The following is a 46,845-nucleotide window of genomic DNA, read 5'->3' on the forward strand; positions in this document are numbered from 1 at the left end:
CTTCTTCCTGAAAATCAAGGCTGCCTTCCCCGGGAAAGCGCGATGAACCTTTTTTATTGCCCGCGGTTTAGCCTTCCGCTTCGTCCTCCGGGCGGCCTACGCGAACCTGGTTTCGACCTCCATGCTTGGCGTCATAGAGCGCCTTGTCCGCCCACGCGATCAACTGATCGATCTCATGCTGCCCGGCATGCGTCTGGGCCACGCCGATGCTAACCGTGTCTCGATGTTGCCCGCCGCGGTCGTCAATGGCGCCTGCTCGATGGCCATGCGGATCTTCTCGGCCACACTGCGTGCGCCGTCGAGATCTGTATGCGGCAGTGCAATTGCAAACTCCTCTCCACCGAGACGGCCGAACAGATCGTGCGCGCGCAGCATGCTGGCGCATGTCGCAGTGAACTGCTTGAGTACCGCGTCGCCGATCGGATGGCCGTACACATCGTTGACGCGTTTGAAGCGGTCGATGTCGAGCATCAGCAGGCTCAGGCTTTCATCGTGGCGGCGAGCCCGGGCAAGCTCGGCCTCCAGGCCGGTCAGGAACGATCGACGGCTGCTCACCCCCGTCAGCACATCGGTATTGGCCAGCTGCGCCAGTTGATCGTGAGCCTGACGCAGCTTTTCCGTGCTCTGGAAATAGCGGTTGCTCAGGACAAATATCAGCAGCGCGACCGCCGCCAGCAGCAGCGAGATGATGCCAGCCGAGGCAATCAGCAGCTCCCGGCGCTCATCGAACGCAGCCATGAAATCCTTCGGCGACAACAGCACCACGACCACGACCCCATCATCGGCGAGCCGCCGGTAGGCACCCAGGCGATACTCACCATCGATCGCGCTCACCCCTTCGTAATAACCGCGCGCAGGGGCATTCGGATCGAAATAGGGCTTGTCTTCCGGCACCTTGAAACGCCCGTAACGACCGGGGATTGAGGTGCCTGAGGCTATGGCCCGCAGGCTACGGTCGGTTCCAACGAGCGCGATAGTGCCGTCCTTACCCACGTTTATTTGCTGGTAATAGTCGGCAAAGAAGCTGGTGGGAACCGAGAGCACCAGCACGCCGGCAAACTGACCATCTTTATGGATAGGCCTGGTGAACTGGATGGTCCACTGCTTCGACACCCGGCCCAGGACCGGCTTGCTGATAAATAGACGGTCCGCCTGCGGATTGTCGCGGTGCATGCGGAAATGCTCGCGATCACTGAGGTCCACTGCCTTCGGCGTCGGCCCCAGGTTGGAGAAGGTCAGCTTGCCGTCTTTACCGATCACCGCGAGCTGCGTGATGAAACGCCCGTAGGCACCCAGTTCCTCATTCACATGACTGCGAAGGTCGGGTGCTCCAGCACATCCTCACGCATGTCCAGTAGGATGATGTCCATAAGCCGGATGGTGCTGCGTACGTGCGCCTCAAAGGCGGTGGCCAGGTTCATCGCGTCGTTGCGCGCGGCGTCCGTGGCGAGGACGCGCTCGTGCTTTATCTCATTGATAACGAAGACCCACATTGGCACCAGCGTCAGGGTCAATATGAGTGCCGCCAGTAGTCCTGCCTTGCGTTTCAAGCTTCCGCTCCGTCGCGTCCTACGCGAAGTTCTTGTTCTGGAAGCTACCAGACGCGCGCTTGTGCCCGCCGGACACGTTGTCGCAGCTCAGCTGCCACGCCCGCGCAGCAGGCACTGCGAACCCAGGTCATCGCGTCAACGGCGAGGTCTCTACTGCACTCGGTGGGAATACCCACTGCTTTAGCAGGGATTCCCGTGACCGTACGGTTTCGCTATGGTGGCATTCAGGTATCACGGAGTGATCGCATGGTCCGGGGCTCAATCCTATTGCTGATGTTCATCGCCTTGCTCGGCTGCCAGCCCGACCCGGACTCCGTCCGGGTCGGCAGTAACCGCTGGCTCGGCTATGCACCGTTCTATCTGGCGGACGAGCTGCAATGGACGGCCCCGAGCGGTGTTCGCCTGGTCGAATACCCGACCACCACCGGTGTGCTGCGCGGCTTTCGCAATGGCATGCTGGATGCCGCCATGCTGACCCTGGACGAAACGCTGCTGCTGCAGGCCAGCGCCGATCTGAATCTGGAGATCATTCTGATCACCAATGTCTCCGCCGGCGCGGACGTCCTGTTCGCCCGCGCCCCGATAGCCACGGTCGACGATCTGCGCGGCCGGCGAATCGGCGTGGAGAACACCGCGCTCGGTGCCTATTTCCTCTCCCGCGTGCTGGATCAGGCGCAGCTGGATATCGCAGACCTGCAAGTGGTCAGCCTGCCGGTGCATGAGCAGGTCGAGGCGTATGCCGCCGGACGTGTCGATGCGGTCATCACCTTCGCCTCGGAAGGGCCGGCGCTGGAGGCCAGCGGCGCGCGCCGCATCTTCGACAGCCGCCAACTGCCGGGTGAGATCGTCGACGTTCTGGTCGTTGATCGCCCAGCGGGTCAATCCTGAGCAGCGCAAGCGCCTCAGAGCGCTCTGGTTCGACGCCTTGCGCGCCTGGCAGGATCAGCGCGCCAAGACCGACCCGCACCTGCTTGCACGCCTGGGCCTGACGCCCGCTGCGCTGCAGGTCACGCTGGACGGCTTGCTCATGGGCGATCGCGCGGTCAATCGCGAATGGCTCCGTGACGGCCAGCTACACCGCAGCATCGCACGCCTGAACCAGTACATGGGCGAACGACAACTGCTGAACAACGTCCGGCATGAGGGGCTGGTCCCCCGCTGCGAGGTGCTCGAATGCTGACAAGATTGTCGCTGCGAAAATCGCTGCCCCTGCTGCTGGGCATCTTCGGCCTGATGTTCACGGTGCTCCTGACCACCTGGCACCTGCCGACGCGCATCGAGGAAACGCTCACCGACTGGCGCGACCACACCGCGCAGCACCTCGCCCTGCTGCAGAGCAGCCTGAGCGACCATCGCCGGCTGGGGCGCAACGCCGAGCTGGAGACGGAGCTGGCCGACCTGGCGAGCCTGGAGGGGGTGCGCTGGGCGATGGTGATTGGCCCTGACCTGCAGATAATCGCCACCACCCGGCTGGGCCTGACCGCCGAGCGGCTCGAGCTGATCGACGCCGCCGCGCTCAAGGCCCGTGTCGACAGCGGTCGCCCCGCCTGGGCCGGCGAAGGCGCGCGACAGCTGGCGATCTACCCGCTGGACCATGTCGCACAGAATGGCACGCCGGTGCGCGAAGCGCTGCTGGCCGAATACGATTTCACTCCGATGCTCGCGCAGACCAAGCGTGACGCCTGGTTCTATCTGGCCCAGACCCTGACGTTATTGCTGCTGCTCGGCCTGATCCTCAACCGCATCTACGGACGCCTGCTGACGCGCCGCCTGGCGCGCATCGACCAGGCCGCACGGCAGTTCGCCATCGACCAGCGGCCACAGACCCTGGCGGTGGCCGGCCGCGACGAGATCGGCCGGCTCGCCGCCACCCTCAGTCGCATGATGAACCAGCTGCACGAGCGGCAGCTGGCCCTCAGCGAAAGCGAACAGCTGCTACGCGACCTGATCGACACGGCGCCGATCGGCATGCTGGTGGTCGACCGCGAGCTGCGCGTGCTGCAGGCCAACCCGGCGGCTGCCGCCCTGTTCGGCTGTACCCCGGAGGAGCTCATCGGCAACCTGCCGGGCGACCGCCTGGCAGAGAGCGATGCCACCGCGCGCCTGCGCAGCACGCCGGCGAACACCACGCTGGAGCTGACCGGCCGCCGAAACGGTCAGGACATTCCGCTGGAAATCAGCTGCACGCCCTTCCAGCGCTACGGCGTGCGCCATTTCCTGGTCCTGCTGCGCGATATCAGCGACCGACTGCGCGCCGAACAACGGCTGCGCTTTCTCGCCCACTTCGATCCGCTGACCCAGCTGGCCAACCGCAACTACCTGATGCAGCGCCTCGACCAGCTGTTGGCAGCTCGCCTGCCGTTGAGCCTGCTCTACCTCGATCTGGATCACTTCAAGCGCATCAACGACAGCCTCGGCCACGAAATAGGGGACAAGTTGCTGATACAGATCGGCGATCGCCTCGGCCAGCTGATGCCGGAAAAATCCCTGCTTTCGCGCACCGGTGGCGACGAGTTCATGCTGTTGCTCGACAGCAGCGATGCCCGGCGTGCGGAACAACTGGCGAAAAGCATCATCGAGCGTTTCGAGCTGCCGGTGCGCATCGGTCAGTACGAGTGCTTCGTCAGCCCGAGCATCGGCATCGCCGTCAGCGACGGCCGGCACAGCGCCACCGAGCTGCTCAAGAGCGTCGACCTGGCGCTGTATGCGGCCAAGGACGCCGGACGCAATCGCACCGTCATCTACAACGAAGCACTCAGCGACGCAGCCGCCAGCCGCCGTGAGCTGGAGCAGGCGCTGCGACACGCCCTGGATCGCGGAGAGTTCGTGCTGCACTACCAGCCGCAGGTCAACGCCCAGGGTGAGCCAGAAGTCATGGAAGCCCTGCTGCGCTGGGCTTCGCCGGACCGCGGCCTGGTGCCGCCCGGGGAGTTCATTCCGGTGCTGGAAGAGAGCGGCATGATCATCGAAGCGACCCGCTGGGTGTTTCGCGAGGCCTGCCGCCAGGCTTGTCGCTGGCACGCCATGGGGCATGCGCTGCGCATCGCGGTCAACCTGTCGCCACTGGACTTCCGCCAGGCGGATCTGGCCGGCAGCCTGCTGGCGATTCTCGAGGAAGAAGGCGCATCGGCGAGCATGCTGGAACTGGAGGTCACCGAGAGTGCTCTGCTCGAAGCCGACGAGCATGTCCAGCAGACCCTCGGCCGCCTGAAGGCCGCCGGGCTTCCGCTGCTGCTCGACGACTTCGGCACCGGCTATGCCTCGCTGACCTACCTGCAGCGCTTCCGCTTCGATGGCATCAAGATCGACCGCGAGTTCGTCAGCGGGCTGCCGGATAGCGAGCAGTCGGTCGCGCTGGTGCGCGGCATCCTCACCATGGCCAGCCACCTCGGCCTGCACGTGGTCGCCGAAGGCGTGGAGAACGAGCGTCAGGCGGCGTTCCTGCGGCTCAACGGCTGCCCCAGCTTGCAGGGATTCCACTACGCACGGCCGCAGCCGGCAGCGCAGTGCCGCCTGCAGCAGAACGGTCGACCGATCAACCTGCAGCTGCCGCTGGACGGATAAGCACCGACCGGCGTGCCAGCATTAAGCCTGCAATTGCGAATAGTTCGCGTCTGGGATAGTTTCGTTGCCCCTCTCGGTGGCACGCTCCCATGCGCGACAACAACAAGATTTCCGATTCCTGCCTGCAGTGTTACGTCCATCATCGCCAGCAACTGGTCGCCCACCTCACGCGCCTCGGCGGCTGTCGCGCGCTGGCCGAGGACCTGGCGCAGGATGCCTGGCTGAAGCTCGCCCAGGTCATGCCCGAGCAGCGTCTCGACAATCCCAAGGCCTATCTCTTTCGCATCGCCACCAATCTGCTGCGCGACGCCATGCGCCATCGCGCCTTGCTCGGTGCATCAGACGAAGCTCCGCTCGAACTCATCGAAGCCGTGCAGGCCGACCCTTGCGGGCTGGTTGAAAACCACTGCGCGCTGCAGTGCGTGCTGCGCCAGCTCGATGACCTGCCGCCGCGTTGCCGCGAGGTGTTCGAACTGGCCCGGCTGGAAGGTCTCAGCCAGGCCGAGATAGCCGGACGCCTTGGCATCTCGGTGAATACCGTGATCGCCCAGCTGGCCAAGGCGCGCCAGCGGCTGGAGCGGCCGTAACTTTTTTTCTTCGACGCCGTAATGGTTTTTCCGCGCTGATTCGTCTTGCCTGTGCCCTTGCGCAATTGAGAGTTATTCTCGATTAACCGGCATCCTCGCAGATGCTTTCGTGCGGTCCAGCCGCCAGACAAGAAACCACCGAAGCCGCGAAAACGGCCCGCTCCGGGTCGCGGCCGCGCTCGGCCCGAGGAATGTGCATGACCCCGTCCAGTACCGTAGTGCCCTTCGCCCCCGGCCCCGTCAGCAACGGGCTGTTCACCCGCAGCAATCACGATGACTACCGCCAGCTCATGCAGCAGGGGCTGAACCTGGTGCAGCAGTGTCTGCAGCGCCAGCAGCAGCCGTTCAGCGGCATCCTTCCGCAGGAACTGGCCGCCAATTTCGAGCGCGTCGATCTTGAGCGTCCGCTGGGCGACGCCGGCGCCGCGCTGCGCGAGCTGGATCAGCTCTACCTGCGCGACGCGGTGTACTTCCACCACCCGCGCTACGTCGCCCACCTCAACTGCCCGGTGGTGCTGCCGGCGCTGCTTGCCGAAGTGCTGGTGTCGTCGCTCAATTCTTCGCTGGACACCTGGGACCAGAGCGCCGGCGGCACGCTGATCGAACAGCGCCTGATCGATTGGACCTGTGCGCGTATCGGCCTCGGCGGTCAGGCCGACGGCGTGTTCACCAGCGGCGGCACCCAGTCCAACCTGATGGGCCTGCTGCTGGCCCGCGAGCACGTCTGCAACCGCCTGCCCGGCCATGGCGGCAATCTGCGTCATGGCCTACCGGCCGATGCCGCCGGGTTACGTATCTTCGCCTCCCGCGCCAGCCACTTCAGTGTGCAGAAATCCGCCGCGCTGCTGGGGCTGGGCTACGACGCCGTGCGCAGCATCGAAACCGACAGTGCCCAGTGCATGAGCGTGCCGGCGTTGGCCCAGGCCCTGGCCGACTGTCAGCGCCTGGGCGAGCTGCCCATGGCCGTGGTCGCCACCGCCGGCACCACCGACTTCGGCAGCATCGATCCGCTGCCGGAAATCGCCGCGCTGTGCCAGCACTATGGCGTCTGGCTGCACGTCGACGCGGCCTATGGCGGCGGTCTGCTGGTCGCACCGCGCTACCGCGACTGGCTGGCCGGTATCGAGCACGCCGACTCGGTCACCGTCGACTACCACAAGTCGTTCTTCCAGCCGGTCAGCTGCAGCGGCTTCTTCGTTCGCCAGCGTCAGCACCTGAGCTACATCACTCACCACGCCGACTACCTCAACCCGCGCAGCCAGACCCGCGAGGGCACGCCGAACCTGGTCAACAAGAGCATCCAGACCACCCGCCGCTTCGACGCACTGAAGCTCTGGCTGACCCTGCGCATCCTCGGCGCCGAGCATATCGGGGCGATGTTCGAGGAGGTCATCGACCGCGCTGCCGACACCCATCGCCTGCTCGCCGAAGACCCGGCCTTCGAGGTCTTCGCCCCGCGCCTGAGCACGCTGGTGTTCCGTTTCGTCGCCCCGGGCGTGGCCGACGAGCGCCTGGATGCGATCAACCGCGAAATCCGCAAGGCGATCTTCCGCTCCGGCGCGGCGGTGATCGCCGCCACCGTGGTCGAGGGCCGGCAGCACCTCAAGTTCACCCTGCTCAACCCGGAAACCACGCTGGACGACCTGCGCACCATCGTCGAGCTGATTCGCGGCCACGGCACTCGCCTGCTCGACGGCCTACCCACCGCCGCCAACCAGTAAGGAGATCGCACATGAACAAGATGTATGACTTCATTGGCATCGGCATTGGCCCGTTCAACCTCGGCCTGGCCTGCCTGGCCGAACCCATCGACGGGCTCGATTGCCTGTTTCTCGACCGCGCCGAGGGTTTCAACTGGCATCCCGGCATGATGCTCGACAGCGCCACCCTGCAGACGCCGTTCATGGCCGATCTGGTGACCCTGGCCGACCCCACCAGCCGCTTCAGCTTTCTCAACTATGCCAAGCAGGTCGGGCGGCTGTACGCCTTCTACATCAAGGAAGACTTCTTCCTGATGCGCCGCGAGTACAACCAGTACTGCCAGTGGGTGGTCGAGCAGCTCGACAGCCTGCGCTTCGATCACTTCGTTCAGCACGTCGACTACCTCGACGAGCGCCGTTGCTATCGGGTGCGCGGCGTACACACCCGCAGCGGGGAGGGCTTCGAGCTCCTCACCCGCCGTCTGGTACTCGGTACCGGCACCACACCCTATCTGCCGACCTGCTGCGAAAGCCTGGCCGAGCAGGTCAGCCACAGTGGCAACTACCTGCAGGACAAGCCGCGCCTGCAGGGCAAGCGCTCGATCACCGTGGTCGGCAGCGGTCAGAGCGCGGCGGAGATCTACTACGACCTGTTGCAGGAGATCGACCGCCACGACTACCAGCTGAACTGGATCACTCGCGCGCCGCGTTTCTTCCCGCTGGAATACACCAAGCTGACGCTGGAAATGACCAGCCCGGAGTACATCGACTACTTCCACAGCCTGCCACGCAGCACCCGGGAAAAGCTCATCGACAGCCAGAAGGGCCTGTACAAGGGCATCAACGCCACGCTGATCAACGCCATCTACGACGAGCTGTACAACCAGAGTCTTAAAGGCGAGGTACCGACCCAGCTGCTGACCAATGCCGAGCTGCGTCGCTGCCAGCGCCTGGGCGATGGCACGCTGGAGCTGGAGTTCTTCCAGCATGAGCTGGAGCAGAGCTATCGCCACCGCTGCGATGCACTGGTGATGGCCAGCGGGTATCAGTACCGCCTGCCGCGATTTATCCAGCCGATCGCCGAACGTATCGCCTGGCAGGCACCGGAACGCTTCGCCGTGGCGCGTAACTACAGCATCGACCGCAACGGCGGCGAGGTCTTCGTACAGAACGCCGGGCTGGTCGATCATGGCCTGGTCACGCCGGATCTCGGCATGGGCTGCTACCGCAACGCCTGCATCCTGCGGGAGATTTGCGGGCACGAGCACTACGCGGTGGAAACGAAGATCGCCTTCCAGCAATTCAGCCTGCCGCACCCGCTGGCACCGCAGGGCGCGGTGGCGGCGCGATGACGCTACGACGCGCGCTGATTGGCATGACGCTGCTGGCGGTGCTCGGCGATAGCCTGCTGATGCCGTTCTACCCGCAGTACTTCGCCGAACGCTTCGGCGAGCTGCGCAGCGAGCAGGTCGGGCTGTACCTGGCCGCGGTATGCCTGGTGGCGATGCTCGCCCTGCCACTGTGGGTGCGCCTGTCCAGGCATGCGCATCCGCTGCGGCTGCTGATCTTCGGCCAGCTGATGGCCGGGCTGCTGGCGCTGGCCTGCGCGGCGATCGAGCAACAATGGCTGTTCTGGCCGGTGTCGCTGACGATGATCGCCTTCAAGGCCAGCTACCTGCTGATGTATCCCTACGTGATGGGCCTGGTGGGCGCCGACCAGCAGGTGCGCACCATCGGCCTGCTCTCGGTGGTGGTGCATCTGGGCGCAATCGCCGGCGCCACGCTGGGCGGCGGGGTGCTGCATTACCTCAGCCCGGCGCGGATGTTCGTGCTGATGGGCCTGATGGACTTCGTGCAGATGGCTGCCAGCCTGCTCTTGTTGCGCCATGCGCCACAGCCAACCCGGGTCGATGCAGGCACGCCACCGCGGCCGCGGGAGGAGCATCTGGCCATCGCCCGGCTGTGCCTGCTGATGCTGGCGTTCTACTTCTGCATCTACCTGGCGCGGCCGTTCTTCACGGTGTACTGGGAGCAGCTTGGCGGGCCTCAGGCTAGCTGGATCACCGGCCTGGTATATGCCATTCCCGGCATGCTGGCGCTGCTCGCCCTGGCCCTGCATTACCACGCCGGGCAGCACCTGACCGTCTGGCTGTTGCTGGGCGCGGCCGGGCTGGCGTTGCAGGGCATCGAGCAGATGCCGCTGGTACTGGCCGGGCGCGTGCTATTCGGCTGGGCGCTGTATCAGCTCACCGTGGCACTGGATGCGCGACTGTTCGCCCTCAGCCGGCCGGAGCATTACGGACGCGACTACAGCCTGATCAACATCTTCCAGAACCTCGGCGTGCTCGCCGCCTCCTGGCTGGCCGGGCTGGTGGTGCGTGATGCCGGCCTCGCCGCGCCGTTCTTCCTGTCCGCCCTCGGCCTCGTTCTCACCGCCTACGTACTGCGCTGGCTGCTGGTTTCAGCACCAGTCAGCGCGTCTCTCTGTGGAGCCAAATCATGAATACCGCTCTTTCCCGCGCGGATGGTCCGCGCTTCGTTCGCTACTGCAGGCTCGGCGCCATGCATTTCGAGACATTGCAGGCCGAGCATCTGCCGCTGCTGCACGACTGGCTGCGCCGCGACTACGCGCGCTTCTGGGCCATGGGCCATTTGAGCCTGGCGCAGCTGGCCAATTACGTCGACGAGATCCAGCACAGCAGTCATCGCGACATTGCCCTCGGTATGTGCAACGGCGAACCCGCGTTCCTTTTCGAGGGCTATCACCCAGCCCATGACCGCCTCGCCGACCACTACCAGGTGCGCCCCGGCGACCGCGGCATGCACCTGCTGCTCGCCCCCTGCGAAAAGCCCGTGCACGGCTTCAGTCTGGAAGTCATGCGCAGCATCCTCGCCTATCAGTTCGCCGACCCATTCGCTCGGCGCATCGTCGTCGAGCCCGATGCGCGCAACGCCAAGGTGCATGCCTTGAACCAGCGCGTCGGCTTCGTCTACCAGCGCCTGCTGCAGCTACCGGAAAAGGATGCCTGCCTGGCGTTCTGCACCCGCGCGCAGTTCCTCGCCACCCTTCAGGAGAATCCGCAATGAATCAGCTCGTGCACCTGCCAAACGCCGCCGGCGATCTGGCCACCGAACACCTGCAGGCCGAACATTGGGCCCGCGCCAATCGCCTGCTGCTGAAGAAAGCCCTGGCCGAGTTCAGCCACGAGAAGTTGTTCAGCCCTGAGCCGCTGGGCGACAGTCACTACCGCGTCGCAGTGCCGGACAGCTCGACCGAGTACCGTTTCAAGGCGCGACGACTGGCGCTGGATCACTGGTCCATCGTTACCGACTCCATCGAGAAACTCAGCAATGGCCAGCAACAGCCACTGGACGCGCTGAGCTTCATCATCGAGTTCGCCGACACTCTGGGCATCTCGGAAAACAACCTGCCGGTCTACCTCGACGAGATCAGCAGCACCCTGTTCGGCAGCGCCTACAAGCTCGCCAACAGCCCGCTGAGAGCCGCCCAACTGGCCCTGGCGGACTTCCAGCAGATCGAGACCGGCATGCGCGAAGGCCACCCGGGCTTCGTCGCCAACAACGGGCGGATGGGCTTCGACGCTCAGGATTACCGCGCCTACGCGCCGGAAGCGGCGAGTCCGGTGCGCCTGGTCTGGCTTGCCGTGCACCGCAGCCGCGCCAGCTACAGCGCCATCGACGGGCTCGACCAGCCGACCCTGCTGCGCGAGGAGCTCGGTGGTCAGCTCGAGGTGTTTCATAGCCAGCTGCGCGCGCTGCAGCTCGACCCCGACGACTACCTGCTGATGCCGGCGCACCCCTGGCAGTGGCACAACATCCTCGCTATCGGCTTCGCCGCCGAGATCGCCAACCGGCAGATCGTCCATCTCGGTCTGAGCAATGACCGCTACCTGGCGCAGCAGTCGATCCGCACCTTCTTCAACCAGAGCCAGCCGCAGCGGCGCTACGTGAAGACCGCCCTGTCGATCCTCAACATGGGCTTCATGCGCGGGCTGTCGCCCTACTACATGCAGGCGACGCCCGCGATCAACGCCTACCTTGCCGAGCGTGTGGCCAACGACCCGCTGCTGCGCGACTGCGGCTTCCAGTTGCTGCGCGAAGTCGCGGCCATCGGCTATCGCAATCCGTATTACGAGCAGGCGCTGCCGGCCAGCAGCCCCTATCGCAAGATGCTTTCGGCGCTGTGGCGTGAGAGCCCGCTGGGTCACATCGAACCCGGCCAGCGGCTGATGACCATGGCCGCGCTGCTGCACAGCGATGGCGACGAACGCGCCCTGCTGCCGACGCTGATCAGCGCCTCGGGGCTGACCGCCGACCGCTGGCTGCGCCGCTATCTCAACGCCTATCTGACGCCGCTGCTGCATTGCTTCTACGCCCACGATCTGGTGTTCATGCCGCATGGCGAGAACCTGATCCTGGTGCTGGAAGACCATGTACCGGTTCGCGTGCTGATGAAGGACATCGGCGAGGAAGCGGTGATTCTCGATGCCGACGCGCAGATTCCCGAGGCCGTAGGTCGCCTGGCGGTATCGGTGCCCGACGAGCTCAAGGTGCTGTCGATCTTCACCGACGTGTTCGACGGCTTCTTCCGCTATCTGGGTCAAATCCTCGATGAGCAGGTAGGCCTTCCGGAGCAGCGCTTCTGGCAACAGGTGGCCGACTGCATCGCTGACTATCAGGCCAGCCAGCCGCAGCTGCGCGACAAGTTCGCCCGCTACGACCTGTTCGCCGAGGAATTCGCCCGCTCCTGCCTGAACCGTCTGCAACTGGGCAACAACCGGCAGATGCTCGACCTGACCGATCCGGCCGGTGCGCTGAAGTTCGCCGGCACCCTTAAAAACCCCGTCGCGCCCTATGCGCCGGAACGCTGAAACCCAATGGGCGGATGACGAGGCGCTGAACGACCTGCTGCTGCGGGTGCGCAACGCCCTGCCCGGACTGGACGGACGGGTTGGCTCGCCACGACCCGACGAGCTGATGCTGGATCGCCCGCAGTCGCTGACTACCCTGCTGGCGCACTGGCAGGCGGCGCATCCGGAAGCGGGCCGGCACTACTGGGCGGCGCGCTGCTGGACGCTGTTGGTCTGGCAGCCGATCTATCTGCAGGTGCTGGCCGTACAGCTCGACGGCCAGGCACCCGAGCTGGACGGCATGGCGCAAGGTCTGCAGCAGGGCTTCGTCGCCGGTTTCTGCCTGCCGGCACACCAGCCGCTGCACGCCGACGCTCAGCGCCTGCTGCGGCATGCCGGGCAACAGATCCGCCAGTTCTGCACCAAGGCCCACGCGGCCTGCGGCACCTTGCTCGGCCTGCATCCGAAGCTCGCGCAACGCCTCGCCGCGGATTGCGTGCTGGCCGCGCTGCTGCACGCGCAACGGACCGATGGCTGCGGCAACCTGCAGCTCTGCCGTCGCGCCGATGCCTGGCTGGATGCGTGCGGCATGCAGGGCGCCAGCGGCCTGCTAGCGGTGCAGCTGACCGATGGCGGCACCCGTCTCGGCTTGCAGCGCAAGGCCTGCTGCCAGCATTTCCGCCGCGCCGATGGCGAGCTCTGCGACAGCTGCCCGAAGCTGCCGCTCGCCGAGCGCACTCGACGCCTGCGCGAGCAGCATGGTTAGCGCTCGCTGACCTCAGGCAGCATCCCGACACCTTACGCAGCTGGATACACATCACGCGGGCGAACCTTGTGGCTGCCGCGGGCGTTTCTTTGCTAATGTCGCGCCCGTTTCCGACTCGCTGCCGACGACAGGTTCCCGCATGGCCCGCAAGAAAGCTGCCCTCGATTTCGAACAATCCCTCGCCGAGCTGCAACAGCTGGTCGAGCGCCTGGAAAGCGGCGAGCTGTCGCTGGAAGACTCGCTGACCTGCTTCGAACAGGGCATCGGCCTGACCCGCGACTGCCAGGCTGCGCTGAGCCAGGCCGAGCAAAAGGTGCAGATCCTGCTGGAACGCGACGGCAGCCTGCAGGAAGCCCCCTTCGAGTCGGACCCCGAAGCATGATGATCGGCGACTACCAGAAACGCTGTCAGCAGCGCGTCGACGGCTGCCTCGAAACCCTGTTCGTCCCGCCGCTGCCGCAGCTCGAACGCCTCTATCAGGCCATGCGCTACAGCGTGATGAACGGCGGCAAGCGCGTCCGCCCGCTGCTGGTCTATGCCGCCTGCGAAGCACTGAACGGCGACAAGGCCAGCGCTGACGGCGCCGCCTGCGCAGTCGAGCTGATCCACGCCTACTCGCTGGTGCACGACGACCTGCCGGCCATGGACGACGACGACCTGCGCCGCGGCCAGCCCACCACGCACAAGGCCTTCGATGAGGCCTGCGCGATCCTCGCCGGCGACGGCCTGCAAAGTCTCGCTTTCGAGGCCATGGCCCAGGCCGCGCACAATCCGCAGGACGCCGCGCTGCGTCTGCGCATGTTCGCCGTGCTGGCCCGCGCCGCAGGGCCGGCCGGCATGGTCGGCGGCCAGGCCATCGACCTCGGTTCGGTCGGCCTCAAGCTCGATCGCGACGCCCTGGAGCTGATGCACCGGCACAAGACCGGCGCGCTGATCGAAGCCAGCGTGCAGCTCGGCGCGCTCGCCAGCGGCCATGCCGACGCCGACAACCTCGCCTCGCTGAGCCAGTATGCACGCGCCATCGGCCTGGCCTTCCAGGTGCAGGACGACATTCTCGACGTCGAAAGCGACACCGCGACCCTGGGCAAGCACCAGGGCGCCGACATCGCCCGGGACAAGCCGACCTACCCGGCACTGCTCGGCATGGACGCGGCCAAGGCCTACGCGCTGGAGCTGCGCGACCAGGCACTGCACGCGCTGCGCCCGTTCGATACCGCCGCCGAGCCGCTGCGCGAGCTGGCGCGCTACATCGTCGAACGACGCAACTGAGCCTTTCGCTGAAATAGCAGTCAAACCCCTACCGGACCCGGGGCCGTTCTTATCGAAGGACCCTTCGGGTAAACTGCCGCTCTTTTTTCAACAACAATGATCCGCCTGATGCCCAAGACTTTTCACGAGATCCCTCGGGTTCGCCCCGCGACGCCCGTTCTTGACCGAGCGGCGACCCCCGAACAGCTGCGCCGACTGGGCGAGGCGGAACTCGAAGAGCTTGCCAACGAACTGCGCCAGGAGCTGTTGTACAGCGTCGGCCACACTGGCGGGCACTTCGGCGCCGGCCTCGGCGTGATCGAACTGACCATCGCCCTGCATTACGTCTACGACACCCCGGATGACCGGCTGGTATGGGATGTGGGCCATCAGGCCTATCCGCACAAGATCCTCACCGGGCGCCGCGAGCGCATGGCCACGCTGCGTCAGAAGGACGGCCTGGCCGCCTTCCCGCGCCGCTCGGAGAGCGAGTACGACACCTTTGGCGTCGGTCACTCCAGCACCTCGATCAGCGCCGCCCTGGGCATGGCGGTCGCCGCCCGTCTGAAAGGTGAGCAGCGCAAGTCCATCGCCGTGATCGGAGATGGCGCCCTGACCGCCGGCATGGCCTTCGAGGCGCTCAACCACGCCCCGGAAGTCGGCGCCAACATGCTGGTGGTGCTCAACGACAACGACATGTCGATCTCGCGCAACGTCGGCGGGCTGTCCAACTACCTGGCCAAGATCCTGTCCAGCCGCACCTATTCGAGCATGCGCGAAGGCAGCAAGAAGATCCTCTCGCGCCTGCCGGGTGCCTGGGAAATCGCCCGCCGCACCGAAGAATACGCCAAGGGCATGCTGGTGCCCGGCACGTTGTTCGAAGAGCTCGGCTGGAACTACATCGGCCCCATCGACGGCCACGACCTGCCGACGCTGATCGCCACCCTGCGCAACATGCGCGACCTCGACGGCCCGCAGTTCCTCCATGTGGTGACGAAGAAGGGCAAGGGCTTCGCCCCCGCCGAAGCCGACCCGATCACCTGGCATGCGATCAGCAAGCTGGAGCCGGTCGGCGCCCCGGTCAAACCGAAGAAGCCCTCAGGGCCCAAGTACTCCAATGTGTTCGGCCAGTGGCTGTGCGACATGGCCGCCGCCGACCCGCGCCTGACCGGCATCACCCCGGCGATGAAGGAAGGTTCGGACCTGGTGGCCTTCAGCGAGCGCTACCCGCAGCGTTACTTCGATGTCGCCATCGCCGAGCAGCACGCGGTGACGCTGGCGGCCGGCATGGCCTGCGAAGGCATGAAGCCGGTGGTGGCGATCTACTCGACGTTCCTCCAGCGCGCCTACGATCAGTTGATCCACGACGTCGCGGTGCAAAACCTCGACGTGCTGTTCGCCATCGACCGCGCCGGACTGGTCGGCGAAGACGGCCCGACCCATGCCGGCAGCTTCGACCTGTCCTACCTGCGCTGCATCCCCGGCATGCTGGTGATGACGCCCAGCGACGAGAACGAGATGCGCCGCATGCTCACCACCGGCTACCACTTCGAAGGCCCGGCCGCGGTGCGCTATCCGCGCGGCAGCGGCCCCAACGCCACCATCGAGCCGGGACTGGAACCGCTGGAGATCGGCAAGGCCGTGGTGCGCCGTCAGGGCAGCAAGGTGGCGCTGCTGGTGTTCGGCGTGCAGCTGCCCGAGGCGCTGCAGGTCGGCGAGGCGCTGGACGCCACGGTGGTCGACATGCGTTTCGTCAAGCCGCTGGACGAAACCCTGCTGCGCGAACTGGCGGGCAGCCACGAGCTGCTGGTGACGATCGAAGAGAACAGCATCATGGCTGGCGCCGGCAGCGCGGTAGCCGAGTTCCTCACTGGCGAAAGCATTCTCAAACCGATGCTGCATCTGGGCCTGCCCGACTACTACGTCGAGCACGCCAAGCCCAGCGAAATGCTCGCCGAGTGCGGCCTGGATGCGGCCGGCATCGAAGCGGCCGTACGCAAGCGGCTTGCGGCACTCGGCAAAGCCTGACGTCGTTTTGGTGGATGGGTGGAGCGCCATCCACCCTACACTGGCCACTCCGAGTCGCACTATCGGCAGACTCGCTCCCCTCACAGTGGGCGGATGTTCAGCCACGCAACAACAAATCACCCTCGATCGGCACGTAACGCGTTGCGGCACGGATCAGCGATTGGGCGGTGAGCCCCGGCACGCCATAGGCGGTCGCTTCGGCGCCGCCGGCCCGCACCCGCTCGAGCAGCAGGTCGAAATCGCCATCGCCGGACGCCAGCGCCACCTCGCCGACCCGTGCCGCCGCATCCAGCACGTCGATGGTGATGCCCACATCCCAGTCACCCTTGGCCGAGCCGTCGCTGCGCTGGATATAGGGCTTGAGCTTCACCGTGAAACCGAGGTTGCGCAGGATTTGCTGAAACTGCTGCTGGCGTGCGTCACCGCGCTCGATGGCGTAGGCATAGGCCTCGACGATGGTGCCGCGACGGCTGACATCGGCCCACAGCGCCGCATAGTTGAAGTGGCAGCCATGGGCCTGCCGCACGGTGTAGTAGAGGTTCTGTACATCGGCGAACAGGGCGATCTTCTTCACGCGGCGGCCCGAATCTGAAAGGGGGGGTCCAGTATGGACGGCGAAATCGCACATGTCCCGTCCTTGCCGCATCCGTTACAGTGGCGCCCCGAAACGATTACTCACCTTCGGTCTGCAATGAACGTTCTTGCCATCCTGCGTGACGCCTGGTTCTTCTACTCCCGCCACTTCCTGACCATCGTCCGGCTCTGCCTGCCGCTGATACTGCTCGAAAGCGCGACACGCCTGGCGCTCGATCACTGGCTCGGCGAAAACGTCCTGCCCGCCCTGGACCTGCTGGTGGGCCTGATCTTCTATCCGCTGTACGTCGGCGCGCTGATCCTTTATCTGGATGCGCGCAGCCGTGGCCACGATCCGGCGCTGCGTGCGGTCTACGCCCGGGCCCTGCCGCTGTGGCCAGCGCTGGCCGTGCTCTCGGGGCTCGGCTCACTGCTGATTATGCTCGGCGCCTCGCTGTTCGTGCTGCCCGGCATCTGGGTCATGGTCAAGATCGCCTTCGCCGAGTACCTGCTGGTCTTGCGTGGCCTGACACCACTGGCGGCGCTGAAGGAGAGCTTCGCCCTCACCCGCGGGCATTTTCTGCTGATACTGGGCTGTGTGATGACCGTGCTGTTGCCGATCTGGATGCTGGAAATCTGGATCGCCGCCCAGCTGTTCGCCGAGCAGACGCCACCACTGTTGCCGGCGATGTTGCTGGACGCCGTGGTCGGCCTGCTGCAGTTGCTGCCGACGATCATGCTGTTCCGCTGCTTCATGCTCTGCACCGAGCCGCCAACACGCCAGCCGGACAACGGCTGAGCGGTCTTTCGACGGAGGTTCAGGCGAGGCGCACAGAGCCTGCTAGGCTTGCTCCGGCCACATCAGGAGACCCCGCCATGGCCGACCAGAACCCAAGCATCCTTTCGCACATTTCACTGGGCAGCAATCGCTTCGACGAAGCGGTTGCCTTCTACGAGCAGGTCCTCGCCACCCTTGGCTGCAGGCGAATCCTCGAACACCCCGGCGCCGTCGCCTGGGGCCGTGAATACCCGGAATTCTGGATTCAGCGCCCCATCGACGGCGGCAGCGCGTCGGTGGGCAACGGCACCCATGTCGGCTTTTTCGCTGCGGATCAGGCCGAGGTCGACGCCTTCCATCGCGCGGCGATCGCCGCCGGCGCAAGCGATGAAGGCGCACCCGGCCCGCGCCCGGAATATGGCGAGCCCTACTACGGCTGTTTCGTACGCGATCTGGACGGCCACAAGATCGAGGCGTCCTACTGGGACGAGGCGCTGATGCAGCAACTCTACGGCAGCGGTAGCTAGCCAGCTGCGCTCAGGAGGCGCGCCCGCCAAGCAGCCGCGGCAACAGCAGGCTCTGGTACAGCCGCGGAAAGCAGCGCGCCAGCAGCCGGGCCTTCCAGTCCAGGTTGGACAGCACCAGCAGCCGGCGCCGGCGCAGCGCGCCCTGATAGATAGCCTCAGCCACATCCTGCGGCGAAGCGACTCGGCCGATGTCCAACGCAGGGGTTGGCGCGGTCGAACCATCGCCGACCAGCACGTTCTTGCGCAGATCGGTGGCGGTGTAGCCGGGGCAGACCAGCATGACGTTGACGTCGGTTTCCCGAAGCTCGCAACGCAGCGTCTCGAACAGCCCGTGCAGAGCATGCTTGCTGGCGTTGTAGGCGGCCCGGTTGGGCACCGGCGAATACTGCGAAAGCGAGCTGAGCACAATGATCTGCCCGCCGCGGGAGATCAGACTGGGCAGCGCGGCCTGGGTGCAATGCAGCGCGCCGTAGAAATTCACCGCCATCACCCGCTCGAACACTGCCAGGCTGGTATTCGCTACCGGACTGCGGTGAGTGATGCCGGCGTTGTTGACCAGCACGTCGATGCCGCCGTAACGCTCCACCACCAGCGCAATCGCGCGCTGCACCGCCTCGGCATCGCTGACGTCACAGCACAACCCCAGCGCATCGGCATTGTGGTGATCGGCCAGATGCTGCACCAGACCATCCAGCGCATCCTGATGCAGATCGAAGATCACCAGCCGCGCGCCAGCCTGTGCCATGCGCACCGCCAGCGCGCGGCCGATCCCTGCACAGCCGCCGGTGATCACCACCAGCTTGCGGTTGAACACCTTGCGATCGAACACCTTGCGCTGCATACCCCTACTCCTTCGTGCCGCACGCCTGCCTTTCGGTATGAGCATAGGTCGATATAGGCCGACATTCCTCACGCTGCTGCAGCAATATGGCTCATGGACAACCGGGCATCGGCTGCGCATGCTTGTTGGAACAGCGCAAGGCAGCGATCGATCCATTGAAAGCATTCATCTATCTGGCCCTGGCCTCCCTTCTCGGCTTACCAGCCGCGGTCCTGGCCAATCCCGTTTCGCAACGCGTCCTCAACGTCGGCTACTACGAGTTCGCCCCGGCCATCTACACCGATGCCCAGGGCATGGCACGCGGCGAGCTGGCCGAACTGACCCGCCGCGTCGCGCGTCAGGCCGGCTACGGCGTGCGCTTTCGAGGGCTGCCCGGCGCCCGCCTCTACGCGGCGCTGGAGAATGGCAGCATCGACCTCTGGCCTGGAGCCCAGGGCAAGCCGGAGCTGGCGACCCATACGTTGGAAGGCCGGCATACGCTCAGCCAGATCAATCTCAACCTCTACCGCCTTGCCGGTACGCCGGCGCCGCGCCTGCCGGACGACCTTGCCGGCAAGTCGCTGATCCTGATCGGCGGCTACAGCTACTGGCCGAACGTCAACGCGCTACTGGACGATCCCGGCCTCGACCTGCGCCTGCTGCGCACCAGCAATCACCTTTCCGCGCTGGAAATGCTGCAGCGCAACCGTGGCGATTACCTGCTCGATTACCAGATTCCAGTGGAACAGGCCCGCCAGCGGCTACGGATGGAGACGCTGCCCTACCAGCGCCTGGCCCAGGTGCCGATCCACTTCATCGTCTCGCGTCATGCTCGCGATGCCAGCGCCATCGTCACGGCGCTCGACGACGCCTATGAAGCGTTGCGCGTCGCCGGCGAGGACCTCAGCCTGCCGTCGGACTGAGCCTACTGCCCGCGTGGCTTGGCCCGTGCGGTCGGTTCGGCGATCAGCGGGTCGTCCGGCCAGTAGTGCTTGGGATAGCGCCCCTTCAAATCCTTCTTTACCTCGGCGTAGGTGTTGGCCCAGAAGCTCGCCAGGTCCTGGGTGACCTGTACCGGACGCCGCGCCGGCGACAGCAGGTGCAGCTTGACGACCTGTCGGCCACCGGCAATCCGCGGCGTGTCGGCCAGGCCGAACAGCTCCTGCAGACGCACCGCCAGCACCGGCGGCTGCTCACCGTAATCGAGACGAATACGCGAGCCGGACGGCACGCTGACCGCCACCGGCGCCTGCTCGTCCAGGCGCTGCGGCAGCGGCCAGGGCAGCAGCGTGGCGAGCATGCCGGCCAGATCGAGCTGGGCGAAGTGCGCCAGGCGCGACACCTTGCCGAGGTAGGGCAGCAGCCAGTCGTCCAACCGTTCCAGCAGTGCGGCATCGCTGACGTCCGGCCAGTCGCTGCTGTTGCCTGCATCCAGATCGAGCTGACGCAGCAGGCCGATGCGCGCCTGCCACTGGCGCAACTCCGGCGTCCAGGCCAGCAGTTCCAGGCCCTTGCGCCGTACCAGGCCGAGCAGCGAGCGAGCCCGTGCGTCATCGTCGAGGTTCGGCAGTGGTTCGCGGCTGAGCACCAGTTCGCCGATCCGCCGCTGCCGTTCGGCGCGCAGCACGCCCTCGCGCTCGTCCCACTCCAGCTCATTGCGCAGAGACACCTGTTCGGCCAGCGGTCCGTCGAACAGCGCCGGGTCCAGCGCGACCGCCCGGTAGATGCGCTCCTCGCGTTGTCCCTGATGGCTACCCAGCTCGGCGATCACCAGCCAGGGCTCCTTCATCAATGCATCCGGCTCACCGAACAGCGCCGCGCGCCCGCTGGCCAGACGATAACCCCCGCCACCTTCGCGGCGCTGCAGGGCGACGCGGTCGGGGTAGGCGAAAGCCAGCAGCGTGGCCAGCGAGTGCTGTTCTTCCAGCGCTCCGTCGCCCTGCCCCGAAGTGCCGCGCAGCAGGCCACGAAACTGCCGGGCCAGCTGCCGCACCCGCTGCACCGCAGCACCACGGCCGCTGTGCAACTGGTGCAGACGCAGCGCCAGATCGGCGCCGCCGCTGCGCTGCCCGCCGGATTGAATGTCACGCTCGACCAGCAGCGCCGCGACATCCGCCGCCAGCGCGCCAATACCCAAGCCATGCCCGCGCAGCAGCATGTGCGCCAGCCGCGGGTGTGCCGGCAACTCGGCCATGGCCTGGCCGTGGCGGGTCAGCTGCCAGCCGCCATGTTCGTTGCGCTGCAATGCGCCAAGGCGCTCGAGCAGCGCCTGGGCCTGGGCGTAAGCCGCCGCCGGCGGCCGGTCGAGCCAGGCCAGCTCGTCCGGCTCGACACCCCAGCGCGCCAGTTGCAGCGCGACACCCGCAAGGTCCGCCTGGAGGATTTCCGCCTCGCCATAGGCCGCCAGCTGCGCGTGCTGATCCTCGGACCACAGCCGATAGCAGACGCCCGGCTCCAGGCGCCCGGCGCGGCCAGCGCGCTGCGTGGCCGAGGCGCGGGAGATGCGCCGGGTTTCCAGCCGGGTCATGCCGCTGCCGGGATCGAAGCGCGGCACCCGCGCCAGTCCGGCGTCCACCACGATGCGCACGCCTTCGATGGTCAGGCTGGTCTCGGCGATGTTGGTCGCCAGCACCACCTTGCGCATGCCCGCCGGTGCCGGCTCGATGGCCGCGCGCTGCTGCGCCAGCTCCAGCTCGCCGTGCAGCGGGCAGAGCAGGATGTCGCCGCGCCCGCCCAGCTGATCGGCGAGCGCTTCGTTGACGCGGCGGATCTCGGCCTGCCCCGGCAGAAACACCAGCACGCTGCCCTGCTCGTCCTCCAGCGCCTGCAGCACCGTCTGCACCACGCGTGGCTCGATACGCTCATTCGCCGCAACGAGACGGCCCCAGCGCTGCTCGACCGGGTGCATGCGCCCCTCGCTGCGCACCACCGGCGCATCGTCGAGCAGTGCCGACAGGCGCTGGCCCTCCAGCGTCGCCGACATCAGCAGCAGCTTGAGCGGCTCGTCGCGCAGCAGCTGCCGCGCATTGAGCGTCAGCGCCAGGGCCAGATCGGCGTCCAGGCTGCGCTCATGGAATTCGTCGAAGATCACCAAGCCGACGCCTTCCAGCGCCGGGTCGTCCTGCAGCCGCCGCGCGAGAATGCCCTCGGTGACTACCTCGATGCGCGTGTTCGGCCCGACCTTGCTGTCCAGCCGGATGCGGTAGCCGACGGTTTCGCCGACGCGCTCGCCCAGTTCACTGGCCAGCCGCTCAGCCGCTGCGCGGGCAGCCAGACGGCGCGGCTCCAGCATGATGATGCTCTGCCCGCCCAGCCAGGCTTCGTCGAGCAGCGCCAGCGGCACGCGAGTGGTCTTGCCGGCGCCGGGCGGTGCTTCGAGAACGGCTTCGTCGCGCTGTTGCAGGGCCTGGCGCAACGCCGGCAGGACTTCGTCGATCGGTAGGGAATTCATGGGCACTCGCTTCGGGCAGACGATTCAACAACCGAGGCGCCCGCCCGAAGCTGGGCGCATCAGTTGACGCTATAGCCGCGTCCGGTCAGGCAGGCGCCAAGGGCGCGCTTGTAGGTGTCGGCAACGCTCGCCGCCGGAGCCGTCCGAGCGCTGGCCGGATCGAAACCGCTCTGGCTCACGGCCCAGATATGACACTCGTAGCGGTCGCGGCTTTGCTGCTCGGCGCTCTGGTCCTTGGCCGGATAGGCGATGACATCATATCGCGTGGCCTCACTGGCCGGCAGCGGCGGATGACTGACCGGCTCGTAGACATTGCGCTCTACATTCCACAGGTAATAGGTACCGGCGGCGATGAAGTAGAGCATGCTGCCGATCCAGATTTCCCGCGCACCGGCCGGAAGACCGTGGCCGTGACGCGGACCCGGCACATGCTGCGGCCCCGGTCCCGCCGGCCCTCTATGCGCACCCGGCCCGGGACCGGGCGGTGCGGCGGTGACCGGCAAGGCGATGCAGAGGGAAAGAACGACGCCAAGCGCGGCGCGCGGCAGTGACCTGGGCATGATTGAACTCCGGGATGGGATGAAATCGCAGCGCGATTATCTGCCCGGCCGATGCAGCGGTCCGTCAGGCCTCGGTAAGGACTGGGTAAAGCCACCCCATGCGTCAGCGCACACGCCGAACACCCGAGCCCGCGGCATGGTCTGATATCGAGAAAACATCATCCAGCTGTCTTCCGGCCCTTGTATAGTTGCGCCACTTTTCCAGGAGGTCCTTATGCGTACTCGTAACCGAATCATCGGCGGCGTGTTGGCCGCTTCCCTGTTCACCCAGCTGACCGCCTGCGGCACGCTGTTCTACCCGGATCGCCGCGGGCAGATCGAAGGCCGCATCGACCCAGCGATTGCAGCTTTGAATGCGGTTGGTTTGATCTTTTACCTCCTCCCCGGCCTGATCGCCTTCGGCGTCGACTTCGCCACCGGCGCGATCTACCTGCCCGACGACGAGTACTCCATGGCCCCGGAAAAGCTGCAGGAAGCCATTGGCGCCGACGGCCAGATCGATCAGGCCCGCCTGAAAGCCATCATCGAGAAGGAAATCGGCCGCAGCCTGCCGCTGGACGACCCGCGCCTGATCCAGCACAACGGCAGCGTCGAGCAACTGGCCGCCTTCGGTCTGCGCCCTGCGGCCTGATGACTCGCGCGGATAGCGGCCAGCGATGAGCATCAATCGTGACCACGCCCGGCTCATGCGCCGGGCGACCGCTGCGGCCCTGGCGACGGCGATCCTGCTGGCGCTGAGCAAGGCCGTGGCCTGGTGGCTGAGCGGCTCGGTGAGCCTGCTCGCAGGCCTCACCGATTCGCTGCTCGACGGCGCCGCGTCGCTGCTCAACCTGCTCGCGGTGCACTACTCGCTGCGCCCGGCCGACGACGACCATCGCTACGGCCACGGCAAGGCCGAGGCGCTAGCCGGGCTCGGCCAGGCGGCGTTCATCTGCGTCAGCGCGATCCTCGTCGGCGTGCAGGGCGTCGACCGCCTGCTGAACCCGCAACCGCTGGGCGCGCAGGGCGTGGGCATCGCAGTGATGATCTTCTCGCTGCTGATGACCGCCATCCTGCTGAGCTACCAGCACCACGTGGTCAAGCTCACCGGCTCCACCGCCATCCGCGCCGACTCGCTGCACTACCGTTCAGACCTCTTGCTCAACACCAGCATCCTGCTCGCGCTGGTGCTGGCCAGCTTCGGCTGGGAGCGACTGGACGCACTGTTCGGCATCGGTATCGCGCTGTACATCTTCTGGAGCGCCATCACCATCGTCCGTGAGGCCGGCGCAGTGCTGATGGATACCGAACTGTCGCCGGAGATCAGCGAGCAGATGCAGAAGCTGGTCTGCGAAGTGCCGGGCGTGCATGGCTGCCATGACTTCCGCACACGCATTTCCGGCACCCGTTGGTTCGTGCAGTTGCATCTCGAGCTGCCGGGGGACCTGCCGCTGTCGCAGGCGCATGATCTGTGCGTGGCGGTGGAGAACGCGATTCACGATCGCTATCCGAATGCGGAGGTGCTGGTGCATGCCGATCCGCTTGAGGTAGCGCCGCCGAAGCGGTGATTGGAGTTTTCGGATTCCATTTCCAAGGCACCACCACAACGCCCACAACGAAAAAGACCACGCCTGGGCGTGGTCTCTTCGATTCGTCTGGCCGATGATAACGGCTTCTTCGCGCGGCGCCTCGTGAGCACCGGGGGCCCGGACCGTCGGTCTTGGTAAGACCTTCGGTGGTCACGGCGGGGATGCTGTACCGTGTCCGTTTCTGCCGGGGGCTGAAGTTGAGATAAAGCTTACGCCGCACCACCCGGCACTGGATTGCGAATATTGCTGATCAAGGCATCACTTGCGCAATCAATAACCCTGTATTCATCATCATGCGCAATCTATTACCAAACGAGCCTCGCCATGAGCAAACTAGATCGCTACGACCTGCGCATCCTCGCCGAATTGCAGCACGACGCCCGCATCTCCAACCAGGAACTGGCCGAACGCATCGGCCTGTCACCCTCGCCCTGCTCCCGCCGGGTCAAACAGCTGGAAGACGACGGCTACATTGCCCGCCAGGTCGCCCTGCTCGACCGCAAGAAGCTCGGCCTGACCCTTACCGCCTACGTGCTTATCGGCATGGACCGGCACACACCGGAGCGCTTCGAGCACTTCGAAGGCGTGATCGGCAAATGCCCGGAGGTGCTCGAATGCAGTCTGGTTACGGGGATGGACGCCGACTACCAACTCAAGGTCGTGGTGCCCGACATGGAGCATTACCAGCAGTTTCTGCTCGGCACCCTGACGCGCATCGAAGGCGTCTCCAGCGTGCGTTCCAGCTTCGTATTGCGCCAGGTGTCATCGAGTACGGAGCTGCCGCTGGAGCATTTGCGCAGCTGAGACATGGCTCACAGCTTTCGCCCCACACTTCGCAGGGTTGCTGCCTATAATCCGCCCCCTTCTGCACCGCCTCGCATACGGATGATCCCGGCCGGGGCGGATCGTCCATCGCCCGCTCACCGGCGGGCCTCGCTGCAAAATGCCCTCGTGCAAGGGAATGCCCATGAAAGACACCAACCGCGTCATGCAGAGCTACGGCCGCTGCTGCGCCAGTCCCGACTTCTTCGATGACTTCTATGCGTCCTTCCTCGCCAGCTCGCCTGCGATTAGGGAGAAGTTCGTGCGCACCGACATGACCGCGCAGAAACAGCTGCTGCGCGCCGGCATTCTCAATCTGGTGCTGTTCGCCCGCGGCATGCCGGATACCAAACTCCGCGCGCTGGGCAAAAGCCATTCACGCGAGCAGCTGAATATCCACCCGGAACTCTATGACCTGTGGATCGCGGCGTTGCTGAAAACCATCGGCCAGCACGACGGGGAGCTGCAACAGCAGGACCTGCAGGCCTGGCGCACGGTGCTGAACAAGGGCATCGACGTGATCAAGGCGGCCTACTGAATACCGGTGAGACATTTCGCCGCACCGGCGCCCGCCTCGCGCGATCCGAACGCTTTCCGAGCTCGACCGTCCAACCAGCGGTGGCACACGCGCCGACTAATGCCGGCGTATACTGCGCCGCTTTCGCGCCCGGCCTGCCACGGGCGCATTCGTCGAAGTCAGTCAGGAGATCCCTGTGGAGCCCGAAGTTTTCGAAAAGTGGATGATGATCGTGCTCGTCGGCGGGCTGATGGCCTTCATGGCGTTCATCATCTGGGACCTGGCCAAGAAGTCGAAGGCCGGCCGCCTCGGCACCGCCATCCTGTTTCTCGGTTTAGGCCTGTGTCTGTTCGCCTTTCTCGCCAAGCCGGTCATCGGTTACGTCATCGAAGTGACTCAGGGCATCCCGCACTGAGCTGATGCCAAGCCGGCGCCTACAGCTGCGCCGGCACCTCCCGCCACTCACCCGGCTGCAGGCCATCGAGCGCCCACGGCCCGATGCGCACCCGCACCAGACGCAGGGTCGGCAACCCGACCGCCGCCGTCATGCGTCTGACCTGGCGATTACGCCCCTCGCGAATCACCAATTCCAGCCAGCTGGTCGGCACGCTCTTGCGAAAGCGCACCGGCGGGTTGCGTGGCCATAGCTCGGGCTCGTCCAGCTGCCGCGCTTCGGCGGGCAGGGTCAGGCCGTCGTTGAGCTGGACGCCATCGCGCAAGCGCTGCAGCTGCTCGGCGCTGACCTCACCCTCCACCTGCACCCAGTAGGTCTTCGGCAGCTTGTGCTTGGGGTCGGCGATGCGCGCCTGCAACTGACCGTCGTTGGTCAAGAGCAGCAGCCCCTCGCTGTCGCGATCCAGCCGGCCAGCCGGATAGACGCCCGGCACCTGCACGTAATCCTTGAGCGTCGCGCGGCCATTGGCATCGTTGAATTGCGTCAGCACGTCGAACGGCTTGTTCAGCAACAACAGGCGTGGCTCGGCCGGCGGTGCCTTGGCCACGCGCCGCGGCGCGGATGGGCGCGCGGTTCGTGCAGGCGGACGCGAGGATGGAGGACGCGGTGGACGGGGCATGGCGACGGGTCTCGATACGGGCCGGCCATGCTAGAAGTGACACCCGGCAGCTGCAAGTGGCGGAGCCACTCGGCGCGGCACTGAAATCGGGCAAAGCGGCCTCCCGCGGTGCACCACCGCCCTTCGCGTGCACCAGCATGGCTCACCGCGAAAGCAGCCCGATCAACCCAAGATCGACGCAAAGCTGCGTCGCAGAAGGCTTTGCGCCATTTGGCACGGATGCTGCCATTACTCCTGGCGTTCCGATGTTTTCAGCCCACAGTTGCGCACGGACAGCCAAGGAGCCCCACAATGAAACGCCGTCCTCTGATCAAGACCACCCTCGCCGCCAGCGCCCTGATGCTCAGCGGCCTGTTCCCGTTCACCCTGCAGGCCGCCGAGACCATCAAGGTCGGTATCCTGCATTCGCTGTCCGGCACCATGGCCATCTCCGAGACCTCGCTCAAGGACATGGCGCTGATGACCATCGACGAGATCAACGCCAAGGGCGGCGTGCTCGGCAAGCAGCTCGAGCCGGTGGTGGTCGACCCAGCCTCCAACTGGCCACTGTTCGCCGAGAAAGGGCGCCAGCTGCTGACTCAGGACAAGGTGGCGGTGACCTTCGGTTGCTGGACCTCGGTGTCGCGCAAGTCGGTACTGCCAGTCTATGAAGAACTCGACGGCCTGCTGTTCTACCCGGTGCAGTACGAGGGCGAAGAGCTGTCGCCGAACGTCTTCTACACCGGCGCGGCGCCAAACCAGCAGGCCATCCCGGCGGTCGAGTACCTGATGAGCGAAGACGGCGGCAGCGCCGAGCGCTTCTTCCTGCTCGGCACCGACTACGTCTACCCGCGCACCACCAACAAGATCCTGCGCGCCTTCCTGATCAGCAAGGGCGTGCCGGAATCGAACATCGAAGAGGTCTACACGCCGTTCGGCCACAGCGATTACCAGACCATCGTCGCCAACATCAAGAAGTTCTCCGCAGGCGGCAAGACCGCAGTGGTCTCGACCATCAACGGCGACTCCAACGTGCCCTTCTACAAGGAACTGGCGAACCAGGGCCTGGAAGCCACTGACGTTCCGGTCGTCGCCTTCTCTGTCGGTGAAGAAGAGCTGCGCGGCATCGATACCAAGCCACTGGTCGGTCACCTGGCCGCCTGGAACTACTTCCAGTCCGTGGAAAACCCGGTCAACGAAGCCTTCGTCAGCAAGTGGAAGGCTTACGCCAAGGCCCAGAACCTGCCGGGCGCCGACAAGGCGGTGACCAACGACCCGATGGAAGCGACCTACGTCGGTATCCACATGTGGGCGCAGGCAGTCGAGAAAGCTGGCACCACGGATGTAGGCAAGGTCCGCGACGCCCTCGCCGGCCAGACCTTCGAGGCGCCGAGCGGCTACACCCTGACCATGGACGAGAAGAACCACCACCTGCACAAGCCGGTGATGATCGGTGAAGTCCAGGACGACGGTCAGTTCTCGGTGGTCTGGGAAACCGAAAGCCCGGTCCGCGCGCAGCCGTGGAGTCCCTACATCCCGGGCAACGACAAGAAGCCGGATTACGCGGTGAAGTCGAACTAACCGCTGCGGTCGCCGCGGTGGATGGATGACGCGCCAACTCCGCGTCCCGATCCACCCTGCGATCACTCGGCTTTCGTTGGGCGGATCGAGACGCGTAGTCGAGACGATCTCATCCGCCTGCCCACCGCCGCCAGCTCCGCCAAGAGAGCACACGGCGCCCCCTGGGGAATACACAGATGAACACTGCCCTGCACCGATTATTGCTGCTGCTCCTGCTCGCCCTGCCCTGGGCGGCACAGGCCGGAGACGCAGCCGACTACGCCAAGGCCAGCCCGGCCAAACAGGCCAAGCTGCTGGAAAGTTGGGCCGCCGTGCCCGCGCCTGAGCGCCTGCCGTTGATCGAAGCGCTGCGCGCCAGCCGCGTGGTGATCGACCAGAACAAGACGCCCTTCATCGATGAAAACGGGGCCTACCGAGCCCTCGAAGGCGACGCCGAGCCGGTCGGCACGCCGAAGAAGCTGCGCCTGAACAACCGCCTGCGTGGTCTGCTCAACACCGCTCTGGCCAGCCACCAGCTGTTCGCCGAAGACCCCGCGCAGCGCCTCGCTGCGGCCAAGCGCCTGCAGCGCAGCGGCAAGCCGGAACAGCTCGAGCTGCTCCAGCAGCGCCTGGACGTAGAGGAAGATGCTGCCGTCAGCGAAGCGCTGACCCTGGCGCTAGCCAACCTGCAGCTGACCGCGAGCGACCCGGCCGTGCGCCTTGCCGCCGTGCGATTGCTTGGCGAAACCGGTGCTCCGCTGGCGCGGGTAAGGCTGGAAAACCTGCTGGCCGACGAGGCGGAAACCGACGCCGCCGTGCGCAAGGCCGCCGAGACCAGCCTGACCCAGGTCAAACGCAAACTGCTGATCGGCGAACTACTCGGCCAGGCCTTCAGCGGCCTGTCGCTGGGCTCGATCCTGCTACTCGCCGCCCTCGGTCTGGCGATCACCTTCGGCCTGCTCGGCGTGATCAACATGGCTCACGGCGAGATGCTCATGCTCGGCGCCTACACCACCTACATGGTGCAGGTGCTGATGGCGCGTCTCGCCCCTGAAGCGCTGGCGTTCTACCCACTGGTGGCGCTGCCGGTAGCCTTTTTCGTCACCGCCGCGATCGGCATGGCGCTGGAACGCACGGTTATTCGCCACCTCTACGGCCGCCCGCTGGAAACTCTGCTGGCGACCTGGGGCATCAGCCTGATCCTGATCCAGCTGGTGCGCGTGCTGTTCGGCGCGCAGAACGTAGAAGTCGCCAACCCCGGCTGGCTCTCCGGCGGGTTGCAGGTGCTGCCTAACCTCGTGCTGCCCTACAACCGCATGGTGATCATCGGCTTTGCGCTGTTCGTGGTGCTCCTGACCTGGCTGTTGCTGAACAAGACGCGCCTGGGCCTGAACGTGCGGGCCGTAACCCAGAACCGCAACATGGCCGCCTGCTGCGGTGTGCCCACCGGACGCATCGACATGCTGGCCTTCGGGCTGGGCTCCGGTATCGCCGGCCTCGGTGGTGTTGCACTTAGCCAGATCGGCAACGTCGGCCCGGATCTCGGCCAGAGCTACATCATCGACTCCTTCCTGGTGGTGGTGCTCGGCGGTGTCGGCCAGCTGGCCGGCAGCATCTTCGCCGCCTTCGGCCTGGGCATCGCCAACAAGATCCTCGAACCGCAGATCGGCGCCGTGCTGGGCAAGATCCTCATCCTCGCGCTGATCATCCTCTTCATCCAGAAGCGTCCTCAGGGACTATTCGCTCTCAAGGGGAGGGTCATCGATTGAACCAGCCACTCACCCTCACCGCCGCACAGAAAGCCGGGCCGAAACTCACCGCCGTCGCCCTCGGTATCGCTTTGGTCGTGTTGCTGGCCATGCCGCTGCTGCACCTGCTGCCGGCCGAGCATGCCCTGCACGTCTCGGCCTACACCCTGACCCTGGTGGGCAAGATCCTCTGCTACGCCATCGTCGCCCTGGCGCTGGATCTGGTCTGGGGTTACGCGGGGCTCTTGTCCCTCGGCCACGGCCTGTTCTTCGCCCTTGGCGGTTACGCCATGGGCATGTACCTGATGCGGCAGAGCGCCGGTGACGGCCTGCCGGCGTTCATGAGCTTCCTCGCCTGGAACGAACTGCCCTGGTACTGGTACGGCACGTCGAGCTTCCTCTGGGCCATGTGCCTGGTGGTGCTGGTGCCCGGCGTGCTGGCCTTCGTCTTCGGCTTCTTCGCCTTCCGCTCGCGGATCAAGGGCGTGTACTTCTCGATCATGACCCAGGCGCTGACCTTCGCCGGCATGCTGCTGTTCTTCCGCAACGAAACCGGCTTCGGCGGCAACAATGGCTTCACCGACTTCAAGACCATCCTCGGTTTCTCGATCTCGGCGCCGGCGACCCGCGCCACGCTGTTTCTCGCCACCGTGGCGCTCCTGGCCGGCAGCCTGTACCTGGGCTTCCGCCTGGCGCGCAGCAAGTTCGGCCGGGTGCTCACAGCGCTGCGTGATGCGGAGAACCGGCTGATGTTCTGCGGCTACGATCCGCGCGGCTACAAGCTGTTCATCTGGACGCTGTCCGCCGTGCTCTGCGGCCTGGCCGGTGCGCTCTACGTGCCGCAGGTCGGCATCATCAACCCCAGCGAGATGGCGCCGACGCAATCCATCGAGGCCGCCGTCTGGGTCGCCCTCGGCGGGCGCGGCACGCTGATCGGCCCACTGCTCGGCGCCGGTATCGTCAACGGTATGAAGAGCTGGTTCACCGTGGCCTTCCCCGAATACTGGCTGTTCGCCCTCGGCGCACTGTTCATCATCGTCACCCTGTACCTGCCCAAGGGCGTCATCGGCCTTATCAAGCGGAGGGGCGAATGATGAAAACCGTACCTTGCAGCGCCGTCATCGACGGCTTCGATCCCACCGGCGGAGGCCTGACCCGCGATGCCATCGGCCTCGGCCGGGTAGCCGAGAAGGGCCTGGATGTACGCCATGGCACCATCCTCAGCCTGGAAGACATCAACGTAAGCTTCGATGGCTTCAAGGCGCTGACAGACCTCAGCCTGTACATCGGCGTCGGCGAGCTGCGCTGCATCATCGGCCCCAACGGCGCCGGCAAGACCACCATGATGGACGTCATCACCGGCAAGACGCGCCCCACCAGCGGCAGCGCCTGGTTCGGCGAAACGCTGGACCTGACCCGCATGAGCGAGGTGGACATCGCCCAGGCCGGCATCGGTCGCAAATTCCAGAAGCCCACGGTGTTCGAAGCGCTTTCGGTGTTCGAGAACCTGGAGCTGGCGCAGAAGACCGACAAGTCGGTATGGGCGAGTTTGAGAGCCAAGCTCAACGGCGAGCAGAAGGACCGCATCGACGAAGTGCTGGAGACCATCCGCCTCGGCCAGTCGCGTCATCGCCCGGCCGGGCTGCTGTCCCACGGGCAGAAGCAGTTCCTCGAGATCGGCATGCTCTTGATGCAATCTCCGCAACTCTTACTGCTCGACGAGCCGGTGGCCGGCATGACCGACGCCGAAACGGAATTCACTGCCGAGCTGTTCAAGTCCCTGGCGCGCAAGCATTCGCTGATGGTGGTCGAGCACGACATGGGCTTCGTCGAAACCATCGCCGACCACGTCACCGTGTTGCATCAGGGCCAGGTGCTGGCCGAGGGTTCGCTGCAACAGGTGCAGGCGGACGAGCGGGTGATCGAGGTGTATCTGGGGCGTTGAGCAAAAAGGTGGATGGCTTCGGCCATCCACCCTACGCCCGCCGAACGTAGGGTGGATAACGCCGCAGGCTTATCCACCGAAAACGGCGCAGCCTTTTCCACGCGTCACGAAAGAAACAAGGACATCGACATGCTGCAAGTCCAGCAACTGCACCAGTACTACGGCGGCAGCCACATCCTGCGCGGCCTGTCGTTCGAGGCTAAGGTCGGCGAAGTCACCTGCCTGCTCGGGCGCAACGGTGTCGGCAAAACCACCCTGCTCAAGTGCCTGATGGGCCTGATTCCGGCCAAGGAAGGCGCGGTGAACTGGGAGGGCAAGCCGATCACCGGCTTCAAGCCGCACCAGCGCGTGCACGCCGGCATCGCCTACGTGCCGCAGGGTCGCGAGATCTTCGGCCGCCTGACCGTCGAGGAAAACCTGCTGATGGGCCTGTCCCGCTTCAGCGCCAGGGAAGCCAAGGAAGTACCCGAGTTCATCTACGAGCTGTTCCCGGTTTTGCAGGAAATGAAGCACCGCCGCGGCGGTGACCTCTCCGGCGGTCAGCAACAGCAGCTGGCCATCGGCCGCGCGCTGGCGAGCAAGCCGCGCCTGTTGATCCTCGACGAACCCACCGAAGGCATCCAGCCCTCGGTGATCAAGGAGATTGGTGCGGTGATCAGGAAGCTCGCCGCCCGCGGCGACATGGCGATCCTCCTGGTGGAACAGTTCTACGACTTCGCCGCCGAGCTGGCCGATCAGTACCTGGTCATGAGCCGCGGCGATATCATCCAGCAGGGGCGCGGCGAAACGATGGAGGCCGAAGGCGTACGCGGGCTGGTCGCGATCTGATCGGAAGAATGCACCGCAACGGCGCATAAAAAGCTCAACGCACCAGCCCGAAGCACAGGAGCATCAGCAGAGACGCCTGATCAGGACGCCAACTCGCGGCGGAAAGCCCTGCAGCACCGAGCTATCGGCCGCGCCACAGGACGACGCACCAGGGCAGCGCACAACAGGCATGGCGATTGCTCTGCTTTCCTGACCGACAGATCGAAAAGCCTGCGCCCATGAACGCCCCTGCACCGCTGTTCACCCCCCACTGGCATGCCGAGCTCGAGCTCGGTTATGCGCTGTGCGCCGGCGCCACGCGGCCGGTGCTGCGTCGCCACAACGGGCCGCTGCGGGTGCAGAAGCATCTCTACCCAGAGGGATCTGAGGTCTGTCAGCACATCATCGTGCACCCGCCGGGTGGCATTGCCGGTGGGGATCGGCTGGATATCAGCGCCTCGGTTGCCGCCGGTGCCTGGGCGCAACTGACCAGCCCCGGTGCGGCCAAGTGGTATCGCGCAGTCGGCCCGGCGTTTCAGGACCTGCGCCTGCGCGTCGAAACCGGCGCCACGCTGGAATGGCTACCGCAGGAGACCATCGTCTACTCCGCAGCGCAGGCCGAGCTGAGCACGGTCATCGAGCTGGAAGGCGACGCGCGGCTGTTCTACTGGGACATGGTGGCGCTCGGCCGGCCGGCAGCAGGCGAGCGCTTCGACGCCGGGCATTTCCAGGCGCGCCTGGATATCCGCCGTGATGGCCAGCTCATCTGGCATGAACGCCAGCGCATCGCCGGCGGCGACGGCCTGCTGGATTCGCCGATCGGCCTCGACGGGCGTTCGGTGTTTGCGACCCTGATCGTCAGCGGCGAAATCGACGCCGAGCTGATGGAACGCTGCCGTGAATTGCCCAGCCGCGTGCGTGGCGACCTGACCCAGCTGCCCGGCCTGGTGGTCGCGCGCTGCCTCGCCGACGAAGCGCTGCATGCGCGCGCCTGGCTGATCGACCTATGGCGGCTGTTGCGCCCTGAACTGCTGGGCCGCGAGGCGGTACCGCCACGAATCTGGAGTACCTGAATGACCGGTGGGCAAGGCTGCGCCGTTGCCCACCCTACGCCGGCGCTTGCCAAGTGCCGCCCGATGATCGCTGCGTGGTCTCGACCACGAGCCGGTGGATGCGAAAAGCGACGTCCACCCTACGACTGGAGCTGTTATGGATCTGTCACCAAGAGAGAAGGACAAGCTGCTGATCTTTACCGCCGGCCTGGTGGCCGAACGCCGTCTGGCGCGCGGGTTGCAGCTCAACTACCCGGAAGCCATGGCCTACATTTCCGCGGCACTGCTCGAAGGTGCGCGCGACGGCCGAACGGTCGCCGAGTTGATGCACTTCGGCACCACCCTGCTCAGCCGCGAGCAGGTGATGGAAGGCGTGCCGGAGATGATCCCGGAGATCCAGGTCGAGGCCACCTTCCCGGATGGCACCAAGCTGGTCACCGTGCATCAACCTATTCCCTGAAACGCGGGTCAATGTCTACTGCGAACGACCTTGAACCGTTTTTGAAGGAACTCAACGTGCAGATACGCGACGCCCTGGACACCGACCTCGCAGGCATCCTGCGGATCTACAACGACGCGGTAGAGAACAGCACGGCAATCTGGAACGACCGGATCGTCGACCTCGACAACCGCCGCGCCTGGCTGGCCGAGCGCCACGATCAGGGTTACCCGGTGCTGGTGGCCATCGACGAGGGGGGCCAGGTGGCCGGCTATGCCTCGTTCGGCCCCTGGCGCCCGCATGACGGCTTTCGCCACACCGTGGAGAACTCGGTGTACGTGAGCCCCGACCACCGCGGCAGCGGCATCGGCCGCAGCCTGATGAAGGCGCTGATCGAGCGCGCCCGGCAGCTGGAAAAGCACGTGATGGTCGCCTTCATCGAAAGCGAGAACCGCGCCTCGGTGCATATGCACCAGCAGCTCGGCTTCATCCACGTCGGCCAGATGCGTCAGGTCGGCTGCAAGTTCGGCCGCTGGCTGGACCTGACCATGATGCAACTGACCCTGAACAGGACGTCCCAACCATGATTCCCGGCGAATACCAGATCCAGGACGGCGAGATCGATCTCAACGCCGGCCGCCGCACCCTAACCCTCTGCGTGGCCAACAGCGGCGACCGGCCGATCCAGGTCGGTTCGCACTACCACTTCTTCGAAACCAACGATGCGCTCACCTTCGACCGCGCCGCCACGCGCGGCATGCGTCTGAACATCCCGGCCGGCACCGCGGTGCGCTTCGAGCCGGGACAGAGCCGCGAGGTGGAACTGGTCGAGCTGGCCGGCGATCGCCGGGTGTTCGGTTTCGCCGGGCGAGTGATGGGCGCGCTTTAAAAGCCCCTCACCCCAGCCCTCTCCCAAGGGGAGAGGGAGAAAAGCAGCCACTGCGACGGAATGGACCAACGCCGATCAGCCCCCTCTCCCTCCGGGAGAGGGTTGGGGTGAGGGCAGAGCCAATACAGGGACCGACCAAGGAGCCCCGATGAAGATCAGCAGACAAGCCTACGCCGACATGTTCGGCCCCACCGTCGGCGACAAGGTACGCCTGGCCGATACCGAGCTATGGATCGAGGTCGAAAAGGACTTCACCACTTACGGCGAGGAAGTGAAGTTCGGCGGCGGCAAGGTGATCCGTGACGGCATGGGCCAGGGCCAGCTGTGCGTCGCCGACGTGGTCGACACGCTGATCACCAACGCGCTGATCCTCGACCACTGGGGCATCGTCAAGGCCGACGTGGGCCTCAAGGACGGACGCATCGCGGCCATCGGCAAGGCCGGCAACCCGGACATCCAGCCGGACGTGACCATCGCCATCGGAGCCGCGACGGAAGTCATCGCCGGCGAGGGGATGATCCTCACCGCCGGCGGCATTGACTCGCATATCCACTTCATCTGCCCACAGCAGATCGAGGAGGCCTTGATGAGCGGCGTCACCACCATGATTGGCGGCGGCACCGGGCCGGCTACCGGCACGAACGCCACCACGGTGACGCCCGGCCCCTGGCACATGGCGATGATGCTCAAGGCCGCTGACGCCTTCCCGATGAACATCGGCTTCACCGGCAAGGGCAACGCCTCGCTGCCCGAGCCGCTGATCGAGCAAGTCAAGGCCGGCGCCATCGGCCTTAAGCTGCACGAAGACTGGGGCACCACGCCCGCCGCCATCGACAACTGCCTGAACGTGGCCGACCAGTACGACGTGCAGGTGGCGATCCACACCGACACCCTGAACGAATCCGGCTTCGTCGAGACGACCCTCGGCGCGTTCAAGGGCCGCACCATCCACACCTACCACACCGAGGGTGCCGGCGGCGGCCACGCGCCGGACATCATCAAGGCCTGCGGCTTCTCCAACGTGCTCCCCAGCTCGACCAACCCGACGCGGCCCTTCACGCGCAACACCATCGACGAGCACCTGGACATGCTCATGGTCTGCCACCACCTCGACCCAAGCATTGCCGAGGACGTGGCCTTCGCCGAAAGCCGCATCCGTCGCGAGACGATTGCGGCCGAAGACATCCTGCATGACCTGGGTGCCTTCTCGATGATCAGCTCCGACAGTCAGGCCATGGGCCGCGTAGGCGAAGTGATCACCCGCACCTGGCAGACCGCCGACAAGATGAAGAAGCAGCGCGGCGCCCTGCCCGGTGATGGCGCCGGCAACGACAACTTCCGCGCCAAGCGCTACATCGCCAAGTACACCATCAACCCGGCGATCACCCACGGCGTCAGCCACGAGGTGGGCTCCATCGAAGTCGGCAAGTGGGCCGACCTGGTGCTCTGGCGCCCGGCCTTCTTCGGCGTGAAGCCGACGCTGATCCTCAAGGGAGGTGCCATTGCCGCCAGCCTGATGGGCGACGCCAACGCCTCGATCCCGACACCGCAACCGGTGCACTACCGGCCAATGTTCGCCAGTTACGGCGGCTCGCTGCATGCCTCCAGCTTTACCTTCATCAGCCAGGCCGCGTTCGAGGCCGGCGTGCCCGAGCAACTGGGGCTGAAAAAGAAGATCGGCGTGGTGAAGGGCTGCCGTTCGGTGCAGAAGAAAGACCTGATCCACAACGACTACACGCCGGATATTCAGGTCGACCCGCAGAACTATCAGGTGCGCGCGGATGGGCAGTTGCTCTGGTGCGAACCGGCCGAGGTGCTGCCGATGGCGCAGCGGTACTTTTTGTTCTGATCAACCTGTTCTGATCGACCGGTTGTGATCGGCAGCGCGCCGGGACGGAGGGCCAATTGCCTTCCAGCCAGCGCGCGTTTTGACCATCGCCGCAAGGTCGATGCTCGCGCTGCACTTCGTCGGTTCGCGAGTGAATCAACCGTTCGATGGATTGGGAAAGTCGGGCATGGAATTACCGTCTGACAACCCAAGCGCAACGCTCTACCCAGGGATGCATGGATGCGCAGCGACCACCGGCTACCGTGGCTGGCGGGAGGCATTGCCGGTGTCGCGTTCGAGGGGAAAGCGGGCGATTTCGGGTAACCGCGTCAGCTGAAAAACCAGCGGCGCGATTGACTGAATCCTACGGAGAAACAATCGATGTTCAAAACCAACGCGCTTTTCGCTGCTGTACTCGCCGTCTCTGCCACCCAGGCTATTGCGGCCAGCAGTGAAGCGGTTATCGAACAAAACGGTGTTGACCAGATCGCCGATGTCTACCAGGAAGGCGTCGGCCAGGCTTCGTACATTTATCAGACCGGCGCTTCGCAGCAGAACAGCGCCACGACCACCCAGCTCGGCCAGGACAACTTTTCCGAGGTGACTCAGCAGGGTGCCTTGCACCAAGCCGATGTCATTCAAACCGGCGTCGAGGGCGAGGTGTTCATCAGCCAGTACGACCGGGACAACAGCACGATCGTCGAGCAGGCCGGCTTTGCCAACAGCGCCGACGTGACCCAGGACGGCGTGAGCAACGATGTGGTGCTGATCCAGGACGGCGCGTACAACAGCACCATTGTCGATCAGTTCGGGGAGGGCAACGAAGCGCTGATCTCCCAGAGCGGCCAGGAAGGCATCGTCGATCTCATCCAGACCGGCAACATGAACGTGGCCGATATCGATCAGGCCGGAATCGGCAACTCCGTCGACCTGGAGCAGCAGGGCGACGGCAACCTCGCGCTGGTCGATCAGTTCGGCGATTCCAGCCAGGCCGTGCTGCTGCAGACCGGCGCCGACAACTTCGCGACAGTGACCCAGGCAGGCTTCGCCGACTACGCCAGCGTCAGCCAGACCGGTAGCAACAACACCGCGATCGTTACCCAGCAGTAATCGCGTCCATCGGCCGGTTCGGTCGGAAAGCCAGGCCCCACGCAGGCCTGGCTTTTTTATGTGCCATCGGAAAGCACCCTGCTGGTGCACTGCACGCACCTCAGGCTCTCGAGCGGCGCATCCGCAGACAGGGCTTTGCACTCGACCCGCCTAAAATCGCCACCCTTTCTGTATACAAAAACTCCAGGTTAACTGTCTGCGAGCGCCTAGAATCCAGGGGTTGGCGACGTAGCGCGCTGCGCCACAGCCGGTCAATTCGCGAGCTCTGCCTTACGCGGAACAAGAACTGCATACAAAAAATCCACAGTCTTGCTCAGAGCGCTCTCCCATGAACCATGACGATTTCCAGATCAAGCAGATCGATCCCAGCCTGTACAACGCCGATCTCGCGCCACTTGCCCCGGCTGAGCGCAAATGGGGCTGGTTCGAGATCTTCAATGTGTGGTCAAACGACATCCAGAGCCTGTTCGGCTACACCCTCGCAGCCACGCTGTTCATCAGTTACGGCCTCAATGGCTGGGCGGTCCTGGCGGGCATCGTGCTGGCCGGTTTCATCGTCATGGGCCTGGTGCAGCTCACCGGCAAGCCCAGCGTGAAGTACGGCATTCCGTTCCCAGTGATGGCGCGGGCGAGCATGGGGGTACGCGGCGCGAATTTCCCGGCGGTGGTACGCGGCATCGTCGCGATCTTCTGGTACGGCGTGCAGACCTATTTCGCCTCGACCGCGGTGGCCCTGTTGCTGCGGACACTGCTCGGCAGCGAGCCACAGGCCGCCACGCTGCTCGGCCTGACGGCCATCGAATGGGCCGCCTACGTGATCGTCTGCGTGTTTCAGGTGGCGCTGTTCGTCCGTGGCGTCGACTGGGTAACGCGCTTTCTCAACTGGGCCGGCCCGCTGGTCTACCTGGTGATGATCGTGCTGATGATCGCCATCTGGTATCAGGCCGGCCCGAGCCTGCTCGGCGCCCTCGGCGACATCTTCAGCGGCAGCGGAGAGCACGCTGGCGGACCGATCGCCGCTTTCGCCGCGGTGGTCGGCACCATGGTCGCCTACTTCGCCGCCGTGGTGATCAACTACGGCGACTTCGCCCGTTTCGTGAAGAGCGAACGGCAGATGCGCATCGGCAACTTCCTCGGTCTGCCGGTGAGCCTGGCGATCTTCTCGCTGATCGCGCTGGTGATCACCGCCGGGACCGTGGTGGTGTTCGGCGAAACGCTGACCAACCCCACCGACATCGTCGCGCGCATCGACAACGTGACCCTAACAGTGGTGGCCGCCATCACCTTCTTTGCCGCCACGGTCGGCATCAACCTGGTCGCCAACTTCATCCCGCCGGCCTACGACATCGCCAACCTGGCACCGGCCAGGATCAGCGCGCGTACCGGCGGTTTCACTACCGCGGCCATCGCCTTCTTCATCGGCGCGCTGTGGGTGGCCTTCATCAGCGAGGTGGGTATCGCCGCCTTCGTCGACACGCTGGGCGCGGTGCTGGCGCCGCTGTACGGCATCATCGTCGCCGACTACTACTTGGTTCGCCGCCAGCATCTGGACCTGCAGCAGCTGTTCTCCACCGAGCGCAGCGGGATCTACCACTTCAATGCCGGCTGGAACCGCAAGGCGATGATCGCCTTCGGCGTCAGCGCGCTGTTTTCGGTGGCCTCGGTGTGGGTGCCGGGCCTGGAGAGCCTGTCCGGCTTCGCCTGGCTGCTCGGCGCGCTGTTCGGCGGCGTGCTGCACTACGGACTGATGCGTAACCAGTCGTTGCTCGCTCGGGCGGGGCAACCCGCTCCGCTCGGCTGACCGGCGCCTGCTGCAGAGGTCGGCCATGTTAAAGTGGCCGGCCTTTTTACGTCGCTCAGGGCCTGCAGATGGTGCGATCCATCCTCGACGACCTGCTCACCGTCCAGCGCATCAGCGCCGTCCCGGCCATCCTGCAAGTGGTCAGCGAAACCACTGGCCTGCGCTTCGCTGCGGTTGCCCGCGTCACCGAAAATTCCTGGACGGCCTGCGCCGTGCTCGACCGCATCGAGTTCGGCCTGAAGGTTGGCGGTGAACTCGACGTGACCACCACGCTGTGCAGCGAAATCCACACTTCGCAGCAGCCGATCATCATCAGCCAGGTGAGCGCCGACCCCGACTACTGCAAGCATCACACACCGCAGATGTACGGCTTCGAAAGCTATATCTCGGTGCCGGTGCTGCGCGCCGACGGCAGTTTCTTCGGCACGCTCTGTGCGCTCGACCCGCTACCACGCGACCTGTCCAGCCCAGCGACGCGGGCGATGTTCGAGTCATTTGCGCGGCTGCTGACGCTGCAGATCGAAGCCGAGGAGCAACAGCAAGCCACGCGTGCGGCGCTGGCCGATGAGCGCATCACCGGCCACCAGCGCGAACAGTTCATCGCCCTGCTCGGCCATGATCTGCGCACCCCACTGGCCTCGATCCAGGCGGCTAGCGATCTGTTAGTCCGGCGCTCTACGGAACCCGATACGCAACGACTCGCCGAGCATGTGCGCACGTCCAGTCAACGCGCCTCACGAATGGTCGATGATCTGCTGGATTTCGCCCGCGGCCAGCTGGGCAATGGCATACCGCTGAACTGGACGGCCTCGGCCAACTTGCATCTTGTTCTATCGCAGGTGGTCAACGAGCTGCGTACCGCCTATCCACGCCGGGTGTTGCTTGACCAGCTGCCGGAGCTGCCGGTGTTCGGGTGCGACCCGGACCGGATCGCCCAACTGCTGGCCAACCTGATCACCAACGCGCTGCACCATGGCGCCAGTACCGGCCCGGTGATCGTGAAAGCCGAAATAGTCGACGGGCATTTCCAGCTATTGGTACACAACCGCGGCACGCCGATCCCAGCTGAACGGCTAGAACAACTGTTCCATGCCTATTCCCAGGAAGACGACACCTCGCGCAACGGGCTTGGGCTCGGGCTGTTCATCGTCGATCAGGTGGCCAAAGCCCATGGCGGCGGCATGCGGGTAACCTCCAGCGCCGAAGCCGGTACCACCTTCACCTTCCGCATGCCGCTGCAGCGCGTCTGATCAACGCAGCTGGCTGTCCTTGCTGCCACGGCGGTTGTAGCCGCTGAACCTGGCGTCTTCCTTGTCCTGCTCGGCCTGGCACTTGATGCACAGCCTGACGCCGGGCACTGCCTGGCGCCGCGCTTCGGGAATGGCCGCGCCGCACTCCTCGCAATGCTTGAGGCTCTCGCCGCGGGCGAGCTTGCTGCGGGCGCGCTGCACTGCGTCTTCGACGGTACTGTCGATCTGCTCCTGGACGGCACCGTCACCTGCCCAACCTGTAGCCATGCTCACCTCCCGCATCGGCTCGATGCTGTTCTGCGTTGGAGTCATTGCGCGGGCGGATGCTCACCCCAGGCGATACCGCCCATCGAATGACGCCGGGCAATCGACGGATGGCGCTGCCCGAGCGGCACAGTCGCCTATCCTGCCCCGGTTCACGCCGACGGCTCAGCGCCTCGGGCATTTGCGAACCGGCAGGGCAGCCAGCATGAAGCGCATCTTACCGATCATAACCAGCCTGCTCCTGGCAGCGGGCTGCGCCAGCGAACCACAGGTGCTTGAGCGCGAACTGGGCACCTTCGACCTCAAACTGGGCACCGAGCCCGCCCGCAGCATGGCTCAGGGGCTGGTGCAACCGAGCACCGGCAATGCATTCCATGGCGGACTCGATCTCACCCATGCCAGCGGGCTGTATGTCGGGCAATGGTCCCCCAGCGTCGGATTGGTCGACGGTAGGCAACTCGAGGTGAATTCCTATCTCGGCTATGCGCAGCAGAACGATCATGACCAACTCGGCTACGAGATCGGCCTGATGCGCTACAGCTTTCCGGAACTGCCCGAATGGGATCGACACGAATACTACGGTGGCCTGACGCTGGGCGACCGCCGCCTCGGCGCGGCGCTGAACAGCGCCGCCGGGCGCACCGACAGCACGCTTTATCTGGACCTGGGCACGGTGACGCCTTTCGCCGTCGGCGTCCGCGTGAAGTACTCAAGCCACGCGCTGGCCGCACCGCATTATCTCGGCGGTGGCGACAGCGTGGACCTGTTCAGCGACTGGTCGCTCGACCTCTCGCGGCCCTGGCTGGGCCTGCAGCTGAACCTGTCCTACAGCGACTCCAGCCTGAGCGGCCAGGCGTGCAGCGCCTACTCGGGACAGAACCCGCGCTGCGACGGCCTGCTGACCTTCCGCGCCGAGCGGCAGCTGTTCTGAGCGCGGCTATTCCTTGACCTGCATGTATTCCTCGGCCCAGACGACGTATTCATCGGCCGTGGAGTATTTGACCGACAGCTGCGAAGCGTTCAGGTCCAGCGCATCGACCTGGCGTTGCTCGCGCAGGCAGTCGTAGGTGGCCTTGATCGCTGCGAAGTAGGCCGCGTGGCCGTTGACCACGATGCGCACGCCGAGCGCCGCCAGCCGCGCGTTGTCGCGCAGGTTGGGGTTGCCGTAGGTGACCAGCATCAGCGGCTTGCTGAGCTGGCTGGCGATGCTTTCCAGATGGTCGAAGTCCTCGATGCCGACCAGACAGATGGCATCGGCACCGGCCTTCTCGTAGGCCTGGGCGCGGGCGATGACTTCCTCGAAGCCGATCACGCCGGCATTGGTCCGGCCGATGATGGCCATTTCCGGATCGACCCGCGCCTCCAGCGCCGCGCGGATCTTGCCGACCGCCTCGAACATGCCGATGAGGTCGGTGGAGCGGCGACCGAATTTGGGTGGCAGCAGGGTGTCCTCGATGGTCAGCGCGGAAATTCCGGCGCGCTCCAGTTCGGAAACGGTGCGCATCACGTTCAGCGCGTTGCCGTAGCCATGGTCGGCGTCAGCCAGTACCGGCAGCTGGGCGACGCGGCAGATGCGCGTGGCCTGCTCGACGAACTCGCTCAAGGTGATGAGGTTGAAGTCCGGCGCGGCGAGGACCTGCAGCGAGGCCACCGAGCCACCGAGGATGCCCACTTCGAAACCGAGGTCGGCGGCGATGCGCGCGGACATCGGGTCGAACACCGAGGCGGTATGGAAGCAGCGGTCGGCGTTCAGCAGCTCGCGAAAGTTGCGGCGCAGGTCGTGATGAGAGAGTCGCGGCATATAGGCTCCATGGGTGCACGCAAGGGTCGATTCGCCCTGTCTTTTCATTTCAGTGTTGTTGAGAAGCTGCCTGGTCGGCCGAATGGCACATTTTTGCTGTTTATCCCTCGGCCGGCCCCTGGCGGCGCTGCACATAAGCCATGCACAGGCCGCTGGCGATGATCACCGCCATACCGATCAGCGCTCCGGCATCCGGCGCGTGATTGAAGGCGACATAGCCGACCACCCCGGCGAAGACGATCTGCCCGTAGGTAAACGGCGCCAGGGTCGCCGCGCTGGCGAAGCGGAAGGCATTGGTCAGCAGCAGGTGGCCGAGCATCGCCATGCCGCCGAGCGCGCCCATCAGCAGCGCGTCGTGCAGCGTTGGCGTACGCCAGTTGAAGACCACCAGCACGCTCAAGGTCACACAGCCGACCAGGCTGGTCAGGTAGTTGCTGGTCACCGGGTGGTCGGTACCGGCCAGGCGCCGGGTCACCAGCTGATACACGGTGAACGACAGCGCCGCGCCGAAGGGCAACAGCACCGCCGGCGTGAACAGCGCCGAACCGGGCCGCACGATAATCACCACCCCGAGCAGACCGAAGCCCACGGCCAGCCACTGGCTGCGGCTGACCCGCTCGCCCAGCAGCGCCGAAGCGATGGTTACCAGCACCGGGGTCAGAAAGATCACCGCGGTGGCCTCGGCCAGCGGGATGAAATGCAGGCCGTTGATGAACAGCAGGCTCACGCTGACCAGGCTCAACCCGCGCAGCAATTGTGGCCACGGGCGCAGGGTGCGAAACACGCGCTGGCCCATGCGCGGCACGAACAGCGCGGTCATCAGCACCGTCTGCGCGACGTAACGAGCCCAGATGACCAGGAACACCGGGTAGATTTCCGAGAGGTGTTTGGCCAGCCCGTCATGACTGGCCAGCAACAGACCCGACAGCAATATCAGCAGAACGCCGTAGAGCGGGTGATGGTGATCGTTCAACGCAGGCCTCAGCCACTTGTTAGCAGGCTAACCATTATGCCTGTCATCTTGTCGCACCGCTGCACCAATCAGCTGAAACCATTCAGCCCAGCGAGGACGGTGGCGCCACTGCCCTGTCCGTTCCGCTGCGTGCGCTGACTGAGCCCGGACGCGCCGCCTGGCGGCAAGCGGAACGCCGGCATTTCGCGTATGATCGCCGGCTTTTTGCCGAGCCGCGTGGCGTTTCGCGGCGTTCGAGTGTAGTCGTGATGTACCAGTTGAGAGCGATGCAGGAGCGCGATATCCCTGCCGTCCTGGCGATCCAGGAAGAATCCTATGCCGCCGAGGTCCTGGAAGACGAGGCGGTGATCCGCTCACGTCTGGCGACATTTCCGCAGTTGGCGTGGGTGGCCGAGGATGACGAGGGTGTGTGCGCCTATCTGTTCGCCTACCACTCGCGACTGGGTAAGGTGACGCCGCTGGACGGGGAGTTCTGCACCGACGGCGAAGCCGATTGCCTTTACCTGCATGACCTGGCCGTGGCCGGACGGGCCGCCGGCCGCGGCATCGGCCCGGCACTGGTGCGGCACAACCTGCAACAGGCTGGTGCCGCACAGCTGCGTTATTCGGCACTGGTGTCGGTGCAGGATTCCACCGGTTTCTGGTCGCGTCTGGGCTACGAAGCCCACGACGAACTCGACCCGCCGCAGGCCGGCAACCTGGCCAGCTACCAGATCCCTGCCGTGTACATGGTGCGCGACCTGCACCAGTAAGGCGCACGCACCTTCCCCGGCCCCGACTGGCGCACTATGACGGTGCGTTCAAAGCCCCATTATCAGGCACGCAGGCCCGAATGGCGCCGCGATCGCGATATATGGGGCCGGTTGGCAAGCCACTTGCTCTTGTTCCGGAAACGATCCGACCGGAACTCTGCTCATGCTGGTGATTCGCCAACGCATCGACGCCCGCCCCGAGTGGCAGGCCGAACTCGAACTGACCTACGACGCGCGCAGCAAGAGTCGCCTGCGCTGCTTCAGTACCAGCGGCGAGGATGTCGGGCTGTTTCTCGAACGCGGCCAGCCGCCGCTGCACGATGGCGAATGTCTGCTCGCCGGTGATGGCCGTGTCGTGCGCGTGCGTGCTCGGCCCGAGCAACTGCTGCACGTCACCTGCGCCAGCGCTTTCGAACTGACCCGCGCGGCGTATCACCTGGGCAACCGCCATGTCGCACTGCAGGTCGGCGATGGCTGGCTGCGGCTGCTCGACGACTACGTGCTCAAGGACATGCTGTTGCAGCTGGGCGCCCAGGTCGAACACATCGAAGCCCCCTTCCAGCCGGAGCATGGAGCCTACGGCGGAGGTCATCACCATTCCCACGCGGGTGAGGCAGAGTTCAGCTACGCGCCGCGCCTGCACCAGTTCGGCGTACGGACGTGAACGCGACGGCCGCTCCCGGCTCGGCCTGGGCGCTGCTCCGGCTGGCCAGCCCGCAGCTGCCGATCGGCGGCTACAGCTATTCCCAGGGTCTGGAAATGGCGGTGGAAAACGGCTGGGTGAACGACTCCGACAGCGCTCGGCGTTGGCTGGAGGATCAACTGCTGCTCAACCTCGCGCGCTTCGAGGCGCCGCTGCTGCTCGCGCATTGCGAAGCGGCGGCACAGGACGACTGGCCGCGCCTGTTACAGCTCGCCGCCGAGCACCGCGCCAGCCGCGAAACCCGCGAACTGCAGCTGGAAAGCCGGCAGATGGGCTATTCCCTGACGCAGCTGCTCGACGGCCTGCCGGAACTCGACCAACCCGCTCGCGATTGTCTCGCTGCCGCTGGCGAGCCCGGCCTGGCGCTGGCCTGGGCACTCGCCGCCCGCGCCTGGCAAATCACACCGGCCGATGCGCTGGCAGCCTGGCTGTGGGGCTGGCTGGAAAACCAGCTGGCGGTGCTGATGAAGACGCTGCCGCTGGGACAGCAGGCGGCGCAGCGCTTGACCTCACAGCTGTTGCCGGTCCTGAGCCAGGCGCAGCGGGAGGCCAGCGAGCTGCCGGAAGCAGCCTGGGGCAGCGCGCCGTTTGGACTGGTGCTGACCAGCATGGCGCATGAGCGGCAGTACAGTCGGTTGTTTAGGTCATGAGCGGATCGAGTCCGGCGTTGCAGTGCGCGCCTGTAGGAGCGAGCGCTGCTCGCGAACCCGCTGGTCACTCGTGGCGCACGGTGTTCACCGAACCAATGCGAAGGAATCTTGGCCGCGAAACTGTTGGCTTTCTGCATGAGTGCCGGCGCTCCGCGCTTTCCTCGGCGCGAGCGACAGGTTGCGCCTCTCACGGCGCCTTACTTTTCTTTGCACGCGCAAAGAAAAGTAAGCAAAAGAAAGGTTCATCGCGCTTTCCCGGGGAAGGCAGCCTTGATTTTCAGGAAGAAGTAT

45 protein-coding genes and 2 pseudogenes are annotated in these 46,845 nt (G+C 65.4%); 37 read left to right on the forward strand and 10 right to left on the reverse strand.

Features of this window, described 5'->3' with window-relative positions:
* Positions 1-67: 67 nt before the first annotated feature.
* A pseudogene (locus tag RT582_RS18995) lies at positions 68-1,493 on the reverse strand (sensor domain-containing diguanylate cyclase).
* Positions 1,494-1,796: 303 nt separating this feature from the next.
* On the opposite strand from RT582_RS18995, the pseudogene RT582_RS19000 reads away from it, so the two are divergent.
* The 12 genes and pseudogenes from RT582_RS19000 to dxs all read left to right on the forward strand — a co-directional run bounded on the left by RT582_RS19000 (position 1,797) and on the right by dxs (position 16,314).
* A pseudogene (locus tag RT582_RS19000) lies at positions 1,797-2,730 on the forward strand (ABC transporter substrate-binding protein).
* A complete protein-coding gene (locus tag RT582_RS19005; protein ID WP_313479308.1) occupies positions 2,724-5,114 on the forward strand; it encodes a putative bifunctional diguanylate cyclase/phosphodiesterase in 2,391 nt (796 codons plus the stop codon). The pseudogene RT582_RS19000 and the gene RT582_RS19005 overlap by 7 nt, the downstream one beginning before the upstream one ends.
* Positions 5,115-5,203: 89 nt before the next feature.
* The gene (locus RT582_RS19010) at positions 5,204-5,701 is read left to right on the forward strand and encodes an RNA polymerase sigma factor (protein ID WP_041015942.1); all 498 of its coding nucleotides are present in this window, start codon (positions 5,204-5,206) and stop codon (positions 5,699-5,701) included.
* A gap of 197 nt (positions 5,702-5,898) precedes the next feature.
* Positions 5,899-7,422, forward strand: a complete 1,524-nt coding sequence (locus tag RT582_RS19015) for a pyridoxal phosphate-dependent decarboxylase family protein (RefSeq protein WP_313479311.1) — start codon at positions 5,899-5,901, stop codon at positions 7,420-7,422.
* Positions 7,423-7,433: 11 nt separating this feature from the next.
* Positions 7,434-8,753: a lysine N(6)-hydroxylase/L-ornithine N(5)-oxygenase family protein gene (locus RT582_RS19020; RefSeq protein WP_313479314.1), complete on the forward strand. Its 1,320-nt coding sequence runs from the start codon at positions 7,434-7,436 to the stop codon at positions 8,751-8,753.
* The gene (locus RT582_RS19025) at positions 8,750-9,904 is read left to right on the forward strand and encodes an MFS transporter (RefSeq protein ID WP_313479316.1); all 1,155 of its coding nucleotides are present in this window, start codon (positions 8,750-8,752) and stop codon (positions 9,902-9,904) included. The genes RT582_RS19020 and RT582_RS19025 overlap by 4 nt, the downstream gene beginning before the upstream one ends.
* Positions 9,901-10,488 (forward strand): GNAT family N-acetyltransferase, encoded by a 588-nt coding sequence (locus RT582_RS19030; protein WP_044314533.1) that lies wholly within the window; start codon positions 9,901-9,903, stop codon positions 10,486-10,488. Before RT582_RS19025 ends, RT582_RS19030 begins: the two co-directional genes overlap by 4 nt.
* On the forward strand, positions 10,485-12,293 hold the full coding sequence (locus RT582_RS19035) for an IucA/IucC family protein (protein ID WP_313479319.1): 1,809 nt from the start codon (positions 10,485-10,487) through the stop codon (positions 12,291-12,293). The genes RT582_RS19030 and RT582_RS19035 overlap by 4 nt, the downstream gene beginning before the upstream one ends.
* On the forward strand, positions 12,277-13,038 hold the full coding sequence (locus tag RT582_RS19040) for a siderophore ferric iron reductase (RefSeq protein ID WP_014819017.1): 762 nt from the start codon (positions 12,277-12,279) through the stop codon (positions 13,036-13,038). Before RT582_RS19035 ends, RT582_RS19040 begins: the two co-directional genes overlap by 17 nt.
* A 139-nt stretch (positions 13,039-13,177) precedes the next feature.
* Positions 13,178-13,420 carry an exodeoxyribonuclease VII small subunit gene (locus tag RT582_RS19045; protein ID WP_003283056.1) on the forward strand — a complete coding sequence of 81 codons (243 nt, stop codon included), beginning with the start codon at positions 13,178-13,180 and terminating at the stop codon, positions 13,418-13,420.
* Entirely contained in the window at positions 13,420-14,307 is an 888-nt protein-coding gene (locus RT582_RS19050) for a polyprenyl synthetase family protein (protein WP_313479362.1), read from the forward strand. The genes RT582_RS19045 and RT582_RS19050 overlap by 1 nt, the downstream gene beginning before the upstream one ends.
* 108 nt (positions 14,308-14,415) lie before the next feature.
* Complete coding sequence (dxs, locus tag RT582_RS19055) at positions 14,416-16,314, forward strand: 1-deoxy-D-xylulose-5-phosphate synthase (RefSeq protein WP_125859951.1); 1,899 nt, start codon at positions 14,416-14,418, stop codon at positions 16,312-16,314.
* A gap of 97 nt (positions 16,315-16,411) precedes the next feature.
* Here the strand turns inward: dxs and RT582_RS19060 are convergent, their stop codons facing one another.
* On the reverse strand, positions 16,412-16,888 hold the full coding sequence (locus tag RT582_RS19060) for a LabA-like NYN domain-containing protein (protein WP_125859953.1): 477 nt from the start codon (positions 16,886-16,888) through the stop codon (positions 16,412-16,414).
* A 117-nt stretch (positions 16,889-17,005) separates the two neighbouring features.
* Between RT582_RS19060 and RT582_RS19065 the strand changes: the two genes are divergently transcribed.
* Both RT582_RS19065 and RT582_RS19070 read left to right on the forward strand, forming a co-directional pair.
* Positions 17,006-17,686, forward strand: a complete 681-nt coding sequence (locus RT582_RS19065) for a YciC family protein (RefSeq protein ID WP_014819013.1) — start codon at positions 17,006-17,008, stop codon at positions 17,684-17,686.
* A 77-nt stretch (positions 17,687-17,763) separates the two neighbouring features.
* Entirely contained in the window at positions 17,764-18,192 is a 429-nt protein-coding gene (locus RT582_RS19070; protein ID WP_278400917.1) for a VOC family protein, read from the forward strand.
* A gap of 10 nt (positions 18,193-18,202) precedes the next feature.
* Here RT582_RS19070 and RT582_RS19075 read toward each other — a convergent pair whose 3' ends face one another.
* Positions 18,203-19,033, reverse strand: a complete 831-nt coding sequence (locus RT582_RS19075) for an SDR family oxidoreductase (RefSeq protein ID WP_313479323.1) — start codon at positions 19,031-19,033, stop codon at positions 18,203-18,205.
* Positions 19,034-19,119: 86 nt separating this feature from the next.
* Here RT582_RS19075 and RT582_RS19080 point away from each other — a divergent pair, with 86 nt between their 5' ends.
* Entirely contained in the window at positions 19,120-19,935 is an 816-nt protein-coding gene (locus tag RT582_RS19080; protein WP_191121494.1) for a substrate-binding periplasmic protein, read from the forward strand.
* Between the two features lie 2 nt (positions 19,936-19,937).
* Here RT582_RS19080 and hrpB read toward each other — a convergent pair whose 3' ends face one another.
* Complete coding sequence (gene hrpB, locus RT582_RS19085; RefSeq protein ID WP_313479327.1) at positions 19,938-22,463, reverse strand: ATP-dependent helicase HrpB; 2,526 nt, start codon at positions 22,461-22,463, stop codon at positions 19,938-19,940.
* Between the two features lie 59 nt (positions 22,464-22,522).
* Positions 22,523-23,023 (reverse strand): hypothetical protein, encoded by a 501-nt coding sequence (locus RT582_RS19090; protein ID WP_041754119.1) that lies wholly within the window; start codon positions 23,021-23,023, stop codon positions 22,523-22,525.
* Positions 23,024-23,237: 214 nt separating this feature from the next.
* Between RT582_RS19090 and RT582_RS19095 the strand changes: the two genes are divergently transcribed.
* From RT582_RS19095 to RT582_RS19115, 5 genes are all read left to right on the forward strand, one after another.
* Positions 23,238-23,654, forward strand: coding sequence for a polyribonucleotide nucleotidyltransferase (locus RT582_RS19095; protein ID WP_101275179.1), 417 nt, complete (start codon positions 23,238-23,240; stop codon positions 23,652-23,654).
* Between the two features lie 25 nt (positions 23,655-23,679).
* Entirely contained in the window at positions 23,680-24,570 is an 891-nt protein-coding gene (locus RT582_RS19100) for a cation diffusion facilitator family transporter (protein ID WP_104098991.1), read from the forward strand.
* Positions 24,571-24,915: 345 nt separating this feature from the next.
* A complete protein-coding gene (locus tag RT582_RS19105) occupies positions 24,916-25,395 on the forward strand; it encodes an Lrp/AsnC family transcriptional regulator (RefSeq protein WP_014819005.1) in 480 nt (159 codons plus the stop codon).
* A 163-nt stretch (positions 25,396-25,558) separates the two neighbouring features.
* The gene (locus tag RT582_RS19110; RefSeq protein WP_003298284.1) at positions 25,559-25,951 is read left to right on the forward strand and encodes a globin; all 393 of its coding nucleotides are present in this window, start codon (positions 25,559-25,561) and stop codon (positions 25,949-25,951) included.
* A gap of 175 nt (positions 25,952-26,126) precedes the next feature.
* The gene (locus tag RT582_RS19115; RefSeq protein ID WP_003298283.1) at positions 26,127-26,345 is read left to right on the forward strand and encodes a DUF2788 domain-containing protein; all 219 of its coding nucleotides are present in this window, start codon (positions 26,127-26,129) and stop codon (positions 26,343-26,345) included.
* A 19-nt stretch (positions 26,346-26,364) separates the two neighbouring features.
* Here RT582_RS19115 and RT582_RS19120 read toward each other — a convergent pair whose 3' ends face one another.
* The gene (locus RT582_RS19120; RefSeq protein WP_313479330.1) at positions 26,365-27,003 is read right to left on the reverse strand and encodes a pseudouridine synthase; all 639 of its coding nucleotides are present in this window, start codon (positions 27,001-27,003) and stop codon (positions 26,365-26,367) included.
* A gap of 291 nt (positions 27,004-27,294) precedes the next feature.
* Here RT582_RS19120 and urtA point away from each other — a divergent pair, with 291 nt between their 5' ends.
* The 13 genes from urtA (at position 27,295) to RT582_RS19185 (ending at position 41,411) form a co-directional block, all read left to right on the forward strand.
* On the forward strand, positions 27,295-28,563 hold the full coding sequence (gene urtA / locus RT582_RS19125; protein ID WP_313479332.1) for an urea ABC transporter substrate-binding protein: 1,269 nt from the start codon (positions 27,295-27,297) through the stop codon (positions 28,561-28,563).
* Between the two features lie 176 nt (positions 28,564-28,739).
* Positions 28,740-30,311, forward strand: coding sequence for an urea ABC transporter permease subunit UrtB (urtB, locus tag RT582_RS19130; protein ID WP_313479335.1), 1,572 nt, complete (start codon positions 28,740-28,742; stop codon positions 30,309-30,311).
* On the forward strand, positions 30,308-31,384 hold the full coding sequence (gene urtC / locus RT582_RS19135) for an urea ABC transporter permease subunit UrtC (RefSeq protein WP_041015926.1): 1,077 nt from the start codon (positions 30,308-30,310) through the stop codon (positions 31,382-31,384). The genes urtB and urtC overlap by 4 nt, the downstream gene beginning before the upstream one ends.
* Positions 31,384-32,235: an urea ABC transporter ATP-binding protein UrtD gene (gene urtD, locus RT582_RS19140; protein ID WP_101275185.1), complete on the forward strand. Its 852-nt coding sequence runs from the start codon at positions 31,384-31,386 to the stop codon at positions 32,233-32,235. Before urtC ends, urtD begins: the two co-directional genes overlap by 1 nt.
* Positions 32,236-32,364: 129 nt before the next feature.
* The gene (urtE, locus tag RT582_RS19145) at positions 32,365-33,063 is read left to right on the forward strand and encodes an urea ABC transporter ATP-binding subunit UrtE (RefSeq protein ID WP_313479337.1); all 699 of its coding nucleotides are present in this window, start codon (positions 32,365-32,367) and stop codon (positions 33,061-33,063) included.
* A gap of 218 nt (positions 33,064-33,281) precedes the next feature.
* Entirely contained in the window at positions 33,282-34,115 is an 834-nt protein-coding gene (locus RT582_RS19150) for an urease accessory protein UreD (RefSeq protein ID WP_313479340.1), read from the forward strand.
* Positions 34,116-34,251: 136 nt separating this feature from the next.
* Complete coding sequence (ureA, locus tag RT582_RS19155) at positions 34,252-34,554, forward strand: urease subunit gamma (protein ID WP_014818998.1); 303 nt, start codon at positions 34,252-34,254, stop codon at positions 34,552-34,554.
* Between the two features lie 11 nt (positions 34,555-34,565).
* A complete protein-coding gene (locus tag RT582_RS19160) occupies positions 34,566-35,120 on the forward strand; it encodes a GNAT family N-acetyltransferase (RefSeq protein ID WP_084799373.1) in 555 nt (184 codons plus the stop codon).
* A complete protein-coding gene (locus tag RT582_RS19165) occupies positions 35,117-35,422 on the forward strand; it encodes an urease subunit beta (RefSeq protein WP_110775805.1) in 306 nt (101 codons plus the stop codon). Before RT582_RS19160 ends, RT582_RS19165 begins: the two co-directional genes overlap by 4 nt.
* Positions 35,423-35,570: 148 nt before the next feature.
* A complete protein-coding gene (gene ureC, locus RT582_RS19170) occupies positions 35,571-37,271 on the forward strand; it encodes an urease subunit alpha (protein ID WP_313479343.1) in 1,701 nt (566 codons plus the stop codon).
* A 360-nt stretch (positions 37,272-37,631) separates the two neighbouring features.
* Complete coding sequence (locus RT582_RS19175; RefSeq protein ID WP_014818994.1) at positions 37,632-38,360, forward strand: hypothetical protein; 729 nt, start codon at positions 37,632-37,634, stop codon at positions 38,358-38,360.
* A gap of 328 nt (positions 38,361-38,688) precedes the next feature.
* A complete protein-coding gene (locus RT582_RS19180) occupies positions 38,689-40,161 on the forward strand; it encodes an NCS1 family nucleobase:cation symporter-1 (protein WP_313479347.1) in 1,473 nt (490 codons plus the stop codon).
* A 68-nt stretch (positions 40,162-40,229) separates the two neighbouring features.
* Entirely contained in the window at positions 40,230-41,411 is a 1,182-nt protein-coding gene (locus RT582_RS19185; RefSeq protein ID WP_313479349.1) for a GAF domain-containing sensor histidine kinase, read from the forward strand.
* Here the strand turns inward: RT582_RS19185 and RT582_RS19190 are convergent, their stop codons facing one another.
* Positions 41,412-41,678: a DksA/TraR family C4-type zinc finger protein gene (locus RT582_RS19190; protein WP_003301757.1), complete on the reverse strand. Its 267-nt coding sequence runs from the start codon at positions 41,676-41,678 to the stop codon at positions 41,412-41,414.
* Positions 41,679-41,880: 202 nt separating this feature from the next.
* On the opposite strand from RT582_RS19190, the gene RT582_RS19195 reads away from it, so the two are divergent.
* On the forward strand, positions 41,881-42,606 hold the full coding sequence (locus RT582_RS19195; RefSeq protein ID WP_014818990.1) for a TorF family putative porin: 726 nt from the start codon (positions 41,881-41,883) through the stop codon (positions 42,604-42,606).
* Positions 42,607-42,612: 6 nt separating this feature from the next.
* On the opposite strand, the gene RT582_RS19200 is transcribed toward RT582_RS19195, so the two are convergent.
* Complete coding sequence (locus RT582_RS19200) at positions 42,613-43,476, reverse strand: isocitrate lyase/PEP mutase family protein (RefSeq protein WP_003301755.1); 864 nt, start codon at positions 43,474-43,476, stop codon at positions 42,613-42,615.
* A 100-nt stretch (positions 43,477-43,576) separates the two neighbouring features.
* The gene (locus RT582_RS19205; protein ID WP_278398899.1) at positions 43,577-44,449 is read right to left on the reverse strand and encodes a DMT family transporter; all 873 of its coding nucleotides are present in this window, start codon (positions 44,447-44,449) and stop codon (positions 43,577-43,579) included.
* A gap of 266 nt (positions 44,450-44,715) precedes the next feature.
* Here RT582_RS19205 and RT582_RS19210 point away from each other — a divergent pair, with 266 nt between their 5' ends.
* The 3 genes from RT582_RS19210 to RT582_RS19220 all read left to right on the forward strand — a co-directional run bounded on the left by RT582_RS19210 (position 44,716) and on the right by RT582_RS19220 (position 46,554).
* A complete protein-coding gene (locus RT582_RS19210) occupies positions 44,716-45,201 on the forward strand; it encodes a GNAT family N-acetyltransferase (RefSeq protein ID WP_041015919.1) in 486 nt (161 codons plus the stop codon).
* 163 nt (positions 45,202-45,364) lie between these two features.
* A complete protein-coding gene (gene ureE / locus RT582_RS19215) occupies positions 45,365-45,865 on the forward strand; it encodes an urease accessory protein UreE (RefSeq protein WP_301632172.1) in 501 nt (166 codons plus the stop codon).
* Positions 45,862-46,554: an urease accessory protein UreF gene (locus tag RT582_RS19220; RefSeq protein ID WP_313479356.1), complete on the forward strand. Its 693-nt coding sequence runs from the start codon at positions 45,862-45,864 to the stop codon at positions 46,552-46,554. The genes ureE and RT582_RS19220 overlap by 4 nt, the downstream gene beginning before the upstream one ends.
* Before the next feature lie 84 nt (positions 46,555-46,638).
* Here the strand turns inward: RT582_RS19220 and RT582_RS19225 are convergent.
* On the reverse strand, positions 46,639-46,845 hold a 207-nt coding region (locus tag RT582_RS19225; RefSeq protein ID WP_313479359.1), incomplete at its 5' end, for a hypothetical protein.

The sequence above is a fragment of the Stutzerimonas kunmingensis genome, assembly GCF_032106285.1.
Taxonomy (GTDB): Bacteria; Pseudomonadota; Gammaproteobacteria; order Pseudomonadales; family Pseudomonadaceae; genus Stutzerimonas; species Stutzerimonas kunmingensis_B.

Coding starts and splice junctions, on each gene's coding strand:
- RT582_RS19005 (WP_313479308.1), top strand. CDS start 2,724: ATGCTGACAAGATTGTCGCTGCGAAAATCGCTGCCCCTGCTGCTGGGC.
- RT582_RS19010 (WP_041015942.1), top strand. CDS start 5,204: ATGCGCGACAACAACAAGATTTCCGATTCCTGCCTGCAGTGTTACGTC.
- RT582_RS19015 (WP_313479311.1), top strand. CDS start 5,899: ATGACCCCGTCCAGTACCGTAGTGCCCTTCGCCCCCGGCCCCGTCAGC.
- RT582_RS19020 (WP_313479314.1), top strand. CDS start 7,434: ATGAACAAGATGTATGACTTCATTGGCATCGGCATTGGCCCGTTCAAC.
- RT582_RS19025 (WP_313479316.1), top strand. CDS start 8,750: ATGACGCTACGACGCGCGCTGATTGGCATGACGCTGCTGGCGGTGCTC.
- RT582_RS19030 (WP_044314533.1), top strand. CDS start 9,901: ATGAATACCGCTCTTTCCCGCGCGGATGGTCCGCGCTTCGTTCGCTAC.
- RT582_RS19035 (WP_313479319.1), top strand. CDS start 10,485: ATGAATCAGCTCGTGCACCTGCCAAACGCCGCCGGCGATCTGGCCACC.
- RT582_RS19040 (WP_014819017.1), top strand. CDS start 12,277: ATGCGCCGGAACGCTGAAACCCAATGGGCGGATGACGAGGCGCTGAAC.
- RT582_RS19045 (WP_003283056.1), top strand. CDS start 13,178: ATGGCCCGCAAGAAAGCTGCCCTCGATTTCGAACAATCCCTCGCCGAG.
- RT582_RS19050 (WP_313479362.1), top strand. CDS start 13,420: ATGATCGGCGACTACCAGAAACGCTGTCAGCAGCGCGTCGACGGCTGC.
- dxs (WP_125859951.1), top strand. CDS start 14,416: ATGCCCAAGACTTTTCACGAGATCCCTCGGGTTCGCCCCGCGACGCCC.
- RT582_RS19065 (WP_014819013.1), top strand. CDS start 17,006: ATGAACGTTCTTGCCATCCTGCGTGACGCCTGGTTCTTCTACTCCCGC.
- RT582_RS19070 (WP_278400917.1), top strand. CDS start 17,764: ATGGCCGACCAGAACCCAAGCATCCTTTCGCACATTTCACTGGGCAGC.
- RT582_RS19075 (WP_313479323.1), bottom strand. CDS start 19,033: ATGCAGCGCAAGGTGTTCGATCGCAAGGTGTTCAACCGCAAGCTGGTG.
- RT582_RS19080 (WP_191121494.1), top strand. CDS start 19,120: ATGGCTCATGGACAACCGGGCATCGGCTGCGCATGCTTGTTGGAACAG.
- hrpB (WP_313479327.1), bottom strand. CDS start 22,463: ATGAATTCCCTACCGATCGACGAAGTCCTGCCGGCGTTGCGCCAGGCC.
- RT582_RS19090 (WP_041754119.1), bottom strand. CDS start 23,023: ATGCCCAGGTCACTGCCGCGCGCCGCGCTTGGCGTCGTTCTTTCCCTC.
- RT582_RS19095 (WP_101275179.1), top strand. CDS start 23,238: ATGCGTACTCGTAACCGAATCATCGGCGGCGTGTTGGCCGCTTCCCTG.
- RT582_RS19100 (WP_104098991.1), top strand. CDS start 23,680: ATGAGCATCAATCGTGACCACGCCCGGCTCATGCGCCGGGCGACCGCT.
- RT582_RS19105 (WP_014819005.1), top strand. CDS start 24,916: ATGAGCAAACTAGATCGCTACGACCTGCGCATCCTCGCCGAATTGCAG.
- RT582_RS19110 (WP_003298284.1), top strand. CDS start 25,559: ATGAAAGACACCAACCGCGTCATGCAGAGCTACGGCCGCTGCTGCGCC.
- RT582_RS19120 (WP_313479330.1), bottom strand. CDS start 27,003: ATGCCCCGTCCACCGCGTCCTCCATCCTCGCGTCCGCCTGCACGAACC.
- urtA (WP_313479332.1), top strand. CDS start 27,295: ATGAAACGCCGTCCTCTGATCAAGACCACCCTCGCCGCCAGCGCCCTG.
- urtB (WP_313479335.1), top strand. CDS start 28,740: ATGAACACTGCCCTGCACCGATTATTGCTGCTGCTCCTGCTCGCCCTG.
- urtD (WP_101275185.1), top strand. CDS start 31,384: ATGAAAACCGTACCTTGCAGCGCCGTCATCGACGGCTTCGATCCCACC.
- urtE (WP_313479337.1), top strand. CDS start 32,365: ATGCTGCAAGTCCAGCAACTGCACCAGTACTACGGCGGCAGCCACATC.
- RT582_RS19150 (WP_313479340.1), top strand. CDS start 33,282: ATGAACGCCCCTGCACCGCTGTTCACCCCCCACTGGCATGCCGAGCTC.
- ureA (WP_014818998.1), top strand. CDS start 34,252: ATGGATCTGTCACCAAGAGAGAAGGACAAGCTGCTGATCTTTACCGCC.
- RT582_RS19160 (WP_084799373.1), top strand. CDS start 34,566: ATGTCTACTGCGAACGACCTTGAACCGTTTTTGAAGGAACTCAACGTG.
- RT582_RS19165 (WP_110775805.1), top strand. CDS start 35,117: ATGATTCCCGGCGAATACCAGATCCAGGACGGCGAGATCGATCTCAAC.
- ureC (WP_313479343.1), top strand. CDS start 35,571: ATGAAGATCAGCAGACAAGCCTACGCCGACATGTTCGGCCCCACCGTC.
- RT582_RS19175 (WP_014818994.1), top strand. CDS start 37,632: ATGTTCAAAACCAACGCGCTTTTCGCTGCTGTACTCGCCGTCTCTGCC.
- RT582_RS19180 (WP_313479347.1), top strand. CDS start 38,689: ATGAACCATGACGATTTCCAGATCAAGCAGATCGATCCCAGCCTGTAC.
- RT582_RS19185 (WP_313479349.1), top strand. CDS start 40,230: ATGGTGCGATCCATCCTCGACGACCTGCTCACCGTCCAGCGCATCAGC.
- RT582_RS19190 (WP_003301757.1), bottom strand. CDS start 41,678: ATGGCTACAGGTTGGGCAGGTGACGGTGCCGTCCAGGAGCAGATCGAC.
- RT582_RS19195 (WP_014818990.1), top strand. CDS start 41,881: ATGAAGCGCATCTTACCGATCATAACCAGCCTGCTCCTGGCAGCGGGC.
- RT582_RS19200 (WP_003301755.1), bottom strand. CDS start 43,476: ATGCCGCGACTCTCTCATCACGACCTGCGCCGCAACTTTCGCGAGCTG.
- RT582_RS19210 (WP_041015919.1), top strand. CDS start 44,716: ATGCAGGAGCGCGATATCCCTGCCGTCCTGGCGATCCAGGAAGAATCC.
- ureE (WP_301632172.1), top strand. CDS start 45,365: ATGCTGGTGATTCGCCAACGCATCGACGCCCGCCCCGAGTGGCAGGCC.